Genomic DNA, 53,985 nt, shown 5'->3' on the forward strand with positions numbered 1-53,985 from the left:
CGCAGGTTCAGCGACTCCAGGATCTGGATGCCGACCTTGACCTCCTCCGCCGGAGGCGCCGACAGCGACACCCGGATCGTGTCACCGATCCCCTCGCTCAGCAGCGCACCGAACGCCACCGCCGACTTGATCGTGCCCTGGAACGCCGGACCCGCCTCGGTCACACCCAGGTGCAGCGGGTAGTCGCACTGCGCCGCCAGCAGCCGGTACGCGTTGACCATCACCACCGGGTCGTTGTGCTTCACCGAGATCTTGATGTCCCGGAAGCCGTGCTCCTCGAACAGCGAGCACTCCCACAGCGCCGACTCCACCAGCGCCTCGGGGGTGGCCTTGCCGTACTTCTCCAGCAGCCGCCGGTCCAGCGACCCGGCGTTCACACCGATCCGGATCGGGGTGCCGGCGTCGGAGGCCGCCTTGGCGATCTCCTTCACCTTGTCGTCGAACTGCCGGATGTTGCCCGGGTTCACCCGCACCGCGGCGCAGCCGGCGTCGATCGCCGCGAAGACGTACTTCGGCTGGAAGTGGATGTCCGCGATCACCGGGATCTGCGACTTCCGCGCGATGGTGGCGAGGGCGTCGGCGTCGTCCTGCGAGGGGCAGGCGACGCGGACGATCTGGCAGCCGGACGCGGTGAGCTCGGCGATCTGCTGCAGCGTGGCGCCGATGTCGGCCGTGACGGTGGTGGTCATGGACTGGACGGAGACCGGGGCGTCGCCGCCGACCGCGACCGACCCGACCTGGATCTGGCGGCTCTTGCGGCGGTCGGCGAGCTTGATCGGAACGGACGGCATCCCGAGCGAAATCGCGGTCATGTGCGTGGCATCCCCAAAGTAAGCGGATCGAGGTCCCGGCGGCGTGGGCGGGCTCCGTTGAACGAGACTACGTCACCCCACCCACGCCTCCGACATCGCGCTATGTCAAACGCACCGGATTGATGAGATCCGCGGCCATGACCAGGGCCGTGAAGCAGATGAAGATTCCGGCGACGACGTAGGCGACCGGCATCAGCTTCGCCACGTCGAAGGGGCCGGGGTCGGCCCGGCGGAGGACCTTGGCGATGTTCCGCCTGACGGACTCCCACAGGGCGCCCGCGATGTGCCCGCCGTCGAGCGGGAGCAGCGGAAGCATGTTGAACAGGAAGAGGGCCAGGTTGACCCCGGCGAGCAGGTTGACCATCGTGGCGATCTTCTGGGTGGCCGGAAGCGGCAGCGAGAAGATGTCGCCACCCAGACGAGCCGCGCCGATCATGCCCACCGGGGAGTCGGGCTGCCGCTCGGCGCCGCTGAAGACCGCGTCCCACAGGCCGGGGATCTTGCGGGGAAGCGCCGCGAGGGAACGGGCGCCCTCCTCGGCCGTGGTGGCCATGTGGTCGATCGACTGTCCGAAGTCCAGCCTCACCACGCCGTCCGCGGGCGTGAAGCCCAGGAATCCGGCCTGAACGTACTGGTCCTTGACGATGCCTCCGTGCCCGTCGGTCTTGACGACCTTGTTGGCGATGAGGTTCGCGTGCAGGTCGACGGTCTTGCCGTCGCGCACGACGGTGATCGTGGCGGGGCCGATCGTCTTGCGGATCTGCTGCTGCAGCACCGTCCACTGGCTGTCGTCGACCTTCACCCCGTTGAAGGCCACGATCCGGTCGCGCTGCCGCAGGCCGGCCGCCTTGGCGGGAGCGGCCGGGTAGTCGCCGCGAGCGCAGGGGTCCTTGGCCTTGAGGGCCTGGGTGTCGGACGCGGGGATCACGCAGTCCGAGACCGAGCCGACCGTCGTGGTCTGGGTGGGGAGGCCGAAGCCCATGAAGAGCGCCAGGAAGAGGCCGAAGGCCAGGATCAGGTTCATGAACGGGCCGGCGAACATGACGATCACGCGCTTCCAGGGCTTGCGCGTGTAGAACATCCGGGTCTCGTCGCCGGGCTTGAGCTCCTCGTACGCCGCGGAGCGGGCGTCCTCGATCATGCCGCGGAACGGCGAGGTGGAGCGGGCGGCGATCCGGCCGTCGTCTCCGGGCGGGAACATCCCGATCATGCGGATGTAGCCGCCCAGCGGGATCGCCTTGACGCCGTACTCGGTCTCACCCTTGTGGCGCGACCAGATGGTCGGCCCGAAGCCGACCATGTACTGCGGCACCCGGATCTTGAACAGCTTGGCCGTGGAGAGGTGACCCAGTTCGTGCCAGGCGATGGAGACGAGGAGACCGACCGCGAAGACGGCGATCCCCAGTACCCACATGAGTCCCGTCATACGTGTGCCGCCTCCGTTGTCGCCTGTTCCGCAGCCAGTTCCCGGGCGCGGGCCCGCGCCCAGTCCTCCGCCTCCAGGACGTCCTCCACGGTGAGGGAGGTTCCTTCGGCGGGAGTGCCGTGCTCCTGCACCACCCTTGCGACGGTGTCCACGATGCCCGTGAAGGGCAGCGTGCCCGCGAGGAACGCGGCCACGCACTCCTCGTTGGCCGCGTTGAACACCGCGGGGGCGGTACCCCCGAGGCTACCGACGTGGCGCGCGAGCGCCACCGCCGGGAACGCCTCGTCGTCCAGCGGGAAGAAGGTCCACGTGGCCGCCTTGGTCCAGTCGCACCCGGGCGCGGCGTCGGGCACCCGCTCGGGCCAGCCGAGGCCCAGCGAGATCGGCATCCGCATGTCGGGCGGGCTGACCTGGGCCAGCGTGGAGCCGTCAGTGAATTCCACCATCGAGTGGATATACGACTGCGGGTGGACGACGACCTCAATGCGGTCGAAGGGAATGTCGTAGAGCAGGTGGGCCTCGATGACCTCCAGGCCCTTGTTCACCAGGGTGGCCGAGTTGATCGTCACCACCGGGCCCATGTCCCAGGTGGGGTGGGCCAGCGCCTGCTCGGGGGTGACCCCGGCCAGTTCCTCCTTGCCCCGGCCGCGGAAGGGACCTCCGGAGGCGGTCACGACGAGCTTGCGGACCTCGGCGCGGGAGCCGCCCATGAGGGCCTGGAACAGCGCGGAGTGCTCGGAGTCGACGGGCACGATCTGGCCCGGCTTCGCCACGGCCTTCACCAGGGGGCCGCCGACGATCAGCGACTCCTTGTTGGCGAGGATCAGGATCCGCCCCGCCTCCAGCGCAGCCAGCGTGGGGCGCAGGCCGATCGAGCCGGTGATGCCGTTCAGGACGGAGTGGCACGGACGGCCGGCCAGCTCGGTCGCGGCGTCCGGGCCGACCAGGATCTCCGGCAGCGGCCCGGTGCCGTAGCGCTCGGCCAGCGCCTCCCGCAGCGGGCCCTCCGCGTCCTCGTCCGCGACGGCGACGGCGGAGACGCCGAGCTGCAGCGCCTGGTCGGCGAGGAGCCCGACCCGGCCGCCGGCGGCGGACAGGGCCACCACCCGGAAGCGGTCGGGGTTGCGCAGGACGACGTCGATGGCCTGGGTGCCGATCGATCCGGTCGAGCCCAGGACGACGATGTCGCGGGGTCCGTCGTGGGCGCCGCCGGCTGCGTCCGGTCCGGGCAGCCGCAGGTGGGGGTCGGCGAGAGAGTCCGTCATCCCCCCATTGTGTCGGGTCGCCGGCACGGCGGGGGCACCGCCTCCGTGAAGGCGGTGCCCCGCGCGCCGGGGGCGCGCACCTCGTCCGGTCAGCGGATCGGCCGGTGGACGTTCTCCTTGCCGGAGGCGCCCGGTGTGGTGTCGGCGATCCACGGACCGTCGCTGGAGGGGTCGACGATGCCGGACTCGAGCCAGGTGTACGCGCCGCCGAGGACCCCGTCGACGACCTTGCGGTCGATGGCGTCGGTGTTGGTCCACAGCCGGCCGAAGAGCTCCTCGACGCGGATCCGCGACTGGCGGCAGAAGGCGTCGGCGAGCTGGTAGGCCTCGCGTCCGTTCTCGCCGCGGTTGCGGAGCATCTCGGCGCGGACACAGGCGGCGCTCATGGCGAACAGCTCCGCGCCGATGTCGACGACGCGGCCCAGGAAGCCCTGCTTGGTCTCCATCCGGCCCTGCCAGCGCGACATGGCGTAGAAGGTGGAGCGGGCGAGCTTGCGGGAGTTGCGCTCGACGTAGCGCAGGTGGGCGGCGAGGTCGGGGTGGCCCGCCGGGTGGAAGGCCGCGTACGTACCGGGGATCTGGCCGGGGCCGGCCACCAGCTTCGGCAGCCAGCGGGCGTAGAAGCCGCCCGCCTTCATGCCGGCCTTGGCCTTGTCGCCGAGCGCCTTGTCGGGGTCGATGAGGTCACCCGCGACGGACAGGTGGGCGTCGACGGCCTCACGGGCGATCAGCAGGTGCATGATCTCCGTGGAGCCCTCGAAGATCCGGTTGATGCGCAGGTCGCGCAGCAACTGCTCGGCCGGGACGCCCCGTTCGCCGCGGGCGGCGAGGGACTCGGCGGTCTCGAAGCCGCGGCCGCCGCGGATCTGGACGAGTTCGTCGGCCATGGTCCAGCTCATCTCGGAGGCGATGAGCTTGGCCAGCGCGCCCTCGATGCGGATGTCGTTGCGGTCCTCGTCGGCCATCTGGCTGGACAGCTCCATGACGGCCTCGAGCGCGAAGGTGGTCGCCGCGATGAAGGAGATCTTCGCGCCGACGGCCTCGTGGCGGGCGACCGGCCGGCCCCACTGCTCGCGGGCGGCCGACCACTCGCGGGCGATCTTCAGGCACCACTTGCCGGCCGCGACGCAGGACGCGGGCAGCGAGAGGCGGCCGGTGTTGAGGGTGGTCAGGGCGATCTTCAGCCCGGAGCCCTCGGGACCCACGCGGTTCTCGGCGGGGACGCGTACCTGGTGGAAGCGGGTGACGCCGTTCTCGATGCCGCGCAGCCCCATGAAGGAGTTGCGGTTCTCGACGGTGATGCCCTCGGAGCCGGCCTCGACGACGAAGGCGGTGATGCCGCCCTTGTGGCCGTCGCTCTTCGGCACCCGAGCCATGACGACCAGCAGGTCGGCGACGACGCCGTTGGTGGTCCACAGCTTCACGCCGTCGAGGACGTAGGAGTCCCCGTCGGGGACGGCCGTGGTCGCCAGGCGCGCGGGGTCGGACCCCACGTCGGGCTCGGTGAGCAGGAAGGCCGAGATGTCGGTGCGGGCGCAGCGCGGCAGGAACCGCTCCTTCTGCTCCGGGGTGCCGAACAGCTTCAGCGGCTGGGGCACGCCGATCGACTGGTGCGCGGAGAGCAGCACGCCGATCGCGGGGCTGGCGGAGCCGACGAGGGCGAGCGCCTTGTTGTAGTACACCTGGGTGAGGCCGAGGCCGCCGTACTTGGGGTCGATCTTCATGCCGAGGGCGCCGAGCTCCTTGAGCCCGGTGATGACCTCGTCGGGGATCCTCGCCTCACGCTCGATCAGGGCCCCGTCCACCTTCGTCTCGACGAAGTCGCGCAGCTTGGCCAGGAACTCCTCGCCGCGCTGGACCTGCTCGGTCGACGGTGTGGGGTGGGGATGGATCAGGTCGAGCCGGAAGCGGCCCAGGAACAGTTCCTTGGCGAAGCTCGGCTTTCGCCATTCCTGTTCGCGGGCGGCCTCTGCGACCTGGCGCGCTTCGCGTTCGGAAACGGTGGGGCGGGCGGATGCTGCGGACATGGGGGCGTCACCTCGCGTCGGTTACCGACCGGTGCTACTTGTTCGTTAGTACCCCGGTTCCGGCATGGTCACCAGCCCTCGCGCACGGGGTGCGGAGGGCCGGTGACCTTTCCGACGGCGGTTCAGGCCGACGCGAGCAGCTTGCGCAGGGGGGCGGTGTCGGGGGCGGAGCCGCCCTCGGTGACGGGGTCGGCGAGGGCGTCGACCGCGGAGCCGAACTCCGACTCGTCGGTGCCGTCGGCCAGCACCAGCCGCACCCCCTGATCCCATGTCAGTTCCCAGCGGGCCGCGCCGGATTCCGCCAGCGCGAGACCGGCGAGGGCGGCGACTCCCGCGTGCAGCGCGCCCTCGGGCAGCCCCTGCGCCAGGGCCGGCAGGCGGCCCTGGTCGGCGGCGTCGAGCAGGGCCGCCACGGTCGGCTCGGTGCCCGCGGCCGACAGCGCGACGCGCATCGGCGCGGCGCTCTCGGCGAGCACCAGACGCACCGCCGGATCCGCCAGCGCGCTCCACTCCACTCGGGTGAACGCCTGGCTCTCCGGGCTGAGGGTGGCCGCTTCCAGGGCGATCAGCACCTGGTCCCGGTCGTGCAGCAGCTCCATGGCCGGGCGGTCCTGCCCGGCGGCCGGCGCCTGCGGGCCGTCGGCGTGCGCCGCCTCGACGAAGCGGACGCGCTCGGCGATCGGGGGGTGGGAGTCGTACGGGGAGCGCTGCTCGCGCGGCAGCCGGGCCCGCAGCCGGTCCAGCTCCGCGCGGCGCGCGGGGTCGGTCAGGAAGCGGGGCAGGCCGCCGTAGACCTCCCCGGCGGGCGGCAGCAGCCGGGCCGCGGCGCCGAAGGCGGCGTACTGCCGCATGTAGTGGTCGAAGGCGGCGTCCAGGACCGGGATCTCGCGCAGCGCGGAGGCGGTGGCGTCACGCCCGGCGAGGCGTACGGCGGCCTGGTCGGCGGCGAGCTCCTGGGCGCGGCCGACGCTGTGCGAGGCGCGGAGGTAGAACTTGGCGTAGGCCGTGTAGATCGCCGCCATGGCGCGGTAGGTGACACCGGCGCCCGAGGCGTCGACCTCCTTGGCCTTGCGGCCCTTGGCCAGGGCCTTGGCGGCCTTGTCCTCCTGGCGGGCCTGTTCGCGGCCCTGGGCGCTGGCGGCGCGCTCCTCGAAGTGGGCGATGGTGCGCAGCATGCGCTCCTGGCCGCGCAGGGTGATGGCGGACAGCCGGGTGTCGCTGTTGCCGTAGTGGCCGAGCTCGTGGGTGAGGACGGCGTGCAGCTGGCGCTCGGTCAGCCCGGCGAGCAGGGGGACACCGATGTACATGCGGCGGCGGCCGCCGAGCAGGCCGAGCAGCCGGGACTTCTCGGACACGGCGGCGTTGACCTCGCCGACGAGGACGATCTCGTCCGGGGCGCGGGTGCCGTAGCGCGCCGCGAGGTCGCGGACGGCCGCCCACAGCTCGGGCTGCTGCGCATCGGTGACGGGGACGCCGGACGGGCCGTCGTCCTGGGGGCGGCGCAGCATGAACATGCCGCGGACGATGGGGATGGCGAGGACGACGCTGACGAGGGCGACCTTGCCGGTCAGTCCGCCCACGCCCCACGAGGCGACCAGGACGTCGATCCCGGCCAGCACCGCGAGCAGCACCACGCCCAGCAGGTAGAAGCCCGCGAGCAGCACCAGGGCGCGTACGGCGCGCAGCGTGGAGCTGCCCGCCGCGGCCGGCTCGGATCCGGCGGGCGGCGCGGCCTCGGCGCGCACCGCGTCCTGGGGCACCCCGTCGTCGGCGACGCCGTCCGGGCTGGTCAGCGAGGAGACGCCGACCGTCGTGGACGGGACGCCGAGTGCCGCGCACACCTGACGCAGCAAGTCCTCAGGACCCGGCTTCACCTCGCCGGGGCGCGGGTCGTTGCGGACCTCGGCCAGGGCGGCGGCCGCCTCGGGACGGCGGAACCACTGCGCGCAGCGTGCCGCCTGCTCGTCCCACTGGGCGCGGTGCTCGGCGTACTCCTGCGGGTCGGTGGGCGGCTCCCAGTCCGCCGCCCACACCATGCTCTGGCTGCCCTCGCCGTCCGGGCGCACGAACACCGCGTACGCGACCTGCGGCGTCGCCACCAGCACGAGGGCCGGCACCTCCAGCCGCCGGGCCAGCTCACGGCCGGCCGGCACCACGTCGCCGATCCCGATGCCCTCGCCCTCGGTCACCGGCGCGTCGAACAGCACCCCCGTACCGCCCTCGCCCCCGACGACCCAGCCGCCGACCGGCCCCGCGGCCACGGCCTCCGCGGTCGCCCCGGCCTCCGCCGTGCAGACCACCGCATACGTTGCCACCTTGCGTTTCCCCTCCCTGGCGCCTCCCCGGCGCCGTTCACGAGAGGGTCACTTTACGTGCCCATGCCGACAACACGCACAGCGCGGCCGGGACGCACCGCACATGCGCCCCGGCCGCTGGAAAAGGTGGCTCCTGCCGTTCGGACTACAGGGCGAGACCGGTCAGGACCAGGACCCGCTCGTACGTGTAGTCGTCCATGGCGTACTTGACGCCCTCACGGCCTACGCCGGAATCCTTGACGCCGCCGTACGGCATCTGGTCCGCGCGGTAGGAGGGGGCGTCACCGATGACGACGCCGCCGACCTCCAGCTCGCGGTGGGCGCGGAACGCGGTCTGCAGGTCGTGCGTGAACACACCGCACTGCAGCCCGAACCGGGAGTCGTTGACGACCGCGAAGGCCTCGTCGGCACCGTCCACCCTGTGCAGGGACAGGACCGGGCCGAAGACCTCCTCGGTGGCGATGATCGCGTCCGCGGGGAGGTCGGCGAGCACGGTCGGCTCGTAGGCGGCGCCGTCGCGCCGGCCGCCGGTCAGCAGCTTCGCGCCCTTGGCGAGCGCGTCGTCGACCCAGGACTCGACGCGCGCGGCGGCGTTGCCGTCGACGAGCGGGCCGACGTCGGTGGCGTCGTCCGCGGGGTCGCCGGTGACCTGCGCACGGACCTTGGCGACGACCTTCTCCACGAGCCGGTCGTACACCGAGGCGTCGGCGACGACCCGCTGCACCGAGATGCAGGACTGGCCGCCCTGGTAGTTGGCGAAGGTGGCGATGCGGTTCGCCGCCCACTCCAGGTCCTCCTCCGAGGACCAGTCGGCCAGGACGACGGCCGCGGCGTTGCCGCCCAGCTCCAGGGTGATGTGCTTGCGCGGCACCGAGTCCATGATCTGGTAGCCGACCCGGTCGGAACCGGTGAAGGAGATGACGGGCAGCCGCTCGTCCCGCACCAGGGCGGGCATGCGGTCGTTGGGGACGGTCAGCACGCTCCACGAGCCGGCCGGCAGGTCCGTCTCGGCCAGGATCTCGCCGAGGAGCAGCGCGGACAGCGGGGTCGCCGGGGCCGGCTTCAGGATGATCGGGGTGCCCACCGCGATCGCCGGGGCCACCTTGTGGGCCACCAGGTTCAGCGGGAAGTTGAACGGCGCGATGCCGAGCACGCTGCCGCGCGGGAAGCGCCGGGTCAGCGCCAGGCGGCCGGTGCCGCCCGCGTCGGTGTCCAGGCGCTGGGCCTCACCGCTGTTGAAGCGGCGGGCCTCCTCCGCAGCCCAGCGGAAGACGGACACGGCGCGGCCGACCTCGCCGCGGGCCCACTTGACCGGCTTGCCGTTCTCCGCGGTGATCAGCCGGGCGATCTCCTCGGCGCGCTCGGCCAGCCGCTTGGACACGTGGTCCAGGGCGGCGGCCCGCACGTGTGCGGGGGTCGCGGCGAACTCCGCCTCGACGGCCTTCGCCGCGGCGACGGCCTCCTCCACCTGGGCGGGCGTCGGCACGCCGACGGAAGCCACGACGCTGCCGTCGTACGGGTTCACGACATCGAAGGTGTCCTCGCCGGTGGCGGGGCGGCCGGCGAGCCAGAAGGCGGTGGGGGTGCTCATGCGGACCACCGTAGGGCGGGCGGCACCCGGCCGGTCTTGTCCAGTGCGTCCTACGGGCCCGGGCCGATATGACGTTTTGGCGGGACGGGCTCAGCCACCGGACTTGAGCGCCAGCCACAGCTCCATGCGGACGTCCGGGTCGTCCAGCGAACGCCCGAGGATCTCCTCCACGCGCCGCATCCGGTAGCGCAGGGTGTGCCGGTGGACGCCCAGGTCCGCCGCGGCGGCGTCCCACTGCCCGTGCCGCGACAGCCACGCCCGCAGCGACGCGACCAGATCACCCCGGGCGGTGGCGTCGTGCTCGCGCAGCGGCCGCAACAGGCCCTCGGCGAAGGCCCGTACGGCGTCGTCGCCCAGCAGCGGCAGCATCGAGCCGGAGCCGACCTCGTCGTGCTCGACCAGACTGCGGCCGCGCCGCCGGGCCACCGTCAGCGCCCGCTCGGCCTGCTCGTGCGCACCGGGGACACCCGCGGTGCCCACCGCGGCGGACAGCCCGGCCACCAGGTCGTCGCTCCCGTCGACCGCCGCCACGCAGGCCCGTGTCACCTCGCCGTCCGCGGCCGCGAGCACCGTCAGCCGGTCCTCGTCACGGACCGCCAGCACGGGCTCGGCGGCGCGCATCCCGGCCGTCTCCACCCGTTCGGCCAGCAGCCCCACCGCGTCCCCCGCGGCCTCCGCGCGTTCCGCGACCAGCACCCGCACCGGAGCGTCGAACAGGCCCCCGTACAACCGGCCCGCCACGGTGCGCGCGTGCTCGGGCTCCCCGACCAGCAGCATCCGCAGCAGCGCGGCGCCCAGCCGCTGCTGGGTGTCCTGCAGCGCCCGCGACTGCTCCAGGGACAACGTCAGCAGCGCCACGGCGGCGTGCACGAGGTACCGGGCGGAGGTGTCCGGCCGCTCCTCCGTGCCGACCGCGAGGAAGCCGCGGGGGCGGCGGCCGGTGCCCAGCGACTGCAGCTCGACGCGGTCCTCCGTGCCGGCCGGACCCGCGACCGCCGCGCTGGCCGGGGCGGGCCTGCCGCGCAGCCGCTCCACCTCCCCGGCGAGCCGCGCCGCCCGCCGCCCCGCCCACTCCGGCGCCGCGGCCACCACGGCGCCCGACGCGTCGTACAGCGCCGCCCAGCCGTTCAGGTGCGCCGCCAGCCGCGACAGCAGCGCCGTCGTCCCGTCCGGGGCGAGCGCCGCCCGGGTCAGCTCGCGCTGCGCCTCGAACCCCGCGGTCACCGCCTTGTACCGGTCCGCGGCGATCTCCGCGGAGACGGCCTTGCTGATCGCGATGAACGGGGTCCTGTGCGGCACCTCCAGCAACGGCAGCCGGTGCGCGGCCGCCGCGTCCACGAGCGCCTGCGGCACGGTGTCGTGGCTCACCCCGACGCCGAACCCGAGGCCCACGACGCCGGCGCCGGCCAGGCGCGCCACGTACGCGCCGAGTGCCTCGGGCGAGCCGACGTCCAGCTTGAGGCCCGTGGTCAGCAGCAGCTCGCCGCCCTCCAGGTACGGGGCGGGGTCGTCCAGCTCGCTGGTGTGCACCCAGCGGACGGCGGCCTCCTCCAAGCGGTCGCCTCCGGCGAGGGCGGCCAGCTTCAGGGCGGGGTTCCGCAGCAGCGAGGCGAGCGTGGGCGGCACGGGCTTTTTCTCCATCTCGGAGTGCGTTCACTTCCGATTCTGCCTCACCGTATACCTGCGGTGCCGTGCCGTTCGTCGTGCGCGGTTTGTGTGCCCCTGCGCGCGACTGCGCCGGGCCACCTGGTTGTTCGCGTGCGGGTTGTGTGCGCCTGCACGCGGCTACGCCGGGCCACCTGGTTGTTCGCGTGCGGGCTGTTTGCGCCTGCGCGCGGCTGCGCCGGACCACCTGGTCGTTCACGTGCGGGCTGTTTGCGCCTGCGCGCGGCTGCGCCGGACCACCTGGTCGTTCACGTGCGGGCTGTTTGCCGCCTGCCGGCGGGCTGTCTCCCACCCTCCCGCCCGATTGCCCGGCGCGATTGGTGCGGGCCTCGCACCTCGTTGTGGGGTCGGCGCCGCGCCGGCGCACGTCCTCAACGCTCGCGGTCTACCCCCACATCATTCCGCGCCGGGTCCGCCGCTCGTCGTTTCCGGGCGCACCCCGACACACCCCCTCCCGTCGCATGGGCGCACAACGGCCGGTGGAGGGTCAGAAGGCAATCCGGGGCGCCCCGCACCGCTCGCTGACCCCGCGGCCCCGTAGTTCCAGCCCGCATCATTCGGCACGGGTCCGCCGCTCGTTCCCCCGGCTTTCGGACAGGGGGAACGCCCCGCCACACCCCTCCCCATTTGTTGTGCGGGCGCAGGGTGTCCCGTTGGGGGTGCGTCGGACAGGTGCGGTGCCCCGGACCGCCTTGTGACCACCCACCGGCCGTTGGTCGCTGTCGATAGGGAGGGGGTGGGGTCGTAGGGGTGGGCGTTCTGGACGCTGACGTGTATTTGATGTGCGGCACAGACGGCAAGAACAAGTGCTCCCCGCCATGCACATAAATATGCGGTACAGAATGCCCACCCCGGAGGCCCCGCCCCCGGCCCACCAACCCACAGAGCGAGCCCCGCACCAACCGCGCCGGGCAATCGGGAGGGAGGGCGGGAAAAGCCCCCAACAGAAACCACGACGCACCCGCGCACACGCGACCCCGGGCCGGAAAGACGACCTCAGGCCCGCAGATCCACGAGCACCGGGGCCGCATGTTCCCCGTCGACCGCCGTGAGGGAAACCACGGCGTGCCCCGCGGGAACCGCGTGCGCGAGGTCCGACGCGGACCACCGCTCGCGCTCGACCCGCCGCACCGTCACCGACTCCGCCGTGACCGCCTTCCCCGTGACGAGCCGCCGCACGGCGTGCAACACCCGAGTGAGCGGTTCGTCCGCGATGATCTGACGGTTGGTGACGTCGTGGACGTCCACCCACTCCTTGCCCCACACCTCCGCGAACCGGGCGCCGTCCCAGGCGGTGAGCCCGGCGAGCGCCGCCCGGCAGCCGACGGCACCCAGCAGGGCGCCCCGGAGCGCTTCGGGGACGTCGTCCAGCGTGCGCAGCGTGAGCACCGCGCCGGCGTTGGCGGAGCGCATGCGCTGCAGGCCCCGCACGGACTCCGCGGTCACGGTGTGGGAGGCGTCGTCGAGGACGAGGCAGGCGAACAGGGAGCGGTCCCGCCGGGCGGCGGCGCACTCGGCGAACTGGGCGAGGACGAGCCGCGCCAGCATCCGGGAGACCTCGGTGTGGCCCCGTTCCGGGAGGTCGATGCGGACCCGCAGGGGGTGTTCGAGGCCGCGCAGGGAGAAGGGGTGGCTGCCGCCCGTGGTGTCGAAGAACCCGGCGAACGCGGGCCGGTCGAGCAGCGCGATGCGGTCTGCGAGCAGGGGGCCCGCGTCGCCGGCCCGGGCGGACTGCCGTTCGCGGGCGTCGAGTTCGCGCAGCTGCCCCTGGGCGGCGGCGCCGCGGGCCTGCAGGGCGGAGCGCAGTGCGGCGAGGGCCGACGCGGTGCCGTCGAGGAGCTCGCGCAGTTCGGGGACGGAGGGGAAACGGCCGTGGGCCGCGTGGAAGGGCCCGAGGAGCTGGGCGAGGGCGGTGGCGGCGCGGCGGCTGTCGCCGCCGGGCAGCGCCGCGGCGAGGTCCCCGACGAGGGCCTCGGCGAGGAAGCCCGCGGCCTCGTCGGGGTCGGCGGTGCCGCCGTACAGGTCGAGGTCGTACGCGGAGTCGGGTTGGCCGATCTTGACGACGACGTCGAAGGACTCGTCCGGCGCGAGCCGTGCCCCGTCGGTGCCGACCACGACGACGGCGGCCCGCCCGGCGAGGGCCTGCAGGCACATGAGTTCCAGCGCGGGCCGCACGAAGCGCACGGTCTTGCCGGAGCCGGGCGGTCCGACGGCCAGCAGGGACGTGCCGAGGACGGACGGGTCGAGGGCGTAGCCGGCGCCGCGGTGGGTGCGGGGGTTGCGCTCGTCCTCGGAGGCGGCGCCGATGCGGACCTGGCCGGCCAGCAGGTCGTGCCGGGCGGTGCGGGCGGGCAGGTCGCGGGCGCCGGACGGGTGGGCGCAGGCGGCGGCGCCGTAGCGCAGGACCGTGTCGGTGAAGGCGGTGAGCCGGCCGGGCTCGGAACGTACGGACTGCCAGGCTCGGGCGAGGCGGGCGAAGTCGACGTCGTTCATCAGCCCGGAACGGGCGTCCTCGGCGAGCCGGTCCGCGGCGTCGGCGGCGCCGCCGCGGCGGAGCTCGGGGAAGGCGGCGGGGTCCTGGGCGGGGTCGGCGGGTTCACGGCCGGTGGCCGCCCGCTCCTCCTCGCGCGCACGCCGCAGCGGCGCGCTGATGGAGCGGCGCCACAGTTCGGCCCAGCGTCCGACACGGGCGAAGAACACCAGCAGGGCGCCGCCGATGAGCGCGTAGTAGAGGTACGAGGCCCACAGGTAGGCGGTCTGGTTGCCGCCCGCCTGCCGCCAGGACTCGGGGGTCAGGGCGAGCAGCGGCCAGAGCCAGTAGCTGCCGAGGTAGCCGTTCCACAGCAGGGACCACAGCAGCCATCCGCCGAGGAAGGAGATCAGGGCGCCGGCGACGAGCTGGCGGCCCGGCACGGCGTCCGGGTCGGCGGCGGGACGGGGGCGGTGGCCGAGCCGCCAGACGCCGGGGGCGGCGGCGGGGCGCGGGGCCCGCAGCCAGGCGAGGAGGCCGGAGCCGTCCGGGGTGGCGGACGGCGCGGACTCGGCGGGGGCGCGCCACGTGCCGGTGTCCGGGCGGGTGGCGGGCTGCGGCGGGGGCCCGGGGGGCAGCGGGGGCGTGGCCGGGACGGCCCTGGGCGCGCGGCCGGGGCCGGCGGGGCCGGGCCGGGCGCCGGGCACGGGGGGCCCGGCGTGCGCGGGCGGGGCGTCCGGCATCGGCCGGGCACCGGGTACCGGCGGCGGGCCCGGTTGCGGGCCGGAGCCCCCGGGCGGAGGCGCCGCGGGCTTCTCGTGCGTACCGTCGCGTTCCATCGCGTGTGCCACCCCTCGCAGGTCCGCACTCAATGTAGTCGAGCGGCCACCGCAGTCTGAAGGATCTTGGCACGCTCATGTCCGTCACGTCGAAGAGGCGTTCCGCAGTGCGCCCTATCGGAGTGTGCGGGGCTCCGCCGTACGGGCTTAGCCTGCGAGGAAAGACCACGGTTCGAAGGAGTACGTCCGCCATGACCGATCTGGCCCAGGAGCGTCGACTCGTCACCCCGATCCCCGGCCCCAAGTCGCAGGAGCTGCTGGCGCGCAAGACGGCGGCGGTCATGAGCGGCGTCGGCGTGACCCTGCCCGTCTTCGTCACCCGCGCCGGCGGCGGCGTGCTGCAGGACGTGGACGGCAACTCCCTGATCGACTTCGGTTCCGGCATCGCGGTGACCTCGGTCGGCAACAGCGCCGAGGCGGTCGTGCGCCGCGCGTCGGCGCAGCTGGCCGACTTCACCCACACCTGTTTCATGGTGACGCCGTACGAGGGTTACGTGGAGGTCGCCGAGGCCCTCAACGAGCTGACCCCGGGCGACCACGAGAAGCGCACCGCGCTGTTCAACTCGGGTGCCGAGGCCGTCGAGAACGCGGTGAAGATCGCCCGCGCGTACACCAAGCGCCAGGCCGTGGTCGTCTTCGACCACGGCTACCACGGCCGCACCAACCTCACGATGGCGCTGACGGCGAAGAACATGCCGTACAAGCACTCGTTCGGCCCGTTCGCGCCCGAGGTCTACCGGATGCCGCTGGCCTACCCCTACCGCTGGCTGACCGGCCCGGAGAACTGCGCGGAGGAGGCGGCGGCCCAGGCGATCGACATGATCACCAAGCAGGTCGGGGCGGAGAACGTGGCCGCGATCGTGATCGAGCCGATCCAGGGCGAGGGCGGCTTCATCGAGCCGGCCAAGGGCTTCCTCCCCAAGCTGGTGGAGTTCGCGCGGGAGAACGGCATCGTCTTCGTCGCGGACGAGATCCAGACCGGCTTCTGCCGCACCGGCCAGTGGTTCGCCTGCGAGGACGAGGGCATCGTCCCGGACCTCATCACCACCGCCAAGGGCATCGCCGGCGGTCTGCCGCTGGCCGCGGTGACCGGCCGCGCGGAGATCATGGACGCCGCGCACTCCGGCGGCCTGGGCGGCACCTACGGCGGCAACCCGGTGGCGTGCGCCGGTGCGCTGGGCGCCATCGAGACGATGAAGGAGCAGGACCTCAACGCCAGGGCGCGCCGCATCGGCGGGATCATGCTCGGCCGGCTGCGCGGCATGCAGGAGAAGTTCGAGGTCATCGGTGACGTCCGGGGCCGCGGCGCCATGATCGCGATCGAGCTGGTGGAGCCGGGGACCAAGACCCCGAACGCCGCCGCCACCGCCGCCGTGGCCAAGGCCTGCCACGCCGAGGGCCTGGTGGTCCTGACCTGTGGCACCTACGGCAACGTGCTGCGCTTCCTGCCGCCGCTGGTGATCGGGGAGGACCTGCTGAACGAGGGCCTGGACATCATCGAGGGCGCGCTCGCCCGGCTGTGACCAGGTGCTTCGCCGGTGACCGGGCGCGTACGGCACACAGCGTGAAGAAGGTGTGCGGGCCTGATGGCGGGAGGGTGCAACCCCTGCCCGGCGGCCCCACGGTGACGTACGGTTTCGGCAGTTGGAAGAAACACCCCGTCTGCGGAAGTCCGCGGGCGACACTTTGCCGGTGACTCCCCATCACCGGCACAGCAGTGCCCTCGCGCACAGCGCCGAAGCCGAAGGCTCCGGCAATCCTCGCCGATCGGTCGGCCGCTTGCCCCAAACCCCCCGGGGCGGGCGGTACGGCGATCGTTCTGGCCGCCCCGGAACTCTCCCCCCTGTTCCGGGGCGGCCAACTTCTCTGGTGGCCGTGGTGTGCACGGCGCTCTTCGGACTGCTGACCTGGCAGGAGGCAATACGAGGGCGCCTGCTGGCCCTGGACGGACCGGTGCGTGCCACCCTCGCGGGACCCTCCCCCCACCCCGCGGACCGTTCCGTGTCGCAGTTCCTCGCCGACCTGGGCGACTGGCGGGTCGCCGTGCCCGTGCTGCTGCTTGCGATGGTCTGGACCACCTGGCGCGCCCGGCGGTACGGGCTGTCCCGCCCCTGGCCGCCGCCGCTGGCGTACGCGCTCGTGATGGTCGTCGCGCCGCTGCTGGTCGCCCTGGTCAAGCCGCTGATCGGCCGGGCCGGCCCCGGTTCGCTGACCCTGTCCCCCGGGTATCCGGGGCTCTACCCCTCGGGCCACACGGCGACGGCGGCCGCCGCGTACGGCGGCGCCGTGCTCCTGCTGCTGCCGTGGCTGGTGCGCACCGCTGCACGGCGGCTGGTGGTCGCCGCCGTCGTGCTGCTCGATGCCGCGGTGGGGGTCGCCCTGGTCCGCTGCGGCTACCACTGGCCGCTCGACGTCGTGGGGAGCTGGCTGCTGTGCGGCGCCCTGCTCGCGGGCGCCGCCCTGGCGGTCGGTCGCCGGTCGGGACGTCATCACCCAGCGCGCTGAGCCGCCGGCCCGGGTGACCGGCACCGACCGCGGGCGCGGCGGCTTACCCTCCCCACATGACCGAACCGAGCAAAGCGGAAGAGGCGACCCGCCTCGCGATCGAGTTCCTCACGCTGTGGCTGGAGGACGACCGGGAGGGGGCCGCCAGGCACATCGCCGGCGTGGTCGAGGGTCTCGACGGCGCGGAACGGATGCGCATGGTCGCCGGGCTCCTCAACCTGAACATGTTCGTCGTCCTCGATCTGGCCAAGGCGCGGGGCGCCGAGGACTACCGTGCCGACGCCGGCGCGTACCTGCGCCACCTCGCCGCGCACCTGCCCGAGGTCGGCGACCCGCCGACGGACGCGTGAGCGTCCCACCCGGACGGGCGAGGCCCGCCGACCGCGCAAGCGCGGGTCGGCGGGCCTCGGAGCGGGGTGTCAGTTGTTGGTCGGGAAACCGAGGTTGATGCCGCCGTGGCTCGGGTCGAGCCACCGCTGGGTGACGGCCTTGCCGCGGGTGAAGAAGTGGACGCCGTCCGGGCCGTAGGCGTGCGTGTCGCCGAAGAGCGAGGCCTTCCAGCCGCCGAAGGAGTAGTACGCCACGGGCACCGGGATCGGCACGTTGATGCCGACCATGCCGACCTCGACGTCGTGCTGGAAGCGGCGGGCGGCGCCGCCGTCGTTGGTGAAGATGGCCGTGCCGTTGCCGTACGGGTTGGAGTTGATCAGCTCCAGGCCCTCGTCGTACGAGCCCACGCGCACCACGGACAGCACCGGGCCGAAGATCTCGTCGTTGTAGACCGACATGCCGGGCTTGACGTCGTCGAAGAGGGTCGGGCCGAGCCAGAAGCCGCCCTCGGTGTCCTCGCCGCTGACGGCGTGGGTACGGCCGTCCACGGCGAGGGTCGCGCCGTCGGCGAGGCCCGCGTCGAGGTAGGACGTCACCTTGTCGCGGTGGGCGCCGGTCACCAGCGGGCCCATCTCGGAGGCGGCGCTGCAGCCGGGGCCGACCGTGAGGCCGGACATCCGCTCCTTGATCTTCTCGACCAGGGTGTCGCCGATCGGGTCGACGACGACCAGGACGGACACCGCCATGCAGCGCTCGCCGGCCGCGCCGAACCCGGCGTTGACGGCGGCGTCGGCGGCGAGGTCCAGGTCCGCGTCCGGGAGCACCAGCATGTGGTTCTTGGCGCCGCCCAGGGCCTGGACGCGCTTGCCGTAGCGGGTGCCGGTCTCGTAGACGTAGCGCGCGATCGGGGTGGAGCCGACGAAGGAGACGGACTTGACGTCCGGGTGCTCCAAGAGGCGGTCGACGGCGACCTTGTCGCCGTGCACGACGTTGAAGACGCCGTCCGGCAGACCGGCCTGCTTCCACAGCTCCGCGAGGAAGTTGGCGGCGGACGGGTCCTTCTCGGAGGGCTTGACGACGACGGTGTTGCCCGCGGCGATGGCGATGGGGAAGAACCACATCGGCACCATCGCCGGGAAGTTGAAGGGCGAGATGATCGCGACCGGGCCGAGCGGCTGGCGGATCGAGTAGACGTCGATGCCGGTCGAGGCCTGCTCGGTGAAGCCGCCCTTGATCAGCTGCGGGATGCCGCAGGCGTACTCGACGACCTCCAGGCCGCGGGCGATCTCGCCGAGCGCGTCGGAGTGCACCTTGCCGTGCTCGGAGACGATGATCGCGGCCAGCTCCTCGCGCTTGGCGTTGAGCAGCTCGCGGAAGGCGAAGAGCACCGTGCTGCGCTTGGCCACCGAGGCGTGGCGCCACTCCTTGAACGCGGCGGCCGCAGCGCCGACGGCCTGGTCGACCTCGGCGTTCGACGCGAAGTCCACCCGCCCGGTCACGGCCCCGGTGGCGGGGTCGTACACGTCCCCGTGCCGCTCCGTGGTGCCGGTCCACGACTGTCCGGCGATCCAGTGCGTGATGTGCTTGTCGGTCACGGCGGACCTTCCTCTCCTCGTCTCCTGCCAGTGTCGTCAGCGGGCAGGGCACCCTCAAGCACCAAGGTGTCGGCGCCGGGGCCGGGAGCTTTACAGGTCGTAGAGCTCGTCGGGGTGCTCCATGCCCTCCATGAGGTCCAGCCGGATGTCCTGCGCCCAGTCGAAGGCCCAGCGTTTGACGGCGTCGGTGCCCGCGCCGTCCAGTCCCTGCGCCGCGTACGCCGCGTCGTCGGCCTCGACGAGCTTGTCGAGGCGGTCGGCGAGCAGGCGCGGCTGGAGGTCCTCGTCGAGGTGGACGGCCATCGTCAGCAGCTCCCCCGGGGTGAACCAGGTGGTCAGGGCGTGGACGTCGACGAGGTCGCGGACCGTGGCGCGGTCGGCGACGGCGGCCACCTTCAGGGCGGCGCAGTCCTCCAGCGCCACCACCGGCACGGGCCCGGACAGGCCGAGTGCGACGGGGACCGGGGGACGGGAGAGCGGCTGTTTGGCCACGTGGACCGTGCGGCCGGCCTCCCCCGGCTCGGTGACCCCGAGGTGGGCGGCGAGCGGTGTGCCGGGCAGCGGGGCCACTTCGTAGCCGGCCCCGGTGCAGGCGGTGGCGAGCGCGGCCCCGATGTCGCCGACCGGGGTGGAGCTGAAGGTGACCAGGTCGAGGTGGCGGGAGGGACGGCGGTCGAAGCCGTGCGCGATCAGCGCGAGGCCGCCCGCCACGGCCAGGCCGTGGCGCCCGCAGACGGGCAGGGCGGTCTCGACGAGGTGCGCGAGGCCGGGCGGGAGGGCCATCTCAGCCCGCCGCGGGAACGGGGGCGCACCGCCGCGCGCCCGGGTATCCGCGGCCGCTCCGGGACCGGCCGCCTTCCGTCGGGATCATGGAACCAGTGTCGCGCACGGGGGCGTACGACGGGCGGGCCCCCGTCCGCCGGGTCACGCGCCCGGATCACGGCCCCGCCGTCCCGCCAGGTGGGCGGCCGCCTCGTGCATGGCCAGTTCCAGGACGCCGGGGTCGGTGAGGTTGCCCGTGCCGTCGGGCGGTACGAGCCAGCGGACGCCCCCGGTGGCGCGGCCGGGGTAGGGGACCACGATCCAGGTGCCGGGGCCCGCGGTGCGCACTCCGGTGCCGACCCAGCGGGCGGCGGTGCCCGGGGGCACGAACCAGCCCATGCGGGAGTCCCCGAAGTCGGCCAGGACCGGGCCCGGGCGGTCGACGAGACGGGTGAGGACGTCGAGCGTCGGGTAGCCCAGTTCGCCGGTGAGGATGAGGACGTCCCACAGCCTCCCGGCGGGCAGGAGCGTCACCCCGAGGGGATGGCGCTCCCATTCCCACCGGGTGGCGTCGGGGTCGGGTGCCACGGAAACCAGCCATTCGACCGCGCCCCGCGCGTCTGTGCCCACCATGCCGGTTCCTCCGTTCCGTGTGTGCGCTGTCGTGCTGTCACGCGGAGAGAGGGGGCCGGGGACGGATCATTACGCGGGTTTCACCACGCCCGATGGGGTGATCCGCATCACGGGGCTCGCGCGGGGTGCGGGACCGCCGGTCAGCTGTCGAAGCCGAGGCCCAGCCGGTCCATCGCCTTGAGCCACAGGTTGCGCCGCCCGGCGTTGCGGTCGGCGCGGTCCAGTGACCACTTGGTGAGGCCGATCCCCGCCCACGCCAGCGGCTCGGGCGGGAAGGGCAGCGGCTTGGTGCGCACCATGCGCAGCGTGGTGCGTTCGGTGGGTCCGCCGGAGAGCAGGTCGAGCATGACGTCGGCGCCGAAGCGGGTGGCGCCGACACCGAGGCCGGTGTAGCCGGCGGCGTACGCGACCTTCCCGTCGTGTGCGGTGCCGTAGAAGGCGGAGAAGCGCGAGCAGGTGTCGATCGCGCCGCCCCAGGCGTGGGTGAAGCGCACGCCCTCCAGTTGCGGGAAGCAGCGGAAGAAGTGTTCCGCGAGCTTCAGGTAGGTCTCCGGGCGTTCGTCCCGGGCGGCGTCCAGACGTCCGCCGTAGGGGTAGATGGCGTCGTAGCCGCCCCACAGCACGCGGTTGTCGGCGGTGAGCCGGAAGTAGTGGAACTGGTTGGCGCTGTCGCCGAGTCCCTGGCGGTTCTTCCAGCCGACGGCGCCGAGCTGCTGCGGCGTCAGCGGCTCGGTCACCAGCGCGTAGTCGTAGACGGGGACGATGTAGTGGCGCACCCGGCGCACCAGCGAGGGGAAGACGTTGGTGCCGAGCGCGACGTGCCGGGCGAAGACCCGCCCGTAGGGGGTGCGCACGGCCGTGCCGGAGCCGTTGTGGGCGAGCTGGGTGGCGCGGGTGTGCTCGTAGACGCGTACGCCCAGTTCCTCGCAGGCGCGCCGCAGGCCCCAGGCGAGCTTGGCGGGGTGCAGCATGGCGACGCCGCGGCGGTCCCACAGGCCGCCGACGAAGGTGGGCGAGTCGACCTCGGCGCGGACCTGGTCGCGGTCGAGCAGTTCCAGTTCGACACCGTGCCGGGCGGCCTCCTCGGCGGACGCCCGGAGGTCGTCGAGCTGGTAGGGCTCGGTGGCGACGTCGATCTCCCCGGTGCGTTCGAAGTCGCAGTCGATGGAGTAGCGGGCGACCGCCTCCTCGATGCCGTCGAGGTTGCGGTTGCCCAGCTCCTCCAGCTGCCCGAACTCCTCGGGCCAGCGGGCGAGTCCGTTGGCCAGGCCGTGGGTGAGGCTGGCGGCGCAGAAGCCGCCGTTGCGGCCGGACGCCGCCCAGCCCACCTCCTTGGCCTCGATCAGGACGACGTCGCGGCGCGGGTCGCGTTCCTTGGCCAGCAGCGCGGTCCACAGCCCGGTGTAGCCGCCGCCGACCACCAGCAGGTCGCAGTGCTCGTCGCCCACGAGGGCCGATCCCGCCCGCGGCCTGCCGGGGTCCTCCAGCCAGAACGGTGTCGGCTGCGCGTCGGCGAGCGAACGGGCTGGGTCCATGGGGTCTCACACCTTTGCGGATGCGGTCGGCGGGTCAACTATGGGCTTTCCTGCGGCGGCTGAGCAGCTGTCCGACGACGACGCAGAGCACCGCCACGACGAACATCAGCGTGCCGATGACGTTCACCTGGACGGGCAGGCCCTTCTGGGCGGCGCCCCAGACGAACATCGGGAAGGTCACGGTGGCCGGGCCGGCGTTGAACTGCGTGATGATGAAGTCGTCGATGGAGATCGCGAAGCTCAGCAGCGCGCCCGCCGCGATGCCGGGCGCGGCGATCGGGAAGGTGATCCGCCAGAACGTCGACCACGGGGTGGCGTAGAGGTCCTGGGCGGCCTGCTCCAGTCGCGGGTCCATGCTCATCACGCGCGCCTTGACCGCCGTCACCACGAAGCTGAGGCAGAACATGATGTGCGCGATGAGGATCGTCCAGAAGCCGAACTGGATGCGCATGTTGAGGAACAGGGTGCCCAGCGAGGCGCCCATCACGATCTCGGGCATCGCCATCGGCAGCCAGATCAGGCCGGTCACCGGGCCGCGGCCGCGGAAGCGGTGGCGGCCGAGCGCGAAGGCGACCATGGTGCCGAGGACGGTGGCGCCGAGGGTGGCGAGGACGGCGATCTGCAGGGACAGCGACACCGAGTCGCACATGTCGCCGACGCCGCAGGGGTTCGTCCAGGCGTCGAGCGAGAAGTGGTTCCAGGAGTAGTTGAAGCGGCCCTTGGGCTGGTTGAAGGAGAAGACCAGGACGATCACGTTGGGGATCGTCATGTAGGCGAGCGCGGCCACGCCGGCGAAGACGACGAGGTGCCGTCGCACCCAGTTCAGCACGGGCATCAGACCAGTTCCTCCGTCCCCGCCCTGCGGATGTAGACGGACACGATCACGAGGATCGCGGCCATGAGGATGAAGGACAGTGCGGCGGCGGTCGGGTAGTCGAGCACCGTCAGGAACTTGGACTGGATGACGTTGCCGATCATCTGCTCGCTGGGGCTGCCCAGCAGTTCGGCGTTGATGTAGTCGCCGGAGGCGGGGATGAAGGTGAGCAGCGTGCCGGCCACGACGCCGGGCAGCGAGATCGGGAAGGTCACCTTGCGGAAGGTGGTGAAGGGCCGGGCGTACAGGTCGCCCGCCGCCTCGTGCAACCGCGGGTCGATGCGCTCCAGGGAGCTGTAGAGCGGCAGGATCATGAAGGGCAGGAAGTTGTACGTCAGGCCGCACACCACCGCGAGCGGCGTGGCGAGCACGCGGTCGTCGGCGGTGATGCCGAGGGACGCGGTGACGTTCAGGACGTGCAGCTTGTCCAGCGCGGTCACGACGTAGCCGTCGTCCGCGAGGATCGTCTTCCAGGCCAGGGTGCGGATCAGGAAGCTGGTGAAGAACGGCGCGATGACCATGACCAGCAGCACGTTCCGCCAGCGGCCCGCCTTGAAGGCGATGGTGTACGCCAGCGGGTAGCCGATCGCCAGGCACAGCACGGTGGCGATGCCTGCGTAGACCAGCGACCGCAGGTAGAAGACGTCGTACTCGGTGAAAGCGTCCCAGTAGGTGGCGAAGTGCCAGGTGACGCGGTAGCCGGTCTCCAGGGAGCCGGTCTGCACGGAGGTCGAGGCCTGGTAGACCATCGGGGCGGCGAAGAAGACCAGCAGCCACAGGATGCCGGGCAGCAGCAGCCAGTACGGCACGAGTCTGCGCCGCCGGGCGGCGGAGCCGGACGGCTCCGGCGGGTTCTGCGCCGGTGCCCCCGCGGGGGCGGTGGACAGGGCGGCCATTACGCGTTGACCTCCCCCGCCTCGATGTCCTGCGCGGCGTCGAGGCCGAAGGTGTGCGCCGGGCTCCAGTGCAGCACCACCTCGGCGCCGGGGACGAGGCGGCCGTCGCGCTCCACGTTCTGCGCGAAGACGGCCAGCTCGGGGCACCAGGGGCTGTTGACGACGTACTGGGTGGAGACGCCGATGAAGCTGGCGTCGACGATCCGGCCGGTGATCCTGTTGCGGCCCTCGGGGACCTCGGCAGCGTCGTCGGCGTGCACGATGGTGATCTTCTCCGGGCGTACCCCGGCGAGGAGCTTGTCGCCCGCCTGCACGGAGGGGACGCAGCGCGCGGTGGGCATCGCCAGCCGGCCGTCGCCGACGCTGAGCAGCAGGTCGTCGCTGCTGGTGCCGGCGACCTGGGCCTCGATGAGGTTGGACTGGCCGAGGAAGTTGGCGACGAAGGTGGTGCGCGGGTTCTCGTACAGGTCGGTGGGCGCGCCGAGCTGCTCGATGCGGCCGGCGTTCATCACGGCGATGGTGTCGGCCATGGTCATGGCCTCCTCCTGGTCGTGCGTGACGTGCACGAAGGTGATGCCCACCTCGGTCTGGATGCGCTTGAGCTCCAGCTGCATCTGCCGTCGCAGCTTCAGGTCCAGGGCGCCCAGCGGTTCGTCGAGGAGGAGCACCTTGGGGTGGTTGATCAGGGCGCGGGCGACGGCGACGCGCTGCTGCTGGCCGCCGGAGAGCTGGTGCGGCTTGCGGCGGGCGAGGTGGCCCAGCTCGACGAGCTCGAGCATCTCCTCGACCTGGCCCCTGACGGACTTGACGCCGCGGCGGCGCAGGCCGAAGGCGACGTTCTCGTAGATGTCGAGGTGCGGGAAGAGCGCGTAGTTCTGGAAGACCGTGTTGACCGGCCGCTTGTACGGCGGCAGTCCGGTGACGTCCTGGTCGCCGATGCGGACGCTGCCGCCGCTGGGGTCCTCCAGGCCGGCGATCATGCGCAGCGTGGTGGTCTTGCCGCAGCCGGAGGCTCCCAGGAGCGCGAAGAAGGAGCCCTCGGGGATGGTGAGGTCGAGCGGGTGGACGGCGGTGAAGTCGCCGTAGTCCTTGCCGATGCCGGTGAGGGTCACGGCGCCCCCCGCGGGGGCGTGGTCCTTGGCTCCGGCCGGCTCGTCGGAGAGGGGTGCGGTCTGCTGGGTCATGTCGTCAGGTCCCTAACTGCGGTGGCCGGTCAGGCGCCGATGAGCTTGGCGAACTTGTCCTCGAAGGCGGTCTCCTCCTTGGCGGAGAGCGACCGGAAGGGATGGGCCTTCGCCTTCATCTCCGCGTTGGGAATGATCAGCGGGTTGTTGGCCACGTCCTCGTCGAGCTTGAGGAGTTCCTCGTAGACGCCCGTGCAGGGCGTGATGTAGTTGACCCAGGCCGCGAGTTCGGCGGCGATCGCGGGCTGGTAGTACCAGTCCATGAGCCGCTCGGCGTTCTTGCGGTGCTTGGAGCCGGCCGGGACGAGCATGTTGTCCGTGGAGTAGATGTAGCCGGCGGACGGGATCACGAACTTGATCTCGGGGTTGTCGGCCTGGAGCTGGACGAGGTCGCCGGCCCAGGCGACGCAGGCGGCGATGTTCCCCGAGGCGAGGCCGTCGGTGTACTCGTTGCCGGTGAACTGGCGGATCTGCTTGCCGTCCACGGCCTTCTGGACGCGAGCGACGGCCGCGTCGAAGTCGTCCGCGGTGAAGGACTCGGGCTGCTTGCCCATGTCGAGCAGGGTCATGCCTATGGTGTCGCGCATCTCGCTGAGCATCGCGACGCGGCCCTTGAGGTCGGGGTCGTCCAGCAGTTGCGAGACGCTGCCGACCTTCTTCCCCTTGGTGGCCTTCTCGTTGTAGGCGATGACGGTGGCGATGCCCTGCCAGGGGTAGGAGTGGGCGCGTCCGGGGTCCCAGTCGGGGTTGCGGAAACGTTGCTCCAGGTTGGTGAAGGCGTTCGGCAGGTAGGTGGGGTCCAGCGGCTGGGCCCAGCCCAGGCGGATCATCCGGGCGGCCATCCAGTCCGTGAGGACGACCAGGTCGCGACCGGTGGACTGGCCGGCGGCGAGCTGCGGTTTGATCTTGGCGAAGAACTCGACGTTGTCGGTGATGTCGTCGCTGTACTTGACCTTGATCCCGGTCTTCTTCTCGAAGGCCTCCAGGGTCGGCATGTGCTTCTCGTCGTCGCTCATGTCGATGTAGAGCTGCCAGTTCGAGAAGACCAGCGACTTGTCCTTGTCGGACAGGTCGTCGCTCTTCACGCCGCCCTGGTTGTTGGTCGCCGCCGGGATGCCGCAGGCGGACAGCGCCCCGGCGCCCGCGACTGCGAGGCCGGCGCCGAGCACCCGGCGCCGGCTGAGGGATGCCCTCCCGCTGGTCAGGCTGCGTTCCCACGCTTTGCGTACGGGCTCGGACAGGCCCTCGAACATCTCCATTGCGGTGCGGCCTCCATGGACGGTGGTGCGTGGGACGGACGGACTGTCGGGCCGGTGGGGGACGGTCCGCGGGGGGGGCGGCCGGGGGTCAGCGGTCGCCGAAGATCGTGCGGTGCCAGCCCTTCCTGGCGACCGCGGTGTTGTCGTACATCACGTGCTTGACCTGCGTGTACTCCTCCAGGGAGTACGCCGACATGTCCTTGCCGTAGCCGGACGCCTTGTACCCCCCGTGCGGCATCTCGCTGATGATCGGGATGTGGTCGTTGACCCAGACGCACCCCGCCTTGATCTCACGGGTGGCACGGCCCGCACGGAAGACGTCGCGGGTCCACGCGGACGCGGCCAGGCCGTACGGCGTGTCGTTGGCCAGGGCCAGGCCCTCATCATCGCTGTCGAACGGCAGCACGACCAGTACCGGGCCGAAGATCTCGGACCGGACGATCTCGCTGTCCTGCGCGGCGCCGGTCACCAGCGTGGGACGGTAGAACGCGCCCGGCGAGGCGGGGGCCTCGCCGCCGGTGACGACCGTGGCGTAGGCGCGGGCGCGCTCGACGAAGCCGGCGACGCGGTCGCGCTGGGCGTGGGAGATGAGCGGGCCGAGGTCGGTCTTGGCGTCGAACGGGTCGCCCACCCGGATGCCCGAGAAGAGGTCGGCGACGCCTGCGACGAAGGCGTCGTAGAGGGGGCGCTGCACATAGGCGCGGGTGGCGGCGGTGCAGTCCTGGCCGGTGTTGATCAGGGCGCCCGCGACCGCGCCGTGGACGGCCGCCTCCAGGTCGGCGTCGTCGAAGACGACGAACGGCGCCTTGCCGCCGAGTTCCAGGTGCAGCCGCTTGACGGTGGCGGTGGCGATCTCCGCGACGCGCTTGCCGACCGCGGTGGAGCCCGTGAAGGAGGTCATCGCGACGTCCGGGTGCCCCACCAGGTGCTCGCCCGCCTCCTTGCCCGCCCCGGTGACGACGTTGACCACGCCCGCCGGGATGCCCGCCCCGGTCGCCGCCTGCGCGAACATCAGCGAGGTCAGCGGGGTCAGCTCGGCCGGCTTGAGCACGATCGTGTTGCCCGCGGCGATCGCCGGGAGGACCTTCCAGGCGGCCATCTGGAGCGGGTAGTTCCACGGCGCGACGGAGCCCACGACGCCGACGGGCTCGCGCCGCACGTAGGAGGTGTGGTCGCCGGAGTACTCCCCCGCCGCCCTGCCCTCCAGGTGCCGTGCGGCGCCCGCGAAGAAGGCGGTGTTGTCGACCGTGCCGGGGACGTCGAACTCCGTGGTCAGCCGCAGCGGCTTGCCGCACTGCAGCGACTCGGCGTACGCGAATTCGGCGGCCTGCCCGGCGAGGACGGCCGCGAAGCGGTGCATGGCGTCGGAGCGTTCGCCGGGGGTGGCGCCGGCCCAGTCCGGCAGTGCCCGCGCGGCGGCGGCGACGGCGGCGTCCACGTCGGCGGTGCCCGCGAGTTCGTAGGAGTACACGGTCTCGCCGGTGGCCGGGTCGACCACGGAGTACGGCCGGCCGGAGGTTCCGCCGCGCAGGGTTCCGCCGATGTACTGGGCTCCCTCGGCGAAACGCTCCCGCACATCGAACCCGCCGTTCGCGCTGAGGTCCATCGTCTTCTCCTCGCACTCCGCTCGGCGGCGTGGCCAAAGCTTGGATTGGTGGACGATCCTGACAGAGTAGGCTCGCCCCAACAAGTGATTCCGTTGTTGCCTTTTGGTTACGCGACGAATTCTGTGTTCACCTGTCGGCCCGCAGCAGATCGTCACGGTGGACGATGCCGGGCGCCGGGTACGTCGGGCAACCGACACATCGCATGGCGTGCCACGGGGGCCTTTACACCCTGCGGTTACCGTGGCACGACGCACCGGACGGTCGTACCGCCCCGATCCACCCCGTTCCGCCCCGTTCCGCCCCGGAGGTCACCCGTGTTCCCCACCGTCGCCGAGGTCCTGGAACTGGACGTGCTCAGGCGGGGTTCGCCGCAGGTCGTCGCGGGCTCCGGCGGCCTGCAGCGCCCGGTCCGCTGGGTGCACATCAGCGAGCTGGCCGACATCGCCGGCATGCTCCACGGCGGCGAGCTGGTCCTCACCACGGGCGTGATGCTGCCCGACGACAAGGAGTCCCTGGCGCGCTACATCGACGGCCTCGCCGACGTCGGCGCCGCGGGACTCGTCGTCGAACTCGGCCGGCGCTACGCGGACGTCCTCCCCCGCCCCCTGGTCCGCGCCGCCGAACGGCGCGGCCTGCCGCTGGTGGCCCTCCGCACCGAGGTGCGCTTCGTCGCGGTGACCGAGGCCGTGCACGCCCACGTCGTCGACGCCCAGCTGACCGAACTGCGGGCCTCGGAGGCGGTGCACCAGACCTTCAACGAGCTGTCCGTCGAAGGCGCGGAGCCCGGCGAGGTCGTCCGCGAGGTGGCCCGGATGGCGGGCGCGCCCGTCGTGCTGGAGAACCTCTCCCACCAGGTGCTGGCCTTCGACCCGGCGGGCCGGGATCCCGAGGCCCTGCTCGACGGATGGGAACGGCGCAGCCGCGGCGTCCACCCGGCCGGGCGCACCGGCCACGACCCGCGCAGCGGCTGGCTGGTCACCGCCGTCGGGGCGCGCGGCCGGGACTGGGGCAGGCTGGTGATCGTCGGCGAGCCCGCGCCCACGCCCTCGTCCGGGTCCGCCTCCGGGCCCGAGCCCGAGCCCGAAGCCGGGCCGGAACCGGCCGAACGCCCGCACCGCCACAGCGTGCTGCTGGAGCGCGGGGCCGCCACCCTCGCGCTCAACCGGCTCCTGGAACGCGACCGCGAGTCCCTGGAACGGCAGACGCACCGCACCCTCCTCTCCGGCATCCTCACCCACGCCCTGACCGTCTCCGACGTGGCGCTGCGTGCCCGGGCGCTGGGCGTGCCGCTGGAGGGCCGGCGGCTGGTGGGCGTCATGCTGCGGCTGCGCGGCGGACCGGTCTCCGCCGCGCTGGAGGCGCAGGCCCGGCTGCGCGACTTCACCGAGACGGCGGCCCAGGCCGTCCGCGAGCGGGGCCTGACCGCGCTCACCGGCACCCTCGACGACGGCGGCGTCGGCGTGCTGGTCTCCCTCGGCCCGTCCGACCACGAGCACGCCGCGCTGGAGGACTTCGCCGCCGCGCTCACCCGGCTGACCGAGCCCGCACCCGACGGCGGCCCCGCCTTCGTCATGGCGGCCGGCTCCTCGGTCGGCTCACTGCGCGACGCCCGCCGCACCCTGCTGGAGGCGGCACAGGTCGCGGACGCCGCGATGCACGGCGGGCGCGGCGAGGGCGGCCGGGCGCAGCCCTCCGAGAAGAGGGTGGGAGCGGGCGGCGGCCGGGCGTACTACCGGCTGCCGGACGTCCGGCTGCGCGGTCTGCTGCACCTCCTGCGCGACGACGCGCGGCTGCAGACGTACGTCGAGCGCGAACTCGGCCCGCTGCTCGCGTACGACGCCGAGCACGGCACGGACCTCGTCCGGATCCTCACCGTCTACCTGGACGCCGGCCGCAACAAGTCGGCCGCGGCCGACGCCGCGCACCTGTCGCGGCCCTCCTTCTACGACCGGCTGCACCGCGTCGAACGCGTCCTCGGCATCGACCTGGACCAGGTCGAGTCCTGCCTCTCGCTGCACGTGGCCCTGCTGGCGCTGGACGCGGTCCGGCGATGAGGCCCGCACGGCACGGGTGTTACGGCACGTCCAGGACCCAGTAGGTGTAGTCGTAGGCGTAACCGGGGGCGACCTCGACCTCGAAACTGCCGTCGTCGTCGTCCTTCGGCACGACGACGGTGATCTCCCTGCTCGCGCGCTCCCCCGGCTCCAGCGACTCGGGCAGGCCCACGCCGGTGGTCAGGTCGCGCAGGCCCTCGTCGTCGAAGTCGTCGCCGTAGGCCGAGACCTCGCTCTCGCCCAGGTCGGCGGTGACGTCGCCGGTGTTCTCCAACTCGATGGAGAAGGTGACGGCGGTACCGCCCTGGAGCATGTCGTTCGGGAGCGCGACCGTCCGCTCGGCGTCCGACAGCGTGACGTGGACCCCGTCGTCGTAGAGCGCGGTGCCGTCGGCGTCCAGCGGCGACTCCCAGTCGCCGTTGCGCGAGGCGATGAGGTCGTCGTCCGGCCCCCCGTCGAACCAGCCGTCGTCGATCCCGCCGACCACCAGGGCGATCATCGCGCCCGACAGTACGACGGAGACGATCCCGAGGATCAGACCGGTCAGCGCCTGCGGCCGGTTGGTCGCCTCGCCGCGGCGGGCGATCCGCAGACCGACGATGCCGCAGATGAGGGCCGCGATGCCGAGCGGGAGGCCGAGGAAGGCCCCGAAGCAGGAGACGGCCATGACGGCGCCCACGATGCCGAGGATCATCGCGGTCAGGCCGACGCCGTTGCGGGCGGCCGGCGGTGCCCACCCGCCGTAGGGGCCCATCGCGTAGCCCGGGTGGGCCGGGTAGCCGGGGTGGGCGGGGTACCCGGGGTAGCCCGGGTACGTGGGGTAGCCGGGCGGGCCGGCGTGACCGGGGTAGCCGGTGTGGCCGGTGTCGCCGGGGTGGCCGGGGTACGTGGCGTACGGCGGCTGCGGGGGGACCGTCGCCGCCGCGTCGGGGGCGGGCGGCGCCCAGGGGTCGCGCGGCTGCTCCCCCGGCCCGGGCGCGGGTGCGTCCTCGGGCACCGGCCGCTTGGTCAGCGTCATGTGGTCCTGCGGCGCCTGCGGTACGGGCGGCACGGGCGGCGCCCAGGGGTTGTACCCGGCCGGCGCACCGGGCTGCCCGTACCCGGGAGCGACCGGCACCGGCGGTGCCCACGGATCCCGCGGCCCGGGCACCCCGAAGGGCGGCACGGCAGGCGCGGGCGCGGCCTGGGCGGCGGGAGCGTCGCCCACCCCCGCGGGGGCACCGGCGGGCGCGACCCCTCCCGGCACCTGCGTACCCCCGTCCCCGGCATCCGCGACCGGCACGGCAGCAGGCGCGTCCTCAACAACCGGGGCATCGGGCCCCGCAGCGCCGACGGGCGCATCGGCAGACGGCACCGCGTCAACGGGCGCCACACCGCCCAGCACCCGCGTACCCCCGTCCCCGGCCGGGGCATCGGACTCCGCGGCGTCGCCCGGCGCGGCATCCGCCGGCGTCGGTGCCGGGGCCGGGGCGGGCAGCTCGTAGTCGGGGGCGGGCGGTGCGTCCGCCGGGGCCGCCGAGGACGACGGGGCCGCCGCTGCGGGGGTGTCGCTCGCGGCGTCGCGCGGCGTCGGGTTCTCGGGGTCGTGGGACATCGCTGCCTTCCTGGTGGCTACGTCGGGCAATGCTATGGCCTGCGAAGACACCGGGCCGAGGCAATTCCGCGTTTACGATGGCGGTTGCCGACCACCCCGCAGGAGGATCACCCCATGTCCGACACCGCGTCATCCCTCGACGCCTTCATCGCGGGGCTGCCGAAGGCCGAGCTCCACGTGCACCACGTGGGCTCGGCCTCGCCCCGCATCGTGGCGGAGCTGGCCGCGCGGCACCCGGATTCCAAGGTGCCCACCGACCCCGCCGCGCTCGCCGAGTACTTCAGCTTCCGGGACTTCGCCCACTTCATCGAGGTCTACCTGTCCGTCGTCGACCTGATCCGCGACGCGGAGGACGTGCGCCTGCTGACGTACGAGGTGGCCCGCGACATGGTGCGGCAGAACATCCGCTACGCCGAGCTGACCGTGACCCCGTACAGCTCGGTCCGCCGCGGCATCCCGGACCGGGCGTTCGTCGAGGCGATCGAGGACGCGCGCAAGGCGGCCGAGGCGGAGCTCGGCATCGTGCTGCGCTGGTGCTTCGACATCCCGGGCGAGGCCGGGCTGGCCTCGGCGGAGGAGACCGCGCGCATCGCCACCGAACTGCAGCCGGACGGGCTGGTCAGCTTCGGCCTGGGCGGTCCCGAGATCGGCGTGCCGCGCCCGCAGTTCAAGCCGTACTTCGACCGCGCCCGGGCGGCCGGTCTGCACAGCGTGCCGCACGCGGGCGAGACCACCGGCCCGCAGACGATCTGGGACGCGCTGAACGAGCTGGGCGCCGAGCGCATCGGCCACGGCACCAGCGCCACCCAGGACCCGCGCCTGCTGGACCACCTGGCCGAGCACCGGATCCCGCTGGAGGTCTGCCCGACCTCCAACATCGCGACCCGCGCCGTCGCCACGCTCGACGAGCACCCCGTCAAGGAGATGGTGGCCGCGGGCGTGCTCGTCACCGTCAACAGCGACGACCCGCCGATGTTCGGCACCGACCTCAACACCGAGTACGCGGTGGCCGCGCGACTGCTGCAGCTCGACGAGGGCGGCCTGGCCCAGCTCGCCAGGAACGCCGTCGAGGCCTCCTTCCTCGACGCCCCGGGCAAGGCGAAGCTCACCGCCGAGATCGACTCCCACCTGGCGGGATGGCGGCGCTAGCGGTCGCCCACCGGGGCGACCCGTACCGCCACCGCGAGAACACCCTGCCCTCGCTGCGCAGCGCGCTGCGCGCGGGGGCGGACGCGGTGGAGATGGACGTACGGCTGACCCGCGACGGGGTGCCCGTGCTGCTCCACGACCCCACGCTGAAGCGGCTGTGGGGGGTGGAGTCCCCCGTCGCCGGCCTCGCCGCGGACCGGCTGCCGGCGGGCGTCCCGACGCTGTACGACGCGCTGGCCGCGGTCGACGGCTGCCGGGCGCTGGTCGACCTCACCCTGCCGGCGTCCGCGGGCCCGGTGCTGTCCGCCGTCCGGGAGGCGGGGGCCGGGGACCGTACGTACTACTGCGGCGAGGCGGCCGCCGTCCTGGCGGTCCGGGACCTGGACCCGGCCGCCGAGATCGCGCTGACCTGGAAGACCTCCGCGGCCGTGCCGCCGCTGCTGCTGTCGGAGTTGCGGCCGCGCTGGATCAACCTGCGCTTCGGGCTGGTGCGCGTGCCCCTGGTGGAGTGGGCGCGCGGCGAGCGGCTGCTGGTCGCGGCGTGGACGGTGGACCTGCGCCGGACGATGCGGCGGCTGGAGCGGCTCGGCGTGGACGCCGTCACGAGCAACCGCATCGACGTACTGCGCGCGGAACTCGGCGGCCGCTGAGCCGCTTTCCGCACGGCGGCCGGGACCGGCGTGCGCCGTCAGACGCCGGCCGGCACGGCTGACGCGCCGTCGGAGGCGTGCTCCAGCCGCTTGGTCATCCGCCGCAGGACCAGCAGCGGCACGATCCCGAAGACGCCGAAGGCCATGTCGACCGGCATCCACCACAGCGGCAGACCCCGCAGCGGGATGCAGATCGCGGCGAGCGGGACGACCCCGACACAGGCGATCATGGCCCACTCGACGATCCAGACGTTGCGCACCGGGTCGCGCCAGACGCCGTAGAAGGCCGTGGCGATCACCAGGTGGGCGAAGGCGAGCCAGTCCGTCCCGTACATCAGGAACGGGTACTCGGCGTCGGTGGCGTCGAGCGCCTCCCGCACGTGGGCGATCCAGTCGCCGACGGCCCCGGGCAGACCCCAGCCGTCCACCCACCGCACCTCGTGCACCAGCGGGAACGCGGTCGCGCCGCTCAGCACCAGGCACACCACGAAGACAACGAGCCAGGCGCGTATGCGCTGTTCAAGAGATCTTCGATCCTCCATGGTCCGGAGCGTACGCGCACGTGCCGCGGCCCCGGACGCGGGGGTCGCGCCGGGGCCGTGGCGTGGGCTCGCGCCCTGCGGCGTCAGCCGTCCAGGGAGGTCATGACGTGCTTGATGCGGGTGTAGTCCTCGAAGCCGTAGGCGGACAGGTCCTTGCCGTAGCCGGACTTCTTGAAGCCGCCGTGCGGCATCTCCGCGACCAGCGGGATGTGGGTGTTGATCCACACGCAGCCGAAGTCCAGGCGCTTGGACATGCGCATCGCGCGGCCGTGGTCCTTGGTCCACACCGAGGAGGCGAGGGCGTACTCGACGCCGTTCGCCCACTCCACGGCCTGGTCCTCGTCGGTGAAGGACTGCACGGTGATGACGGGGCCGAAGACCTCGTTCTGGATGATCTCGTCGTCCTGCTTGAGGCCGGACACGACGGTCGCGGCGTAGAAGTAGCCCTTCTCGCCGACGCGGTGGCCGCCGGCCTCGACCTTGGCGTGCGCCGGGAGGCGCTCGATGAAGCCGGTGACCTGGGCGAGCTGGTTGGCGTTGTTCAGCGGGCCGTACAGCACGTCCTCGTCGTCCGCGGCACCGGTCTTGGTGTCGGTGGCGGCCTTGGCAAGCTGGGCCACGAACTCGTCGTGGATCGACTCGTGGACCAGGACGCGGGTGGCGGCCGTGCAGTCCTGGCCGGCGTTGAAGTAGCCGGCGACGGCGATGTCCTCGACCGCCTTGGCGATGTCGGTGTCCTGGAAGACCACGACCGGCGCCTTGCCGCCGAGCTCCAGGTGGACCCGCTTGACGTCCTTGGCGGCGCTGCCGGCGACCTGGATGCCGGCGCGGACCGAGCCGGTGATGGAGGCCATCGCCGGGGTCGGGTGCTCGACCATCAGCCGGCCCGTCTCGCGGTCGCCGCAGACGACGTTGAAGACGCCCTCGGGCAGGATCCCGGAGATGATCTCGGCGATCAGCACGGTGGAGGCCGGGGTGGTGTCCGAGGGCTTCAGCACGACCGTGTTGCCGGCGGCGATCGCCGGGGCGAACTTCCACACGGCCATCATCATCGGGTAGTTCCACGGGGCGACCTGGGCGCAGACGCCGACCGGCTCGCGGCGGACGATGGAGGTCATGCCCTCCATGTACTCGCCGGCCGAGCGGCCCTCGAGCAGGCGGGCGGCGCCCGCGAAGAAGCGGATCTGGTCGACCATCGGAGGGATCTCCTCGCTGGCCGTCAGCCCGATCGGCTTGCCGGTGTTCTCGCTCTCGACGGCCACCAGCTCGTCCGCGCGCGCCTCGAAGGCGTCCGCGATCTTGAGCAGCGCCTTCTGGCGCTCGGAGGGCGTCGTGTCGCGCCAGGCCGGGAAGGCGGCCGCGGCCGCGGCCATGGCCGCGTCGACATCGGCGGCGGCGGAGAGCGGCGCGGTCGCGTAGACCTCGCCGGTGGCGGGGTTCACCACGTCGGTGGTGCGCCCGTCGGCGGCGTCGCGGAATTCTCCGTTGATGTGGTTGCGCAAGGTACGGAGCTCGCTCACTGCACCTCTCCCTGTTCCTGTCCGATGTGTGAGACGGGCACCAGCCTACCTGCAGCACTGCGGTATTCGACATAGCCGAAACTCCGAAACAATGGATTCCGTGAGTTTCGAGCCCTCAAACCACGGATTTCATCGATCGGGGGTTGCGTGACGGCTGACCTCTCGTGCACAGTGGGGGCGTGGCCACTCGTACTCCGGATCACAGGGGCGCCAACGGCGCCTTCGTGATCGATTCCGTCTCCAAGGCGATCATCGAACAGCTCCAGGAGGACGGCAGGCGTCCCTACGCCGCCATCGGCAAGGCCGTGGGCCTGTCGGAGGCGGCCGTCCGCCAGCGCGTCCAGAAGCTGCTCGACCAGGGCGTCATGCAGATCGTCGCCGTCACCGACCCGCTCACCGTGGGGTTCCGGCGGCAGGCGATGGTCGGCATCAACGTCGAGGGCGACATCGAGCACGTCGCCGACGCGCTCGCGGAGATGACGGAGGTCGAATACGTCGTCGTGACCGCGGGCTCCTTCGACCTGCTGATCGAGATCGTCTGCGAGGACGACGACCATCTCCTGGAGACGATCAACAAGCGGATCCGCACGCTGCCCGGCGTGCGGTCCACCGAGAGCTTCGTCTACCTCAAGCTCCGGAAGCAGACCTACACCTGGGGAACCAGATAGCCATGAGCGCGGACCTTTCCAAGACCGCGTACGACCACCTGTGGATGCACTTCACCCGCATGTCGTCGTACGAGAACGCCCCTGTGCCGACCATCGTGCGCGGCGAGGGCACGTACATCTACGACGACAAGGGCAAGCGGTACATCGACGGCCTCGCGGGGCTGTTCGTGGTCAACGCCGGCCACGGCCGCGTGGAGCTCGCCGAGACCGCCTACAAGCAGGCCCAGGAGCTCGCCTTCTTCCCGGTCTGGAGCTACGCCCACCCCAAGGCCGTCGAGCTCGCCGAGCGCCTGGCCGACTACGCCCCCGGCGACCTCAACAAGGTCTTCTTCACCACCGGCGGCGGCGAGGCCGTCGAGACCGCGTGGAAGCTCGCCAAGCAGTACTTCAAGCTCAAGGGCAAGCCGACCAAGTACAAGGTCATCTCGCGGGCCGTCGCCTACCACGGCACCCCGCAGGGCGCCCTGTCCATCACCGGACTGCCGGGCCTCAAGGCCCCCTTCGAGCCGCTGGTCCCCGGCGCCCACAAGGTGCCCAACACCAACATCTACCGCGCCCCGCTCTTCGGCGACGACCCGGAGGCCTTCGGCCGCTGGGCCGCCGACCAGATCGAGCAGGAGATCCTCTTCGAGGGCCCCGACACCGTCGCGGCCGTCTTCCTGGAGCCGGTGCAGAACGCAGGCGGCTGCTTCCCGCCCCCGCCCGGGTACTTCCAGCGGGTCCGCGAGATCTGCGACCAGTACGACGTCCTGCTCGTCTCCGACGAGGTCATCTGCGCCTTCGGCCGGCTCGGCACGATGTTCGGCTGCGACAAGTTCGGCTACGTCCCGGACATGATCACCTGCGCCAAGGGCATGACCTCGGGCTACTCCCCCATCGGCGCGTGCATCATCTCCGACCGCGTCGCCGAGCCCTTCTACAAGGGCGACAACACCTTCCTGCACGGCTACACCTTCGGCGGCCACCCGGTGTCGTCGGCGGTCGCCCTCGCCAACTTCGACATCTTCGAGCGCGAGCAGCTCAACCAGCACGTGCTCGACAACGAGGGCGCCTTCCGCGCCACCCTGGAGAAGCTCCACGACCTGCCGATCGTCGGCGACGTGCGCGGGAACGGCTTCTTCTACGGCATCGAGCTGGTGAAGGACAAGGTCACCAAGGAGACCTTCACCGCCGAGGAGACCGAGCGCGTCCTGTACGGCTTCCTCAGCAAGGCCCTCTTCGAGAACGGCCTGTACTGCCGCGCCGACGACCGCGGCGACCCGGTCGTCCAGCTCGCGCCGCCGCTGATCGCCGACCAGTCGACGTTCGACGAGATCGAGGGCGTCCTGCGCACCGTCCTCACGGAGGCCTGGACCAAGCTCTGACGGTCCCCCCGCCACCCACGGGCCGGGGCACGCACACCGCGTGCCCCGGCCCGTCGGCGTCCGCGCGGGCCGGACGCCGTACAGGGCCCGTGCGTACGCCGCACGGGTGGGCGCGGGCGCGGAACACGCCGCGGTGACCGGGATCCCGGGCCGTGGGGCGCGTACGGTGCCGCAGTGACCCGGACTCCCCGCGTTCGTTAGAGGCCAACGTGAACCCACCCGACAACGACGTGCTGTGGGCCCGCGGCCTGCGCCACACGCACGACCGCTCACCCGCTCTGCTCGGTGTGTCCCTCGGTGTGCGGGAGGGCGAGATCCTCGGCCTCCTCGGCCCGCACGGCGCCGGGAAGACCACGCTGCTGCGCTGTCTGTCCGGCGAACTGCTCCCCGAGCAGGGCGAGGTGTGGTTCAACAGCTCCCCCGTGCACACCCTCGGCGCGACAGCGCGCGAACGGCTGCGGCGTGAGCGCTTCGGCTGGATCGACAGCAGCCCGCAGCTGCTGCCCGAACTGACCGTCCGGGAGAACGCCGCGCTGCCCCTCCTGCTGTGCGGCGTCCCGTACCGCACGGCCCGTGCGGCCGCCCAGGAGTGGCTGGACCGGCTGGACATCGGCGGGGCCGCCCGCCAGCGTCCCGGCCGGCTGCTGCAGGCCGAGCGGCAGCGGGTGGCGATCGCCCGCGCCCTGGTCAACCGGCCCTCGGTGGTCTTCGCCGACGAGCCGACCGCGCCGCTGCACCGTGCCGACCGCGCCCAGGTGCTGCGCATGCTGACCAGCGCCGCCCGCTCGCACGGCATCACCGTGGTGCTGGCCTCCAACGAGCCCGAGGTCGTCTCCCTCGCCGACCGGGTGGTCACCCTCGTCGACGGACGCTTCGCGGCGGGCATGCCGCGACAGGAGCGGGAGGACGCCGACTCGTGCTCAGCCTCCGTGTAGCCCTCGGCTCCCGCCCGGAGGTGCTGCTGCGCCGGCTGATGGTCGTCGCCGCGGCCGCGGGCACGGGATTCCTGCTGCTCGCCGTGCTCGGGCACGCCCTCGCCCACCCCGAGGACGCCCCGGACGGCCTGCTCCGGCTGCTGTGGTGCGCGGTCCCGTTCGCCGCCACCGTCCACCTGTCGGTGCTCGTGGCCCGTACGGAGCCGAGCGGGCGGCTGCACGCGGGACTGGCCGCCGCCGGACTCGGCCGGCACGGACTGCCCCTGCTCGCCGCTGCGAGCTCCGCGCTCAACTGCGGTCTGGGCGTGCTGATCGCGCTCTTCGGCTTCCTCTTCCTCCGCGGCGACCTGCCCGGTCCGTACTTCACCGGCGCGGCCGAGGCACTGGGTGCGGACCGGGAGATGCCGCTCGCGGGCGCGCTGACCCTGCTGGCCACGCTGCCGCTGGCCGCGGCGGTCTCGGCCGCGGTCGTGCTCCGGCCGCGGCGCACCCGTCAGGAGGAGCCCGCCGCCCGCGAGGGCCGTACGCCGTCCGGACTGCCGTGGGGTGTCGCGCTCGTCGTGATCGGCCTGGCCGTGCAGATCTCCTCGGCCGGGGACGCCGGCGCCGCCGCGCCCGGCGGCACGCTGCCGCTGCCCGGCGGACTCGGCCACGCCACCGCGGCCGTCGTCGGTGGCTGGCTGCTGACGGCCACCGGCATGGTGCTGGCCATGCCGGGCGTGGTCCACCTGTCCGGACGGCTGCTGGCGGCGTACCGGCCCGGCGCACTGCGGCTGCTGGCGGGCCGGGCCCTCCAGGAGGAGGCGGCGCTCGTGGGGCGTCCGCTGGGCGCGCTGTGCGCGGTGGCCGCCACCGCACTCGCCGGGAGCGACCGGCTCGGCGCCGTGGCGCACCCCGTGGGACCGCTCACGGTGCTGGGTGCCGTCCTCGTCGTCCTGTCGGCGGTCGCGACCGCCCTGACCGCGACCGTGGACGCCAGGCGCGCCCGCCGTCCGGCCACCGCCGCCCTCACCCGGCTCGGCGCGCCCGCCGCCCTGCTGCGCAACGCGGCCGCCGTGCGGGCCCTGGCGGTCCTCGGCGCGGTGCTGCCGCTGACCCTGCTCGTCGCCCGCCTGGGCACCCTGCCGCTGCCGTGACGCCCCGAGCAGCCCCGCGGCGGCGGCCTCCGCCGCGGGCGCTAGGGTGGCGGGCGTGCTCTCGCCGAACGATCCGAACGATCACGAGATAGAGACCCTCGAGGAGTTCGACCGCGTCGCCGCGTCGGGCTCGCTGCGCGGATACCGCGTCCAGTCGGTCGACCTGACGACCCGTACGGACGCCCTGCTGTCCGCCGACACCGCCGAGGCCGTGTTCCTGGGCTGCCCGATGGAGCCGGAGACGACGTCCCGCGTCCGCGCCGCCGGTGCCATGGTCTTCCCCCCGCTGCCGGACCTTCCCTTCGACCCGTACCGGGGCTCGCTCTACGCCCCCGGGACGCTGTTCGAGGGCCTGGCCGACGGCTACGAGGCGACCCCGGACGCCCGCGCCTACCAGTGGTTCCTGCGCACGCGGGGCAGCCGCGACATCTACGCCTCGATGCTCCGCAGCATCCACGACGACGCGGTCTCCGACGCCTTCGACGAACTCGTCATGGACGCCCGCGTCGTGGGCGTCATGGGCGGTCACGCCATGGAGCGCGGCACCGACGCGTACGCGGGCGCCGCCCGCCTCGGCCGCGCGCTGGCCCGCGAGGGCCTGACCGTCGCCACGGGCGGCGGGCCCGGCGCCATGGAGGCGGCCAACCTCGGCGCCTACGCCGCGCCCTTCGACGACACGATGCTCCTCGACGCCCTGGAGACGGTCGCCAAGATCCCCTCCTTCCGTCCCTCCGTCACGGACTGGGCGCGCGTCGCCTTCGACGTGCGCGACCGGTGGCCCGGTGGCGGCGAGTCGATCGGCGTGCCGACGTGGTTCTACGGCCACGAGCCGCCGAATGCCTTCGCCGCGCACATCGCCAAGTACTTCGCGAACGCCACCCGCGAGGACGGCCTGCTGGCCCGCTGCACCGCCGGGGTCGTCTTCCTGCCGGGCGCCGCGGGCACCGTCCAGGAGGTCTTCGACAACACCACGCCGAACTACTACGAGTCCAACGGCGCCCCGCGCCCCATGGTGCTGGTCGACCGTGACCACTGGACCCGGCGGCTGCCGGCCTGGCCTCTCCTCCAGGCACTGGCGGAAGGCCGCTCCATGGAGCCGCGCATCGCGCTGGTCGACTCCGTCGAGGACGCCCCGCAGGCCCTGGCACGCCTGACGCGGGGTTAGCCCGTACGTCGCCGGCTGTCGCGCCGTCTCGCGCCCTTCGGGCGCACTGCGCTGGCTGCGGAGGGGAGGGTGGCGGTCCGGGGCTTGTCTGCGGTGTGCGGGTGGGTGGGCGGCTGGGGTTCAGGCGCCGGAGCGGGGCTGGTTGTTCGTCTGGCTCGGGTCTCGTTGCCGTCAGCGGGTGCAGATGGCCGGTGACCACGCCCACTCTTGGTGGGTGGCGCGCCCGCCGTAACCGGCGTCTGCGGGTGCTTCCCCGATCGGACATCGGGCTCTCTTCCGACGGCTATACCGCTGAAAGCGAGCCCGATCTCCCACCGACCCCCCTGCGGCACCCCGAAATATCCGCAGACGCGGGTTACGGCGGGCGCGCCCAGCACCGGGAGTAGGCGTGGAAGCGGCCATCTATACCGGCGGACGGCAACGAGACCCCAGGCCACCGGAAACGCACCCCGCTCCGGCGCCTGAACCCGCACCCCCACCCACCCGCACACTGCGAACAGGGCAGGCCCCCACCCTCCCCTCCGCAGCCAGCCGCCGTGCGCCCGAAGGGCGCGAGACGAACCCGCACCCACCCACCGGCCCCACCGCACCACCCGAAAGCGCCCGCCGCTGAACGGGGCCTACTCGCCCAGGACCACGACCTCGTCCGCGCTGAACGAGACGCCGACCGTCTCGCCCTCGGCGGGGGCGTCGCGCAGGGCGCAACCCGCCTCCAGCCGCGGGCCCTCCTCGGGCCGCAGGAGAAGCGTGACCTGGTCTCCGCGGAACGTACGGGCGAGGACGTCGCAGCGCAGCCCGTCGGAGGGCGGGACGAGCCGTACGCCGGCGGGCCGTACAAGCAGCCGTCCCGCGCCCTGCGGGGAGCCCGGGGGGACGGGGACCTTGCCCCAGGCGGTGTCGGCGGCGTCGCCGGTGACGGTGGCGGGCACCACGTTGTCGAAGCCGAGGAAGCGCGCCACGAACTCGGAGACGGGCCGCTGCCACACCTCCAGCGGGGTGCCGACCTGCTCGACACGGCCGTCGCGCATGATGACGACGCGATCGGCGAGCGCGAAGGCCTCGCTCTGGTCGTGGGTGACGGCCAGCACCGTGGTGCCCAGCCGCCGGAAGAGCCCGCGCAACTCGACGACCAGGCGTTCGCGCAGGCCCCGGTCGAGTTGGCCGAGCGGTTCGTCGAGCATGAGCAGCCGGGGCCCCGGCGCCAGCGCCCGGGCCAGGGCGACGCGCTGCTGCTCACCGCCGGACAGGGAGGCGACGGCGCGCTGCTGCGCACCGGGCATGCCGACGAGCTCCAGCAACTCCTCGACCGCGCGCTGCCGTTCGGTGCGACCGGCGCCGCGCATGCGCAGGCCGAAGTCGACGTTCCCGGCGACGTCGCGCTGCGGGAAGAGTTGGTGGTCCTGGAACATCAGGCCCACGCCGCGCCGGTGCGCCGGGACCCCCGCCTGGTCGCGGCCCGCCAGCAGGACGTGCCCGGCGTCCAGCGGCTGCAGCCCGGCGACGACCCGCAGCAGCGTGGACTTGCCGCTGCCGCTGGGCCCGAGCACGCAGACCGTCTCGTGCTCGGCCACCTCCAGGCCCACGGCGTCCAGGGCGGTGTGGCCGCCGAAGCGCACGGTGGCGCCGTCCAGTCGCAGCAGGGTCATCAGAACTCCCCCGACCTGTCGATGCGGATACGTTCCAGCGCCAGCAGCGCGACCGCGCACACCAACATCAGCACTGTGCTGAGCGCCATCGCCTGGCCGTGGTTGAGCTCCCCGGCCCGTCCGAGGAAGCGCGCGACCGCGACCGGCAGGGTGGGGTTGTCGGGGCGGGCGATGAAGACGGTGGCGCCGAACTCGCCCAGGGACACGGCGAAGGCGAAGCCGGCCGCCACCAGCAGCGCCCGCCGCACCAGCGGCAGGTCGACCTCGCGCCAGACCCGCAGCGGGGAGGCACCGAGCACCGCCGCCGCCTCGCGCAGCCGGTCGTCCACGGCACGCAGCACGGGCAGCATGGTGCGCACCACGAAGGGCACCCCGACCAGCGCCTGGGCGAGCGGCACCAGGATCCATGAGGAGCGCAGGTCCAGCGGCGGTTCGTCGAGGGTGATGAGGAAGCCGAAGCCGATGGTCACCGCCGAGGTGCCGAGCGGCAGCATGAGCAGGGCGTCGAAGCCCCGTACGAGGCGCCCGGCCCGGCGGGTGAGGGCGGCCGCGGCGAGCCCGCCGACGACCAGGGCGATCGCGGTGGCGGCGGCCGCGTACTGGAGCGAGTTCCAGACCGCGGAGACCGGCGCGACCAGGAACGTCCCGCCGCTTCCGGCCACCGAACCCAGCGCGCGGTAGTAGCCGAGGCCGTAGCCGTCGGGTCCGTGCAGCGAGCGCTCGGCGAGCACGCCCAGCGGCAGCAGGATCAGCAGCGCGGCCACCCCGAGCACGCCCGCCAGCAGTCCCCACTCGCCGGCGCCGCGCGGCCGCCGGGCGGTGCGGGCCGGGTCCACCAGGCGCAGCGCGCCCTCCCTGCGCCGTACCGTCCCTGCGTGCACGGCGAGGATCGCCGCGACGGCGGCGAACTGGACGACGGTCAGCACGGCGGCCGTCGGCAGGTCCAGCAACTGGGCGGTCTCGCGGTAGATCTCCACCTCGAGGGTGGAGAAGGTGGGGCCGCCGAGGATCTGGATGACGCCGAAGGAGGTGAAGGTGAAGAGGAAGACCATCAGCGCCGCCGCGGCGACGGCGGGGGCGAGCGCGGGCAGCGTCACCTTGCGCCAGGCCGTGAGGCGTCCCGCGCCGAGGACCCGCGCGGCCTCCTCCTGCCGGGGGTCGAGCTGCGCCCACAGCCCGCCCACGGTCCGTACGACGACCGCGTAGTTGAAGAAGACGTGCGCGAGGAGGATCGCCCACACCGTGGTGTCCAGGCGCACCCCCCACAGTTCGTCGAGCAGCCCGCCGCGCCCCAGCAGCGCGAGGAAGGCCGAGCCGACGACCACCGTCGGCAGCACGAAGGGCACGGTCACCACCGCGCGCAGCAACTGTTTGCCGGGGAAGTCGAAGCGGGCGAAGACGTAGGCGCCGGGCAGCGCGATCGCCAGGGTGAGCGCGGTGGAGGCGGCCGCCTGCCAGCAGGTGAACCACAGCACGTGCAGGACGTCGGGCTCGCCCAGGACGTCCGCGAACCGGCCGAACCGCCACCGTCCGTCCTCGCGGAGCCCGCGGGCGACGATGGCGGCGACCGGGTAGCCGAAGAACAGCCCGAAGAACGCGACCGGCACGGCCATCAGGCCGACCCGTACGGCGAGCGGCCGGAGGGCCGCCGTCCCGGCGCGCCGCCCCCCGGCGTCCTTCGTTACTTCAGCACGAGCGAGGACCACGACTTGACCCACTGCTCACGGTTCTCGGCGATCTTCTCCGGGGCGACGGTGGCCGGGTCGGCGACGACCGGCGCGTACTTGGTGAAGACCTCGGGCAGCTTCGCGTCGTCCCGCACGGGGTTGACGAACATGCTGAGCGGCATGTCCTCCTGGAAGGCGCGGCTCAGCAGGAAGTCGACGAGCGCCTTGCCGCCCTCGGGGTTCTTCGCGCCCTTGAGCAGGCCGGCGAACTCCACCTGCCGGAAGCAGGTGCCGGTCGCGACACCGGTCGGCCCCTCCGCCGGCTGCGTCTTCAGCGCGAGCACCTCGGCGGGCGGGCTGGAGGCGTACGAGACGACCAGCGGCCGGTCGCCCTTGCCGCCGCCGGCGCCGGAGAAGGTGTCGTAGTAGGCCTGCTCCCAGCCGTCGACGACCTGGACGCCGTTCGCCTCGAGCTTCTTCCAGTACGCCTCCCAGCCCCCGTCGCCGTACTTCGCGGTGGTGGCGAGGAGGAAGGCGAGACCCGGGGAGGAGGTGGCGGCGTTCTCGGTGACCAGCAGGTCCTTGTACGCGGGCTTGACGAGGTCGTCGAGGCTCTCCGGCACGGGGAGCTTGTGCTCGGTGAAGTACTTCCGGTCGTAGTTGACGCAGACGTCGCCGAAGTCGATCGGGGTGACGCGGTGCTTCGCGGCGTCCGGCTGGAGCGCGGCGGGCACCTTGTCGAGGTCCTTGGCCTCGTACGGCTCGAACAGGTCGTTGTCGAGGGCCCGGGACAGCAGGGTGTTGTCGACGCCGAAGAAGACGTCGCCCTGCGGGTTGCCCTTGGACAGCACGGCCTGGTTGAGCGCGGCGCCGGCGTCGCCGCCGCGCAGCACCTTGACGGTGTAGCCGGTCTGCTTCGTGAACGCCTTCAGCACGTCCTTCGACGCTGCGAAGGAGTCGTGGCTGACCAGGGTGACGGTCTTGGAGGCGGCGGCGCCCTTGTCCTTGGCGGTGTCGCCGTCGCCGCCGCAGGCGGCGAGCGCGCTCGCGCCGAGCGCGACGGCCAGTGCGGTGCCGGCCACACGCCGACGGGTGGTGCTCATGTGGTGACTCCCTACGCCGGTATGACCCGGATCAGGTCCGAGGGTCTGCGGCCGTGCCGCACTCTCAGCGCTCTCCGCGCTCCCCTGTCGGATGTTCTTTTGTGTGATCTGTATGACGTCGCGGCAAACGGCCGCAAACGACCGTCACCATAGCAAGCGCAGGTCAGCGCTCGGAAGCCGCCAGCTGACCGCAGGCGCCGTCGATCTCCTGCCCCCGGGTGTCCCGGACGGTGACCGGCACGCCGTGCGCCTCCAGAGCCGCCACGAAGGCCCGCTCGTCCTCGGGACGGGAGGCCGTCCACTTCGAGCCGGGGGTCGGGTTCAGCGGGATCAGGTTGACGTGGACGCGGCGACCCTTGAGCAGCCGGCCCAGCAGGTCCGCCCGCCACGCCTGATCGTTGATGTCCCTGATCAGCGCGTACTCGATGGAGATCCGGCGCCCGGACACGTCCGCGTAGTGCCACGCGGCGTCCAGCACCTCGCGCACCTTCCAGCGGGTGTTCACCGGCACCAGGGTGTCGCGCAGCTCGTCGTCGGGCGCGTGCAGCGACACCGCGAGCCGGCACTTGAAGCCCTCGTCGGCGAAGCGCAGCATGGCCGGGACCAGGCCCACCGTCGACACGGTGATGCCCCGCTGGGACAGCCCCAGCCCGTCCGGCTCCGGGTCGGTCAGCCGGCGGATGGCGCCGACGACGCGCTTGTAGTTCGCGAGCGGCTCGCCCATGCCCATGAAGACGATGTTCGACAGCCGCGCAGGGCCGCCCGGGATCTCCCCGTCGCGCAGCGAGCGCATGCCCGCCACGATCTGGTGCACGATCTCCCCGGTCGACAGGTTCCGGTCCAGACCGGCCTGGCCGGTGGCGCAGAACGGGCAGTTCATGCCGCAGCCGGCCTGCGAGCTGATGCACATGGTCACCCGGTCCGGGTAGCGCATCAGGACCGACTCGACCAGCGTCCCGTCGAACAGCCGCCACAGCGTCTTGCGCGTGGTGTCGTTGTCGGTGCTGCTGTGCCGCACCACGGACATCAGCTCCGGCAGGAGCCCCTCCGCCAGCTTCCCCCGCGCCCCCGCCGGGATGTCCGTCCAGGCGGCGGGGTCATCGGCGTACCGCGCGAAGTAGTGCTGCGACAGCTGCTTGGCGCGGAACGGCTTCTCCCCCAGCTCCGCGACCGCCTCCCGGCGCTCCTCGGGCGAGAGGTCGGCAAGGTGCCGCGGCGGCTTCTTGGCTCCGCGCGGCGCGACGAATGTGAGTTCTCCGGGTGCAGGCATGGTTCAACCAGTGTCGCAGATCGTTCGGGGCCGCCCAGGTCACATGGGTGAGGCTCCGGTCACCCTCGGGCGTCCCCTGTCAACGTTGGCCAACCTTTCACGGCCCAGAGACGGCCCGATAGCGATCACTCGGCAGACCCCTTCCACTCGTCGAGTCTGACCTTCACCTGGTGGTTGTGTTCGGCGTGCCAGAGAACCTCACCCGCGACGCGGGTCCCGAGAGCGGGCAGCTCCATCTCATGCGGCATCGCCGTGATCTCGGCCAGTGCCACGGCCTCCGGGAACCCATCGAGGAGGATGAAGACTCCGAAGCGCTGACGTCCGCTGATCTCTCCAGCGACTCGGGAGCCGACGGGCAGTGCCGCAACGGTTGTCGCCCAGCTCCGCCGAACTGCATCCGGTGTCGGCACATCGTGGCCCGTGGGAAGCGCGTAATCGTCCATGGAGGGATCTTGGCCGTGCCAGGAGGCCGGGACCACTGCCTTGCAACTTCGTGCCGGGCTTCATGCGACCTGCCGGAAGGCGTTTGCAGTGAGGCCTCTGGTCGGTCTCCGGCTGCCACGTCCCCTGATTGTCCCCCGGCGTTGATGTCATCTGGTGATGTCAGCCACGAGCTGGGTCCAGGTAGAGACTCCGCACCCCATCCTCGTCTTAGCGCGGCTATAGAGAGGGTTAGCGCCTCTTACTGACCAGAGAGACCCGCACTGCGAGAGGTGGTTCATTGTCGGGCATGCTCTGTGATGAGCTGATGGCACTGCCGCGCGCGGTCCCCAAGCTCACCATCCACGGCGGATAGCTCAGCTAGGTAGCGAAGCAAGTCGGTGACAGTGTCGTGGCCAGGGCTTGCAGACAGGAACACTTCGGTTGCCTCCACCACGTTATTTTCGCGTTGGAGAAGCAGCGCCCGAAATAGCTTAAAAAAGCCGGTGGCATTTTCATTCAATATTTCCACTGGGGAATTGAGTAGCTCGGTCCACTGCTCCGCGTATGTCATGGGCCCCGACGTCACCGTGTCCAGCAGCAATTTCTCAAACAGCAGGCCAGGGTCGTCAGGATTGGATGCGGTAGCACGCTCAAGGTCCTCCCGCGCAAGCTGGTAACGGCCTGCCTGCCGGTGCGCCTGTCCTCGGGAGCCGAGGGCCCAGGCGTAGGTGGGGTTGATGTTGAGAGCGGCGGTGAAGTCGGTGATGGCGTCGTCGTAGCGGTCTGCCTGCCGGTGCGCCTCCCCTCGATCGGCGAGGGCCCAGGCGAGGGTGGGGTCGATGTTGAGGGCGGCATTTAGGTCCGCGATGGCGTCGTCGTAGCGGCCCGCCTGCCGGTGCGCCTGTCCTCGGGAGCCGAGGGCCCAGGCGTAGGTGGGGTTGATGTTGAGAGCGGCGGTGAAGTCGGTGATGGCGTCGTCGTAGCGGTCTGCCTGCCGGTGCGTCTCCCCTCGGGAGGCGAGGGCCCAGACGTAGGTGGGGTTGATGTCGAGGGCGGCGTTCAGGTCGGTGATGGCGTCGTCGTAGCGGCCCGCCGACCGGTGCGTCTCCCCTCGGGAGGCGAGGGCCCAGGCGTAGGTGGGGTTGATGTTGAGGGCGGCGTTCAGGTCGGTGATGGCGTCGTCGTAGCGGCCCGCCAACCGGTGCGTCTCCCCTCGGGAGGCGAAGGTCCAGGCGTCTGTGGGGTCGAGGTCGAGGGCGGCATTCAGGTCCGCAATGGCGTCGTCGTGACGACCCGACAACCGGTGCGCCTGTCCTCGGGAGGCGAGGGCCCAGGCGTAGGTGGGGTTGATGTCGAGGGCGGCATTTAGGTCCGCGATGGCGTCGTCGTAGCGGCCTTGCCAGCTGTGGACGTCGCCGCGGTAGGCCATGGCGCGGTGGTTGTGGGGGTCAGCGGCGAGGGCACGGTCAAGTTCGGCGAGGGCTTCTTCGTCGCGATCGGCGAGGAAGAAGCGCCGGCCGCGGTAGGTGTGAACCCAGGCCCGGATGGTGGGGTTGAGCTGTCCCTGGGTCAGCAGGACAGTAAGGGATGCGAGGCCGGGATCGCTATTGGTGCTGGCGCTCTCCAGCCGATCGGCCCAGGAGAGGAGGGCGGGGTCGTCGGTATCGCGGGCTGCCTGCGCCAAAATGTCGGTCCATTGCCGCAGGGTCGTTGCGTCCCCGCCAGCGGCGTGAGCCGTCTGCTCCAACGCTGTCTCAAGGCTGGCTACCGGGTGTGCGCAGAGTCGATGGTAGGTCTCCGCTAGATGGTGCCGGTACCACCGGGGATCGCCCCAATATTTTGATTCGGGAAGTCCCTGCTCGACGGCTATTCGCCAGGTTGCGTGGGCATCGGCGAGTCCGAGGTGCACCGTAGTCCAGCGCCGGGGTGAATGAGTGCGCTCGTGGCGCACCATGCTGGCACGCACCACTGCGTGATACTGCTTGAAGTCGCCGTGGCCGCTGACGAACGGCTGCCCGCAGAGCCACTCCCACAAACCCTGAGCTTCCTCAGGTGCAGCAGCGGCAAACACGTCCTCGTTCAGCTGCGGCGCCAGCGCGCATGCCAGCACCGTTTCCCGCCGTTTCGGGTCGCTGATCCACTGCACGAAGCGCTCGACCGCCGCGTCCACGGCATCCCCGCCTTGGGCCACGACCCGGGCGGTTGTGGGCCCGGCAAGGGCGCAGAGTTCAACGAGTAGCGGGAGCCCCATTGACAGTTGCAGGACCGCTTCCACTGCCTCCGGCTCAGTTACCTCCCGTGCGGCCAGCAGAGCCCGGGTCTCTGCCTCCGTAAACACGTCCAGCGGTACGTCCGCCACCTGGGCTCGCAACGGTGCCCATTCTCGTTCCGTGAGTTCGTCGCGCCCGGCCAGCACGACCATGATGTTGGCCGGCAGCGGCCCGAAGGTGTCGTGGAGCAGATCTAGCAACCAGGCGTCCAGATAGCGAGCGGTCTGCTCCCAAGTGTCGAAGAACAGCACCACCCACGGGTATTGCCCGCACAGTCGATCCAGCTGGGCGACGAACGCCCGGCTCACCCCGGCCGCGTCCCCGCCATGCCCTCGACGCCCCCGGGCCCCAGCACCGGCTCGCAGCCGGTCTAACCCCTGCGCTGCGGCCTCCGGGTTCGCCATCGCGGTCACCACACCGGCGCCGGGAATCAGCGAAACAGCGCCCAGCGTGGCCTGCGCTACCAACCGGCTCGACAGCGACGTACTGCCCTCGGGTGAGGCAGCGCCCACGGCTGGTGCTGGCTCGGTGGCTGCTTCCTGCTCCCGGCGGAACTGCTCGACTGCCCGGTCGAACCCCTTGAGCGGGCCGGCTTCCTCAGCCAGCTGCCGGGCCAATTCCGACAGAGCCTGCGGTACGCCGTGGACATCGTTCTCGTCCACCACTGCAGTCACCGCACCCGCCCGCCGGGCCGCCTCCCGCCAGTGCCGGAGCAAGGTGGATTTCCCCACCCCGCCCACTCCGCGTACATGGAACAGGAAATTCGCCGGGTCACCCTCCGACAGCGGATCCCTTACCAGGTTCTCCGCGAACAGAGACACTTGCAGCCGCCTGCCCACGAACTGCGCCCGCGCACGCTGTCGTATCAGCTCGCCGCGCGAAGGGCGCTCACGACCGGACCCCGACATGGTTCCACCCCCTGTTGCACGACCTGCCCCGCGCCGCTTCGACGTCACAGTCACCAGCAGTATGACGGAGGCTCAGGGAGACGTGGCGGACGTCACTGTCCTGCTCGCGATGGGACAGAGCGAACCCGCCGAACCACATCGGGCGACATACTCACGACACATGGGCGAGCAGGTGGAGTGCACGAGCCGCACAGGTGCGCCCGGCCAGTTGCCCTCCTTGCCGACCCTCTGATCCGTAGCCATAGCCAGATCGGCCAGAAGCGGTCATACCGGCTGCGCAGCGGCCGACTACGGGGGTCTAGCGCCGATGACGGTTGCTGTGGTTGCGGTACATTGCTGCTGTACCGCATCGGGTCACTGGCGCCATCGGTCTCGGTGGCTGGCAACGCAGGCCAGGTTGATCGTGTGCTGCGGGTGCGTGTGCAGCGTCCCGGATTCCGTCCGTGCCGCATGATGGTGAGGTCGTCCATCAGTACGATGGCGCCGCCGTCGAACATGACGTGGCAGGTGGGGCAGAGGCAGAGCACGTTGTCGGTGGTGTCCGGCCCATTGTGAGGGCTGCCAAGGGCCTGGATGTGGGCGCCCTCGCTGTAGGCCCCGCCAGGCAGGATCACCGTCACGCTGCAGATCTGGCAGGCTCCCTCGTGCCACTTCTTGACCTGCCGAGTGACTGCCGTGCTCCGAACGATGCGCTGCACGCTGGTGGTGACGCGCTCAGGACTTTCCGCCCCCGCCGGCGTGACCCCCGCGGCGGGTACGGGACCACTCTCGGGGAGTTCCGGAAGCTCCTGCTGCACGGCTTTCGGGGCAGGGGTGTCCTGGTACGCCTCAAGTCTGAACTGCCAGATGAGGAAGCCGTCAACGCCCAGCTTGCTGCCGTAGCTGGTGACGCGGTACAGCCCGTCGTACCGGTAGCCCGTGGCCGGCGCGTGGATGGAGCCCTTGTGTGCCCCTCGAAGCACACGGACGGGAGACCCTCCATGTGACTGGTCACCAAGGCCGCGTTACCCGCGTCCTCAACTGTCTGGTCGCTGACCTGGTTCTTGGACGAGTCCTGGCCACCGTGACCGGTGTAGACGATGACGTTGCCGTAGTCCTCGTCATCCTTGTAGCCACCAGACACGACGATGGACTCAGCGCCGGACTTCTTGGTCCCACAGATACCGGCCTGGAGAGGCCGGTGGACACCAGCCTCATGCGCAAGACGACGGCTATCGAACGGCTGGCCAACCTCAACGTTGGGCACTTCACCAATCATGGCCAAAGCCTCGCATGAAGCCTGACAACGCGGCTTCCTACCGTGGCGCTTCGACAGTCAGATGAGACGCCATAACTAACACCTGTTGCCGTCAGCTTGCCGTCACTGCGGGCGCCACCAAAGTTTCGGAAGTCGGGGAGTGCACTGTGAGGAAGCTGGGGGCGGGTTTGCAGATGCGGGTACTGCGGCCGAGGGTGGCCGGTACGGTGTTGCGGAAGTCCGGGACAGTCTACTGATAGGGGGCGTGGTGGCGGACGAGGTGTGGGTGGGTCTGGCCGACGCAGTACGCGGGGTGCGGGCGGAGCTTGCTGCGGCACAGGTCGAGGGGGCGGGCGAGGAGCTCGGGTTCGAGGTGGGGCCGATCGAGCTGGAATTTGCCGTGGACGTTCGCAAGGAAGTCGGCGGCGAGGCCAAGGCACGGGTCTACGTGCTCTCACTCGGAGCAAAGGGCTCGGTTGCCGAGACGGCTACCCACCGGATGAAACTGGTACTCAACCCCAAGGACCGCCAGGGCAACACGCCCCGGATCACCGGCCGGGCCGACTCGATCCCTTCCCGCTGATCATTCACGGGATACGGCAATGGGATTGGACGCCGGGGCCGTAGCAGAGATCTGGGCTGCCGGGTCGGAGCCGGGGTGGTCGGTCGGCTCGGGCTACCTGATTGCGGGGCGGCTGCTGCTCACCGCGGCGCACGCGGTCACGTTCGACGAATTCCGCGTTCCGTGCTCGCGCGTGCAAGTACGGCTGCTGGAGGAGGGTGTCCTGCGCGAGGCCCGGGTGGTGTGGCGTGGGGATGCACTGTTGGATGCGGCCCTGGTCGAGATCGCTGATCCTGACTTCGACCCGGGCTGGCGCGCCCCGGTGCGTTTCGGGCGGCTGGTCGGCGCCGCACCGGGGGTCACGTGCGAGGCTGTGGGCTTTCCCGACGCCACGCGTGCGTTCGAAGGCCCTGAGCCGCTGCGCGACAGCGAGCAGCTGGACGGCCGTCTGAATCCACTCGCCCGGCAGAAGCAAGGCTTGCTGGATCTGCGAGTGGACAGCTGGCCCGATTACGACCTCGACGTGCCCTCTCGCTGGTCGGGAATGTCGGGGGCCCCCTTGTGGTGCGGAGAGCTGCTGGTGGGGGTGGTGGCTTGGGACACCCCGGGGTTCGGGCAGCGCCGACTAACCGCCGTGCCGATCACCGCCCTGGCTGCCGTGGACGGCTTTCGCCATCCGGTAGAACAGGCTGTGGGCCGAAATCTACGCTGTGAGCCGGTGGAGTTGCAGGACGTACTAGCCCCCTGGTTCCCGGCCCAGGCGCCGCAGTCTCCGGCTGCGCTGCTGCGCGCGGAGCATGAAGTGGTGCCCTTCACCGGACGTGAGCAAATCCTGGACGCCCTGCGGGACTGGTGTCAGGGGCCGGGCTTGTGTTCTGCGGTGCTGATGACTGGGGCAGGCGGGCAGGGCAAGACCCGCTTGGCGCGCCGCCTGTCTGATCTGCAGCACGCCGCCGGCTGGGTCGTGGGCCAGATAAGGGAACGAGCAGACGTCTCAGCCCATCTGAAAACGCTCAGCCGCTGCACAGCCCCGGTACTGCTGGTGCTCGACTACGTCGAGACCCGGCCCGAGCAGGCCCAAGCGATCATTGATCACCTGACCGCCCATCCTCCCCGCTACCCCGTACGGCTGCTACTTCTCGCCCGCGCGGCTGGCGAGTGGTTCACCACCCTGCGCACGTCCTCAGCCGCACTGTCGACGACCATGCGATCTGAACCGGTTGCCCTTCCTCCTCTAGCCGAGAGCGTGGAGAAGCGCGGGCAAGCGTGGCAGGAAGCCCTGATCGCATTTGCCGGCAGCCTACAGCGCCTAGGTTCCCCGGACTACGAGGGCATCGACTTTCGCGCGCGCCGCTCTGGAGCGCGACAACCGACCCCGGCCGCTTTGAGCGCGGGGCAGGCCTTGGCACTGCACGTGGACGCCCTCGCGGCGCTCTTGAGCGAGGAATCCCCGACTGCCGATCTATCGGCTACGCAGGTCTTGCTCAACCATGAACGGGGTTACTGGGACCGCGTTGCCCGGCACCGCGGACTGGGCTTGGACCATATTCGGCCACTGGCCATGGCCGCCGCCCAACTTTGCGGACCCACCCCTCGCGATGAAGCGCATAAGGTCCTGGCTCAGTTGCCGGGGCTTCGCGGTGATATCGCCGAGCAGAACCGACGCGCTCTCGCGGACTGGATCCGCGACCTGTATCCCCCACCTGCCACCGGTGACTCCTACTGGGGCAGCCTGCAACCCGATCCCTTGGCCGAGCAATACATCATCGAAGCTGTCACAACCGAACCCACGTTAACTACCCTCGTACTTCCAACGTCTGGCTCAGAGCAGAGCCATCACGCACTCACCATCTTGGCCCGCGCTGCAGCCCGTCCTGCTGGCGACAGGGCAGCCGACTGCCTCGTCCGGGCGATCACCGAGCCTCCTGGAGCTCTGGCAGCCACTGCCGTCGACGTTGCCACCCGCGTTGAGTCCCCCGCGCCACTGGTACAGGCACTCAACATGATCGTGCATGATCCGGAAAGTGCGCCCGAAGCTCTCACAGCGCTGTATTCGGCAATGCCCGCGCAAACGCATGTGCTCGCTGACGTTGCAACAGCCTTGACCACTCGCCTCGTCACCGAGTACCGCGCGATTGGTGATGTTGCATCGCTAGCCCGATGGCTCAACAGCCAGTCGGTCCGGCTGGGTGCGCTGGGGCGGCGGGAAGAGGCCCTAGACGCGATCACCGAGGCCGTTGGCGCCTATCGGCGTCTGACCGAGGCCCGGCCCAATGCTTTCCTCCCCAACCTCGCGATGTCGCTCAACAACCAGTCGGTCCGGCTGGCCGCGCTGGGACGGCCGGAAGAGGCCCTAGACGCGATCACCGAGGCCGTTGGCGCCTATCGGCGTCTGGCCGAAGCCCGACCCGACGCTTTCCTCCCCAACCTCGCCAGGTCGCTCAACAACCAGTCGGTCCGGCTGGCCGCGCTGGGACGGCCGGAAGAGGCCCTAGACGCGATCACCGAGGCCGTTGGCGCCTATCGGCGTCA

Annotated in this window: 40 protein-coding genes, 1 pseudogene and 1 riboswitch; of the genes and pseudogenes, 13 read left to right on the forward strand and 28 right to left on the reverse strand. The window is 71.9% G+C overall.

Features of this window, described 5'->3' with window-relative positions; genetic code table 11:
* The 8 genes from ispG to ABZ479_RS31185 form a co-directional block, all read right to left on the reverse strand.
* Positions 1–812 (reverse strand): flavodoxin-dependent (E)-4-hydroxy-3-methylbut-2-enyl-diphosphate synthase (ispG, locus tag ABZ479_RS31150; protein ID WP_500464686.1); only part of this gene is annotated, 812 nt, incomplete at its 3' end.
* A 100-nt stretch (positions 813–912) separates the two neighbouring features.
* Positions 913–2,238 (reverse strand): M50 family metallopeptidase, encoded by a 1,326-nt coding sequence (locus tag ABZ479_RS31155; RefSeq protein ID WP_500464687.1) that lies wholly within the window; start codon positions 2,236–2,238, stop codon positions 913–915.
* A complete protein-coding gene (dxr, locus tag ABZ479_RS31160; RefSeq protein WP_500464688.1) occupies positions 2,235–3,503 on the reverse strand; it encodes a 1-deoxy-D-xylulose-5-phosphate reductoisomerase in 1,269 nt (422 codons plus the stop codon). The genes ABZ479_RS31155 and dxr overlap by 4 nt, the downstream gene beginning before the upstream one ends.
* Before the next feature lie 89 nt (positions 3,504–3,592).
* Positions 3,593–5,530 (reverse strand): acyl-CoA dehydrogenase family protein, encoded by a 1,938-nt coding sequence (locus tag ABZ479_RS31165; RefSeq protein WP_500464689.1) that lies wholly within the window; start codon positions 5,528–5,530, stop codon positions 3,593–3,595.
* A gap of 122 nt (positions 5,531–5,652) precedes the next feature.
* Positions 5,653–7,845 (reverse strand): M48 family metalloprotease, encoded by a 2,193-nt coding sequence (locus ABZ479_RS31170; protein ID WP_500464690.1) that lies wholly within the window; start codon positions 7,843–7,845, stop codon positions 5,653–5,655.
* A 145-nt stretch (positions 7,846–7,990) separates the two neighbouring features.
* Positions 7,991–9,436 carry an aldehyde dehydrogenase family protein gene (locus ABZ479_RS31175; protein WP_500464691.1) on the reverse strand — a complete coding sequence of 482 codons (1,446 nt, stop codon included), beginning with the start codon at positions 9,434–9,436 and terminating at the stop codon, positions 7,991–7,993.
* A 90-nt stretch (positions 9,437–9,526) separates the two neighbouring features.
* Complete coding sequence (locus ABZ479_RS31180) at positions 9,527–11,062, reverse strand: PucR family transcriptional regulator (RefSeq protein ID WP_500464745.1); 1,536 nt, start codon at positions 11,060–11,062, stop codon at positions 9,527–9,529.
* Positions 11,063–12,097: 1,035 nt separating this feature from the next.
* The gene (locus ABZ479_RS31185) at positions 12,098–14,314 is read right to left on the reverse strand and encodes an ATP-binding protein (protein ID WP_500464692.1); all 2,217 of its coding nucleotides are present in this window, start codon (positions 14,312–14,314) and stop codon (positions 12,098–12,100) included.
* A 287-nt stretch (positions 14,315–14,601) separates the two neighbouring features.
* Between ABZ479_RS31185 and gabT the strand changes: the two genes are divergently transcribed.
* The 3 genes from gabT to ABZ479_RS31200 all read left to right on the forward strand — a co-directional run bounded on the left by gabT (position 14,602) and on the right by ABZ479_RS31200 (position 17,265).
* Complete coding sequence (gabT, locus tag ABZ479_RS31190) at positions 14,602–15,933, forward strand: 4-aminobutyrate--2-oxoglutarate transaminase (RefSeq protein ID WP_500464693.1); 1,332 nt, start codon at positions 14,602–14,604, stop codon at positions 15,931–15,933.
* A 352-nt stretch (positions 15,934–16,285) separates the two neighbouring features.
* Positions 16,286–16,915: a phosphatase PAP2 family protein gene (locus ABZ479_RS31195; protein WP_500464694.1), complete on the forward strand. Its 630-nt coding sequence runs from the start codon at positions 16,286–16,288 to the stop codon at positions 16,913–16,915.
* A gap of 56 nt (positions 16,916–16,971) precedes the next feature.
* Positions 16,972–17,265: a hypothetical protein gene (locus tag ABZ479_RS31200; protein WP_500464695.1), complete on the forward strand. Its 294-nt coding sequence runs from the start codon at positions 16,972–16,974 to the stop codon at positions 17,263–17,265.
* A 69-nt stretch (positions 17,266–17,334) separates the two neighbouring features.
* Here ABZ479_RS31200 and ABZ479_RS31205 read toward each other — a convergent pair whose 3' ends face one another.
* The 9 genes from ABZ479_RS31205 to ABZ479_RS31245 form a co-directional block, all read right to left on the reverse strand.
* Positions 17,335–18,840, reverse strand: coding sequence for a CoA-acylating methylmalonate-semialdehyde dehydrogenase (locus ABZ479_RS31205; RefSeq protein WP_500464696.1), 1,506 nt, complete (start codon positions 18,838–18,840; stop codon positions 17,335–17,337).
* 90 nt (positions 18,841–18,930) lie between these two features.
* Positions 18,931–19,623, reverse strand: a complete 693-nt coding sequence (locus ABZ479_RS31210) for a nucleotidyl transferase AbiEii/AbiGii toxin family protein (protein WP_500464697.1) — start codon at positions 19,621–19,623, stop codon at positions 18,931–18,933.
* Positions 19,624–19,764: 141 nt separating this feature from the next.
* Positions 19,765–20,235 carry a hypothetical protein gene (locus ABZ479_RS31215; RefSeq protein ID WP_500464698.1) on the reverse strand — a complete coding sequence of 157 codons (471 nt, stop codon included), beginning with the start codon at positions 20,233–20,235 and terminating at the stop codon, positions 19,765–19,767.
* Positions 20,236–20,375: 140 nt separating this feature from the next.
* Positions 20,376–21,770, reverse strand: coding sequence for an NAD(P)/FAD-dependent oxidoreductase (locus ABZ479_RS31220; protein WP_500464699.1), 1,395 nt, complete (start codon positions 21,768–21,770; stop codon positions 20,376–20,378).
* Between the two features lie 34 nt (positions 21,771–21,804).
* Positions 21,805–22,605 (reverse strand): ABC transporter permease, encoded by an 801-nt coding sequence (locus ABZ479_RS31225; protein WP_499602123.1) that lies wholly within the window; start codon positions 22,603–22,605, stop codon positions 21,805–21,807.
* Positions 22,605–23,540: an ABC transporter permease gene (locus ABZ479_RS31230; RefSeq protein WP_500464700.1), complete on the reverse strand. Its 936-nt coding sequence runs from the start codon at positions 23,538–23,540 to the stop codon at positions 22,605–22,607. The genes ABZ479_RS31225 and ABZ479_RS31230 overlap by 1 nt, the downstream gene beginning before the upstream one ends.
* Positions 23,540–24,724 carry an ABC transporter ATP-binding protein gene (locus tag ABZ479_RS31235; RefSeq protein WP_500464701.1) on the reverse strand — a complete coding sequence of 395 codons (1,185 nt, stop codon included), beginning with the start codon at positions 24,722–24,724 and terminating at the stop codon, positions 23,540–23,542. Before ABZ479_RS31235 ends, ABZ479_RS31230 begins: the two co-directional genes overlap by 1 nt.
* A gap of 29 nt (positions 24,725–24,753) precedes the next feature.
* Complete coding sequence (locus ABZ479_RS31240; protein ID WP_500464702.1) at positions 24,754–25,983, reverse strand: polyamine ABC transporter substrate-binding protein; 1,230 nt, start codon at positions 25,981–25,983, stop codon at positions 24,754–24,756.
* Between the two features lie 88 nt (positions 25,984–26,071).
* Complete coding sequence (locus ABZ479_RS31245) at positions 26,072–27,589, reverse strand: gamma-aminobutyraldehyde dehydrogenase (protein WP_500464703.1); 1,518 nt, start codon at positions 27,587–27,589, stop codon at positions 26,072–26,074.
* A 315-nt stretch (positions 27,590–27,904) separates the two neighbouring features.
* Between ABZ479_RS31245 and ABZ479_RS31250 the strand changes: the two genes are divergently transcribed.
* On the forward strand, positions 27,905–29,644 hold the full coding sequence (locus tag ABZ479_RS31250) for a PucR family transcriptional regulator (protein WP_500464704.1): 1,740 nt from the start codon (positions 27,905–27,907) through the stop codon (positions 29,642–29,644).
* Between the two features lie 19 nt (positions 29,645–29,663).
* Here ABZ479_RS31250 and ABZ479_RS31255 read toward each other — a convergent pair whose 3' ends face one another.
* On the reverse strand, positions 29,664–31,238 hold the full coding sequence (locus tag ABZ479_RS31255) for a DUF4190 domain-containing protein (RefSeq protein WP_500464705.1): 1,575 nt from the start codon (positions 31,236–31,238) through the stop codon (positions 29,664–29,666).
* A gap of 114 nt (positions 31,239–31,352) precedes the next feature.
* Here ABZ479_RS31255 and ABZ479_RS31260 point away from each other — a divergent pair, with 114 nt between their 5' ends.
* On the forward strand, positions 31,353–32,387 hold the full coding sequence (locus tag ABZ479_RS31260) for an adenosine deaminase (protein WP_500464706.1): 1,035 nt from the start codon (positions 31,353–31,355) through the stop codon (positions 32,385–32,387).
* A complete protein-coding gene (locus tag ABZ479_RS31265) occupies positions 32,375–33,037 on the forward strand; it encodes a glycerophosphodiester phosphodiesterase (RefSeq protein ID WP_500464707.1) in 663 nt (220 codons plus the stop codon). Before ABZ479_RS31260 ends, ABZ479_RS31265 begins: the two co-directional genes overlap by 13 nt.
* 38 nt (positions 33,038–33,075) lie before the next feature.
* On the opposite strand, the gene ABZ479_RS31270 is transcribed toward ABZ479_RS31265, so the two are convergent.
* On the reverse strand, positions 33,076–33,579 hold the full coding sequence (locus ABZ479_RS31270; RefSeq protein WP_500464708.1) for a hypothetical protein: 504 nt from the start codon (positions 33,577–33,579) through the stop codon (positions 33,076–33,078).
* Positions 33,580–33,662: 83 nt separating this feature from the next.
* Positions 33,663–35,099 (reverse strand): gamma-aminobutyraldehyde dehydrogenase, encoded by a 1,437-nt coding sequence (locus ABZ479_RS31275; protein ID WP_500464709.1) that lies wholly within the window; start codon positions 35,097–35,099, stop codon positions 33,663–33,665.
* A 164-nt stretch (positions 35,100–35,263) separates the two neighbouring features.
* On the opposite strand from ABZ479_RS31275, the gene ABZ479_RS31280 reads away from it, so the two are divergent.
* The 5 genes from ABZ479_RS31280 to ABZ479_RS31300 all read left to right on the forward strand — a co-directional run bounded on the left by ABZ479_RS31280 (position 35,264) and on the right by ABZ479_RS31300 (position 40,367).
* Entirely contained in the window at positions 35,264–35,767 is a 504-nt protein-coding gene (locus ABZ479_RS31280; RefSeq protein WP_500464710.1) for an Lrp/AsnC family transcriptional regulator, read from the forward strand.
* Between the two features lie 2 nt (positions 35,768–35,769).
* Positions 35,770–37,131, forward strand: a complete 1,362-nt coding sequence (locus tag ABZ479_RS31285; RefSeq protein ID WP_500464711.1) for an aspartate aminotransferase family protein — start codon at positions 35,770–35,772, stop codon at positions 37,129–37,131.
* Between the two features lie 209 nt (positions 37,132–37,340).
* A complete protein-coding gene (locus tag ABZ479_RS31290) occupies positions 37,341–38,066 on the forward strand; it encodes an ABC transporter ATP-binding protein (protein ID WP_500464712.1) in 726 nt (241 codons plus the stop codon).
* Entirely contained in the window at positions 38,048–39,202 is a 1,155-nt protein-coding gene (locus ABZ479_RS31295) for a hypothetical protein (protein ID WP_500464713.1), read from the forward strand. The genes ABZ479_RS31290 and ABZ479_RS31295 overlap by 19 nt, the downstream gene beginning before the upstream one ends.
* Before the next feature lie 46 nt (positions 39,203–39,248).
* Positions 39,249–40,367, forward strand: coding sequence for an LOG family protein (locus ABZ479_RS31300; RefSeq protein ID WP_500464714.1), 1,119 nt, complete (start codon positions 39,249–39,251; stop codon positions 40,365–40,367).
* Positions 40,368–40,987: 620 nt separating this feature from the next.
* Here the strand turns inward: ABZ479_RS31300 and ABZ479_RS31305 are convergent.
* From ABZ479_RS31305 to ABZ479_RS31340, 8 genes and pseudogenes are all read right to left on the reverse strand, one after another.
* On the reverse strand, positions 40,988–42,013 hold the full coding sequence (locus ABZ479_RS31305; RefSeq protein ID WP_500464715.1) for an ABC transporter ATP-binding protein: 1,026 nt from the start codon (positions 42,011–42,013) through the stop codon (positions 40,988–40,990).
* The gene (locus ABZ479_RS31310; protein WP_500464746.1) at positions 42,013–43,626 is read right to left on the reverse strand and encodes an ABC transporter permease; all 1,614 of its coding nucleotides are present in this window, start codon (positions 43,624–43,626) and stop codon (positions 42,013–42,015) included. Before ABZ479_RS31310 ends, ABZ479_RS31305 begins: the two co-directional genes overlap by 1 nt.
* Positions 43,627–43,694: 68 nt before the next feature.
* Positions 43,695–44,783 (reverse strand): thiamine ABC transporter substrate-binding protein, encoded by a 1,089-nt coding sequence (locus ABZ479_RS31315; RefSeq protein WP_500464716.1) that lies wholly within the window; start codon positions 44,781–44,783, stop codon positions 43,695–43,697.
* Positions 44,775–44,879, reverse strand: a riboswitch (TPP riboswitch). It overlaps the preceding gene by 9 nt.
* Positions 44,880–44,946: 67 nt before the next feature.
* Positions 44,947–46,053 (reverse strand): dual-specificity RNA methyltransferase RlmN, encoded by a 1,107-nt coding sequence (rlmN, locus tag ABZ479_RS31320; protein ID WP_499602149.1) that lies wholly within the window; start codon positions 46,051–46,053, stop codon positions 44,947–44,949.
* 125 nt (positions 46,054–46,178) lie between these two features.
* Entirely contained in the window at positions 46,179–46,496 is a 318-nt protein-coding gene (locus ABZ479_RS31325) for a hypothetical protein (protein WP_500464717.1), read from the reverse strand.
* Positions 46,497–46,771: 275 nt separating this feature from the next.
* Complete coding sequence (locus tag ABZ479_RS31330) at positions 46,772–49,567, reverse strand: tetratricopeptide repeat protein (RefSeq protein ID WP_500464718.1); 2,796 nt, start codon at positions 49,565–49,567, stop codon at positions 46,772–46,774.
* A gap of 179 nt (positions 49,568–49,746) precedes the next feature.
* A complete protein-coding gene (locus tag ABZ479_RS31335; protein ID WP_500464747.1) occupies positions 49,747–50,451 on the reverse strand; it encodes an HNH endonuclease in 705 nt (234 codons plus the stop codon).
* An 87-nt stretch (positions 50,452–50,538) separates the two neighbouring features.
* Positions 50,539–50,912 (reverse strand): annotated as a pseudogene (locus ABZ479_RS31340) (YDG/SRA domain-containing protein); the annotation flags it as partial.
* Positions 50,913–51,159: 247 nt separating this feature from the next.
* Between ABZ479_RS31340 and ABZ479_RS31345 the strand changes: the two are divergent.
* Positions 51,160–51,474, forward strand: coding sequence for a trypco2 family protein (locus ABZ479_RS31345; protein WP_500464719.1), 315 nt, complete (start codon positions 51,160–51,162; stop codon positions 51,472–51,474).
* Between the two features lie 19 nt (positions 51,475–51,493).
* On the forward strand, positions 51,494–53,985 hold a 2,492-nt coding region (locus ABZ479_RS31350), incomplete at its 3' end, for a trypsin-like peptidase domain-containing protein (protein WP_500464720.1).

Origin of the sequence: Streptomyces sp. NPDC005722 (genome assembly GCF_040630935.1) — a bacterium.
Classification (GTDB): Bacteria; Actinomycetota; Actinomycetes; order Streptomycetales; family Streptomycetaceae; genus Actinacidiphila.

Coding starts and splice junctions, on each gene's coding strand:
- ABZ479_RS31185 (WP_500464692.1), bottom strand. CDS start 14,314: ATGCCGGACGCCCCGCCCGCGCACGCCGGGCCCCCCGTGCCCGGCGCC.
- ABZ479_RS31270 (WP_500464708.1), bottom strand. CDS start 33,579: ATGGAGGATCGAAGATCTCTTGAACAGCGCATACGCGCCTGGCTCGTT.
- dxr (WP_500464688.1), bottom strand. CDS start 3,503: ATGACGGACTCTCTCGCCGACCCCCACCTGCGGCTGCCCGGACCGGAC.
- ABZ479_RS31245 (WP_500464703.1), bottom strand. CDS start 27,589: ATGGACCTCAGCGCGAACGGCGGGTTCGATGTGCGGGAGCGTTTCGCC.
- ABZ479_RS31165 (WP_500464689.1), bottom strand. CDS start 5,530: ATGTCCGCAGCATCCGCCCGCCCCACCGTTTCCGAACGCGAAGCGCGC.
- ABZ479_RS31285 (WP_500464711.1), top strand. CDS start 35,770: ATGAGCGCGGACCTTTCCAAGACCGCGTACGACCACCTGTGGATGCAC.
- ABZ479_RS31175 (WP_500464691.1), bottom strand. CDS start 9,436: ATGAGCACCCCCACCGCCTTCTGGCTCGCCGGCCGCCCCGCCACCGGC.
- ABZ479_RS31220 (WP_500464699.1), bottom strand. CDS start 21,770: ATGGACCCAGCCCGTTCGCTCGCCGACGCGCAGCCGACACCGTTCTGG.
- ABZ479_RS31310 (WP_500464746.1), bottom strand. CDS start 43,626: ATGGCCGTGCCGGTCGCGTTCTTCGGGCTGTTCTTCGGCTACCCGGTC.
- ABZ479_RS31305 (WP_500464715.1), bottom strand. CDS start 42,013: ATGACCCTGCTGCGACTGGACGGCGCCACCGTGCGCTTCGGCGGCCAC.
- ABZ479_RS31255 (WP_500464705.1), bottom strand. CDS start 31,238: ATGTCCCACGACCCCGAGAACCCGACGCCGCGCGACGCCGCGAGCGAC.
- ABZ479_RS31265 (WP_500464707.1), top strand. CDS start 32,375: ATGGCGGCGCTAGCGGTCGCCCACCGGGGCGACCCGTACCGCCACCGC.
- ABZ479_RS31235 (WP_500464701.1), bottom strand. CDS start 24,724: ATGACCCAGCAGACCGCACCCCTCTCCGACGAGCCGGCCGGAGCCAAG.
- ABZ479_RS31200 (WP_500464695.1), top strand. CDS start 16,972: ATGACCGAACCGAGCAAAGCGGAAGAGGCGACCCGCCTCGCGATCGAG.
- ABZ479_RS31240 (WP_500464702.1), bottom strand. CDS start 25,983: ATGGAGATGTTCGAGGGCCTGTCCGAGCCCGTACGCAAAGCGTGGGAA.
- ABZ479_RS31155 (WP_500464687.1), bottom strand. CDS start 2,238: ATGACGGGACTCATGTGGGTACTGGGGATCGCCGTCTTCGCGGTCGGT.
- ABZ479_RS31210 (WP_500464697.1), bottom strand. CDS start 19,623: ATGGCCCTCCCGCCCGGCCTCGCGCACCTCGTCGAGACCGCCCTGCCC.
- ABZ479_RS31230 (WP_500464700.1), bottom strand. CDS start 23,540: ATGGCCGCCCTGTCCACCGCCCCCGCGGGGGCACCGGCGCAGAACCCG.
- ABZ479_RS31325 (WP_500464717.1), bottom strand. CDS start 46,496: ATGGACGATTACGCGCTTCCCACGGGCCACGATGTGCCGACACCGGAT.
- gabT (WP_500464693.1), top strand. CDS start 14,602: ATGACCGATCTGGCCCAGGAGCGTCGACTCGTCACCCCGATCCCCGGC.
- ABZ479_RS31225 (WP_499602123.1), bottom strand. CDS start 22,605: ATGCCCGTGCTGAACTGGGTGCGACGGCACCTCGTCGTCTTCGCCGGC.
- ABZ479_RS31215 (WP_500464698.1), bottom strand. CDS start 20,235: ATGGTGGGCACAGACGCGCGGGGCGCGGTCGAATGGCTGGTTTCCGTG.
- rlmN (WP_499602149.1), bottom strand. CDS start 46,053: ATGCCTGCACCCGGAGAACTCACATTCGTCGCGCCGCGCGGAGCCAAG.
- ABZ479_RS31260 (WP_500464706.1), top strand. CDS start 31,353: ATGTCCGACACCGCGTCATCCCTCGACGCCTTCATCGCGGGGCTGCCG.
- ABZ479_RS31315 (WP_500464716.1), bottom strand. CDS start 44,783: ATGAGCACCACCCGTCGGCGTGTGGCCGGCACCGCACTGGCCGTCGCG.